This window comes from Nocardia harenae NBRC 108248 (assembly GCF_001612885.1).
Classification (GTDB): domain Bacteria; phylum Actinomycetota; class Actinomycetes; order Mycobacteriales; family Mycobacteriaceae; genus Nocardia; species Nocardia harenae.
Genome location: NZ_BDBH01000001.1, coordinates 226,318 through 283,988, shown reverse-complemented (window position 1 = coordinate 283,988; position 57,671 = coordinate 226,318). Strand labels below are relative to the sequence as shown.

Genomic DNA, 57,671 nt, shown 5'->3' with positions numbered 1-57,671 from the left:
CGGAACGACGCGACGGCCCGCGAGCTCGGCGCGCTGCTCTCGGATCTCGCGGCCAGGGAGTGGGTGCTGGTGCACGGCGGCACCGTGGTCGACGATGGCGTCGCGCTGGTGCCTGGCGACGGCGACGCACCCACCCGGCTCGTGGTGCTGGAGGGCGGGCTGGAACACGACCGGGTGCTCGCCGACGCGCTGCGCCGCACCCCCGAACTCGCCGACCTGGTCAACGGCGCGCACGTGGCCGTCAAGTACCGCATCGCCGTGGTCGATCCGGACGGCCTGATCCGGGTCGCCGAGGCGGGCACCCCGCAGGTGCGGCACCTCGCCGCCGACATCGACGGCAGGCGGGCCGAGGTGACCCTGCTGCGCGACGACCCGGCGGAGCGCTGGCGTCCGGTGCCGGATCCGCCGCCGGAGGCCACCGAGGTGGACGACACCGCCCGCAGGCAGGCGCTGCTCGATTCGCTCGCCCCCGACCAGCTGCGCGACTTCCGCGACCAGCTGGCGCAGCGGCTCGGCATCGAGCCCGAGGTGTTGCGCAGCCCCGACCGGCTCGCCGCCGAGCTGGCCCGGCTGCGCTACGAGAACATGCTGCGCGGCGGGCAGATCGAGTCGATCATCGACTACGCCCGCACCGCATGGGATATCGACACCTTTCACACGCACGCCGACGCGCGGAACCGGCTGGCGCAGCGGCTCGGCCTCGACCCCGGCGACCTCACGCCGGAGCGGCTGGCCGAGCGGATCACCGACCCGGCGATCCGCAATTCCCTGCGCTACCAGCAGGCCGAATCGCTGGTCAAGTACGCCGCCCTGCTGCGCGAGGTGGACGCGGGCGCGGTGCTCGCCGCCCGTGATCTGCTCGCGCACCGGCTCGGGGCCGACCCGTCCGAGCTCTACCCGAAGAAGCACACCAAGGATCTGCTGGCCTACCTGCCGGATCCAGGCGGGCTGGACGCCGGGGCGCTGCGCGACGCGATCGCGGCGCGGATCCACACGCCCGAGGGGCGCGCCGAGGTGCGGCGGGCGCTCGCCGAGTACGCGGCCGCGCTGGTCCGGCTGGATTCGTACGACCCGCTCGCGCACCCGGAGACGGTGGATCCGCGCGTCACCGACGTGGAGTTCCCGGTGCACCCGCGGGCGGTGGCGCACCTGCGCGCCATCGTCGGCGACATCGACCTGTTCACCGAGGGCTTCACCGGGCGCGGGCTGCCCGAGCCCGGCGGCACCACGGACCCCGGCGCGCTGCGCGCGAGCCGCGACTGGGCCCGGCTCGCCGGCGTCGACCTCACCGCGGCCGACCCCGAACGCTGGGCGCGGGTCTACGAGGTCTACCGGGACGGCAAGCTGGATCAGAAGGAGCGGCTCACCCCCGCTCAGCTCGCCGAGGAGCAGAGCAGGCTGCGCGACGAGATCGCCCAGCGGGACGCGGAGATTCGCGCGCTCGAGGAGATCGCCGCACGGCTCCCCGACGCGCAGGCCCGGCTCGGCGAAGCGCCCCGCGGGCTCCCCGGCCCCGCCGCCCCGCCGCCACCCCCCACCGCCGGCGGCGGTGCCGGCGGCAAGCCGCCCACCTCCCGCCCCGCCCCGCCCGCCGCAGGCGAGCCGGACCCCGGCGACTCCGACCCCGCCGTGACCATCCGCGAGCTCCGCGCCGCGATCGACGCCGACGGCCGTTTCACCTCCCGCGAAACAGACCCACCCGACGAACCGCGACCCGGCAGGCAGCAACCCCGCCCGCGACCCCCCGAGTCGGACGGCGCAGCCCGCCCGCACCAGGCCACCCCCGGAACCGACGACGGCACACCACGCCCCGCCCCGGACGAGCACGACCCGCACCCCGGCCGGCCTGAAGCGGCCCGCACGCACGCGGAGGCGGTGACCCGCCGCGACCAGCTCGCCGCCCGGGTCCGCGAACTCGCCGACGACCTCCCGATCCGCGAACCGAGCGCCCTGGACCCGGACCGCGTCGTGGCCACGGTGCGGGAGCTGGGCGGCTGGCACCTGCCCGACGAGCAGTCCGCGCGGCTGCGCGAACTGGCCGAGGTGGCCCGCTCCTACGTCGAGGCCGACGCCGAGGTCGCCGAATTGGCCGAGCGCGTCGGGCTGCTCGCGGAGTACGACCGGCTGCTGCGCGAGCGCCAGGAGCTGGTGCGCGAGCGCGAGTTCGTGCGCGCCAAGGCCGAGGGCCGCGCCGCCGACCTCGGCGTCGACGCCGACGTCCCCTGGGTGCAGCGGGATTCGGACAATCGTGACGACGTCATCCGCGCCCTGCACGCGGGCGCGAGGGTGGACGAGGTCGAGGTCAGCGGCGGCATCGACGAGGCGAACCGCAGCGAGCAGCGCGATGTCGACCCCGCGGTCCAGCAGCACCGGCTGGCGCGGCTGCGCAAGCTGATCGAGGCCACCGGCCGCTACGACGAACTGGACGAGCAGGTCAGGCAGCTCGAGCAGCGCCTGCGCGACCTGGAGCGCGCGGGCGTCGCCCGGCACCGCCCGCCGACCGCCGAGGTCGGCGCCGAGATCGACCGGCTGGCCCGGGAGCGCGGCGAGGAACTGCGCGCCGTCAAGCCGCGCCGCGCCATGCGCGACGACCTCGCTGCCCGCCTCGGCGTGCTGGACGAACAGGCACTCGGCCCGGACCTGGACCGCACCATCGACCGGCTGCGCCGGGCCGTGCCCGCCGAGCTGCGCGCGGGCACGCTGCGCCCGGACGAGGTGCCCGCCCGGCTCCGGCAGATCGACGCGCTCGCCGACGCCGCCCGCGAGGTGCACGAGACGCACCGGCGGGTCGGCAGGCTGCAGGACGAGATGGCCAGGCTGGCGGGCGCCTGGCGCGACGTGGTCGCCGAGCGGGGCGGCCGGATGGTGACCGACCGGGTGGGCATCGTGGAGGGCCGGCGGCCGCGGATCATCGTGCTCGGCGGCCGCGAGGACCCGGCCGATCCGCGTGGCGCGCACGACCGCGCCCTGCTGGACGCGCTGCGCCGCGACGCCGCCGTCGCGCAGGCCATGGTGCGCCCGGAGACGGTGGTCGAGTACCGCAGGGTGCTCGCCGACCGGGCGGGCGCGGTGCGGGTCGAGGAGTTGCCGCCGCCGGAGATCGAGCGGCTCTCGACCGGGTGGACCGGCGGCAGGCGGCTGGACCTGACCCGCTGGCAGGACGCCGACGGCGCCTGGCACCCGGTGGACTCCAGCCGCCCGGACTGGGGGGCGGGCCGGGCCAGCGGCGGCGTCCCGAAGAAGTACTCCGCCAAGGACCTGCCGGACGGCGTCAGCGGCTGGGCGATGACCGACGTGGTCAACGACATCACGCTGCCCGCCGACGACGTGCCGGCCGGCCAGGTGCCGGAGAGCACGCTGCCCTCGCACATGCCGCAGGCGCCGTCGCAGTACGACACCTCCGGCGTGCCGCCTGGCACCACCGTCTTCACCCAGCACTGGGGCGCCGACTCGTACAACATCGTCCGGCTGCTGCTGATGGCGGCGCAGGTGCCGAAGCATCCGGCGGTGCGCGCCTGGATCCAGGCGCACCCGGAGATCGGCCGCTGGGTGCAGGCCAGGCCGTGGCTGCGCCGGTTCCCGCCGTTCGGCACGGTCTTCCGCGACTACCCGTGGTTCGCCCCGCCGGAGCGCAATATCCAGCCGCCGCACCGGCCGTGGGATCCGGCCGAGCACAGCGACCTCGCCGACCGGGTGGAGATCCCGGAGTCGCTGCGCCGCGAGTGGGAGCGCGACATCGCGAACTGGCAGCGGGTCCAGGACTGGGCGAACGCCGAGTACGACCGGTTCACCGCCGACGACTCCGACCTGGACCGGATCGCCGAGGGGCTGGAGAACCACCGGCGCGCGCGGCAACTGCAGGACGCACGCGAGGTGGTCGAGGCGGTGCGCGACCGGCTGGTCCGCGACCACCACGGCATCGACCCGTCCCGCGACGTCGGCGCCCAGCTGCGGGGCATCGCCGACGCCACCGACCGGGTCGCGGCGGACCTGGCGCCGCGGTTCGCCTCCCACGACACCCAGGCCATTCGGGACACCGTGGCGGATCTGCGCGAACTCATGCTCGCCCCCGACTACCCGGACAACCTGGCCGGCGAGCGCCGCCCCGGCGAGACGCCGGAGGACACGCTCGCCCGCGTGCTCGCCGACTACATGCGCGACCCCGACCTGCCGCGGTTCACCGGGGAGGAGCTGGAGCGCATCAAGAACCACCTGATGCGCGACGCCCACCTGGTGCGCGACCACACCGATCCGAGCGGCGGCTACGTGCGCCGCCCGATGGACCGGCTGGCCGATGTCGCCGAGGCGTGGAACCGGCTGGTCGCGGGCGAGCCGCTGCCGCAGGACTTCGTGCTGCTGCAGGACGCCAGCGCCGAGGCCGAGTTCCTGCGCAGGCACCCGCCCGTCACCTGGCGGGACGCGAACACGCACGCCGTCGGCCTCGGCCACCACTGGGACGCCGACCGCCCGCCGCTCACCGGCTGGCGAGCGGGCATCCCGTACGCGGTCGACCCGCTCGGGACCGAGGTGCGGACGGCGCCCGGCGACCCCGCGCCGCCGCCTGCCCCCGGCGACGACGTGCCCCGGCTGCGCGCCGAGTGGGCCGAGGCGCTGGCCGGCTACGAGCGGGCGCTCGCCGACCGCGACGCCGCGCTGCGCGACCTGCGCACCGACCCCACCGCGATCGGCGACCGGGGCGACCGGGACCGCCCGCTCCAGCAAACCCTCGACGACCTGCGCAACCGCACCCTGCGCGGCGACGAGCAGGCGGCCTGGCACCAGCGGGTGAACGACCTGGAGGCCGCGGTCGAGCGGATGGACCGGGCCGCCGCCGACCTGGCGCGGCTCGAGGCCGAGCTGCGCGCCGCCGTCGGGCCGGAGGTCGTCCCGCCCACCCGGCAGCCGGCCACCCCGGAGCCCGCGACGCGGGAGGTACCGAATGTGCCGGTAACACCGGCCCTTTCCGAGGCGGAGCGGGTCCGGCGAGACCTGGCGAACGCCGAGGCGGCGCGCGACGCCGCGCAGGCGGCGGTGCGGGAGGCCATGCGCGGCCTTCCCGTCGACGAGTCGGACCTCACCGCACCCGGCACCTTCGACGACCTCCGCTCCCGCACCATGCGCGTCGACGAACAGCAGGCCTGGCAGGACCGGGTCACCGCACTCGAGGACGCGGTGCGCCGCTACGACGAGGCCGCGGCCGAAGCCGACCGCCGCCGCGCCGACCGCGACCTCCTCGACCCGCTCGGCCGCACCGAACGCGAGCTCGCCGCCGCCCGCGACGCCGAGGCCCGCGCGCTCGAGGCTCGAAACCGAGCCCGCCACGGTCTCCCGGTCGACACCGATCTGCCGCTCGACGAGCAGCTCTCGCAGCTGCGCGACCGCACCATGACGCTCGACGACCAGCGTCGCGTCGACGCGTACGAAGACGCCGCCCGCCGCCACGAGGACGCCGTCGCCGACCGCGGGCGGCTCGAATCCGAGCTGGAGTCCGCGCAGCGGCCGGACGAGAGCGGAAGCCGCAGCGGGCGGGGAGTCGTTGCTGCCGAAGGGCTTTCGCCGCGAACCGATGCCGGCGAGCCGGGCAGCCGGGCGAACCGCGGTGGCTCCGATCCGGATCGCGATCGCGGCGCGGACCGCGCGGAGCCGAGCGGCGTCCGCTGGCGTTCGCACGTCCCGAAACTGCCGCACGAGTACGAGTTCGAGGGCCCGGATGCCCCGGAGATCCCGATTCTCGACCCGGCCCCGTGGCCGCTGCCCGACCTCTCGCCGGAGCAGCCGCCGCACCAGCCGCCGCCGCCGCAGCCACCGCCTTCCGAGCCGCCGCACCACCGCGGCCACGCGCCTGCCCCGGTGACCCCGCCCCCCACCCGTCCCCCGGCCCCAGAGCACCCGGTTCCGGCCCCCGACCCGGACTGCCCGCCTGACCCGGCGGACCCGCCGCGCCCGCCGGACGGCACGGACCCCGGCTGCCCGCCCGCCGAGCCGGACCCGGATTGCCCGCCCGGCATGGATCCGAACTGTCCGCCCGGCACCGACCCCGACTGCCCGCCGACCGTGCCGCCTATCGGCGAACCCGGCTTGCCGCCGGGGCAGCCGGGCTGGCCCCCACACCCGGGTGACCCGAACGTGCCCGGCCTCCCGCCGTACCCGGGTCAGCCGGGCTGGCCGCTCAGCCCGGGGGACCCGAACTCGCCCGGAGCACCTACATACCCGGGCGCGCCGGGCAATGGCAATCCGCAGCTCCCGCCCTGGTGGGGCGGCACGCACCAGGGGAACGGTCTTCCACAGCTCCCGGGCAACGGCGTCCCCACCGGCAACGGTGACTTCCCGAACGACAGCGGCTGGAACGACAACCGAATCCCGAACGACCACACCGCCCCCGGCGCGAACGGCAACGGCGCCGGTGCGAACGGCCACCCACAGACCACACCCACCCCGCACACCGACCGCGCCCCCCTGCCCCCGTTCCCGGCCGAACCCTCCCCGGCCCAGCCCACCACGAACCATCCCCAGAACCTCGACACCCGGCCCGCGCAACAGACCCCGCCGGGCATCCCCGTACCCCCACCCACCATGCCACCCTCCGGCGGCGCCACCCCGTCCCCGGCCCGGCACCGCTCCGGCACCACCCGGCACCCGGCGGACCGCCCGCAACCGGGCATCATGGTCCAACCCTTCTCCGGTTTCGGCGTCACCGCCCAGTTCGACCCCGCATCGGGCGGTCTGCACGCGGTCGGCGTCCCGACCGGCCCGGCCGCCGGCGTCTACGGCGACCTCGCCGACGTCCCCGTGGTCTTCTACCGCGGCGCGGGCGGCCTCGCCCTGCGCGTCGGCGAGCAGCCGTTCGACCTCGAGGCGCGGGCGATCTCGGTGGAGTGGACGCAGGCGGAGCGGCGGACGACGGTGTTCACGGTGCTGGCGGGCGGCGAGATCGCCTGCAGGCTGACCTACCGTTCGCTGCCTGCGGAGATGGATCTGGGCCGTCTGGTGCACGACGTGTGCGCCGATCCGGCCCGCCGAGCCGGGATGTTCCCGCGATGAACCCGCCCCGCTTCATGCCGATCACCCGTCCGGGAGCGTGTGTCAGGATGGGTTCGGTACCGCCGCTCGGGCACAGAGTGACGCTGCCGACCGGCGTCGTCCGCACGAACGAGGAGATTGCTGCGCCGTGACCAAGCCGGACGATTCCGAAGAGCCGCGTGCCGATTCCGCCGCAGGGGCAGAACACCCCGCACGCCCTGCGCCCGAGCACTCCGGCCCCGCGGCCGAGAACTCCGCCCCCGCGGCCGAAATCCCTGTGGGCGCCGACGATCCCGACATCAGCCTGACTCTCGGCGGCGACGAACCCCCCGACCCCACCGCCCGCGCGCAGGCACTCGCCCGCGACTTGGCCCGCGCCCTCGCCGCGCTCGGCCCGTCCGGCTGGCGCCGCCTGGAGGCGGTCTTCGCCATGACCACCGCCGCCGAACTCGCGCTGATCACCTTCTTCGACGAGGCAGGCCGCGGCCTGCGTGCCCAGCCCACCCCGGACGTCCTCGACCTGGTGCGCGCGCAGCGCGCGGTGGCCGCGGAGCTCGGCGACGGCCCGTGGTGGCGGCTGCTGGTCGCGCTGCGCAGCACCGGCGAGATCGAGATCGACTACGACTACGGCGACGAGCCGTTCCCGGAGGACCAACTGCTGCCCGCCGAGGCGTACCGCGCCGACCTGGCGAGCTTCCCGCGCTCCGGGCTGCCGGTCTGGCTCGCCGCGTACCTGTATCACGATGGCGCGCAGACCCGTTCGCCGCAGGAGGCGGCGCGGCAGGCGCGCGCCGACCGCGAGGCCGGCGTGGCCGCCACGGTCTCCGAGCGCGACTTCCCCGCCTTCCCGGTGCTGTGGGCGCGCTGGGCGGTGATGGCGGCGGCGTTCGTGGCGGCCGGATCGCAGTGGGGCCCGCGGATGCTGCCCGCGCTCGGCTTCTTCGAGGGCTCGCGGCGCAGCGGCTCGACGCTGTACGTGCTGCCGGGCGGGCGCGCGGTGCTCTCCGGCGGCGTCTGGGACTCCCCGGAGCTGGACGCCGTCTACAACGGCGGCGCGCCCGCGCCGCGCTGGTACGCGGGTGCGCCGGAGTGGGTCGCCAACCCGGTGCTGAACCCGCGCGCCGCGGCAGGCACGCTCTCGTTCTGCTACTGGTGGCAGGGCGGCAGCTGGTTCCGCGGCGAGTCGCCCCCGGCGACCAGGCTGGCCGAGGCGGTGCCCGGCATCTGGACCGGCGAGACCGTGATCGACGTGGTCTCCGGCCTGCTCGCCGAGGAGCCGACGGAGCGGCAGCGCGAGTCGGTCGCCACCCTGGTCTCGGCGGCCGAGGTCGGCGTCGTCACCAGGGAGACGCTGGCCGAGGTGTTCGGCGACGGCGAGTACTTCGACCTGGACAGCGCCTACTACCAGCTCAGCATGGCGGGGGTGGTGCTCACGCTGCCCGAGCCGATGCCGAGGGAGGACGCGATCGCCGCGGTGCGCGGCCATATCCGCGAGCAGGGCATCGACACCACCGGCTACCCGCTGGACGAACTGCGCGCCGATCGGCTCAGCATCGGCTGGATGGTCTACGTGCCGACCCGCCCCGGCCAGATCGCCGTCGGCCGCGCCATCTTCTACGTCGCCGACGACGGGGTGCTGGAGCAGTCGTCGTCTTCGGTGGCGCCGTCGATCTATATCGCCGAGTTCGAGGAGCGGTACCACCGCAGGCACGGCTCCGTCGACGTCTGACCCGCGCCCGGATCGCTACCGCCCGAGGAGATCGACCCCCGTGACCACTCCGGACCAGACCCGCGCCCCGAGCACCCCCGGCCCCGCCGCCGAGCCCGACCTGGGCTTCACCCTCGGCGCCGGCCTCGCCGGAACTCCGGCCGCCGGACCCGCGCCCGCGAACGACGCCGCCGCCGGACCCGCGCCGGCCGACAACGCCTCCGCCGGACCCGGTCCGGCCGACGACGCCGCCGGACCCGCGCCCATGGACGACGACGCCGCCGGACCCGAGCCCGGCGAAACACCGTCCGCCCCGGCCGGAACCACCACCGCCGAACCGGGGCCGAACCCCACCCCCACCGCACCCGACCCCGTCGAACAGGCCACCGAACTCAGCCGCCGGATCGCCGGAGAACTGGCCATCGCCGCCCCCGACGGCTGGCGCCGCCTCCGCGCCGCCTTCGCCCTGACCGCGGCCGCCGAGACCGCCCTCGTCGTCTGCACCGACGACGACGAGCGCGCCGTCCAGGTCCACCCACCGGACGAGGTCCTCGCGCTGGTCCGCAGGCACCGCGCTATCTCGGCCGGCCTCGGCGACGGCCCCTGGTGGCGCTACCTGCTGACGCTGGACAGCGACGGCACGCTGGAGGTCGACCACGACTTCGGCGCGGAGCCGTTCCCGGCCGAGCACCTCTTCGCCCCCGAGGTGTACCTGGCCGACCTGGAGGTCTTCCCGCGCGGGCGGTTGCCGGTGTGGCTGGCCGCGTACCTGTACCACGGCGACCGGCAGGCGCGCCCGCCCGCGGCGGCGCGCGCCGACCACCTGGCCAGGCCCGGCGCCGCGGTGCCGGAGGACGGGCTGCCGCCGCTGCCGCTGATGGTGGCCAGGTGGTCGGTGCTGGCCGCGGTCTTCGTGGCGATCGGCTCGCCGCTGGGGCCGCGCGTGCTGCCCGCCGCGCACCTGTTCGAGGGGGTGACGCGCAGCGGCTCCTCGCTGTTCGTGCTGCCCGGCGGGCGGGCCGTGCTCTCCGGCGGGGTGTGGGACGCGCCCGAGCTCGACGCCGCCTACAACGACGGCGCCGAGCTGCCCGCGCTGTTCGCCGGAGCCCCGGCGTGGGTGACGCACCCGATGCTGAATTCGCGCGCGAGCAGCGGATTGCTGTCCTTCTGCTACTGGTGGGATCAGGGCCGCTGGTTCCGCGCGCAGTCGCCCGCGCCGGACGCGATCGCCCCCGCGGTTCCGGGCGTGTGGTCGGCCGAGACCGCGGCGGGGATCATCACCGCCCTGCTGGCGGAGGCGGCAGATTCCGCCACCCCGCCGCAGCTCCCGGACCCGGCGGCCATCGAGCTGGTGCGGGCGGCGGAGGCCGGTGTGGTGCACCGCGATACCGCGCTGCGCGGCTTCGGCGCCGCCGGTGTTCACGATCCGGAGGCCGGGCTGCTGCAGCTCGGCATGGCCGGGATCGTCGTCGAGGAGACGCCGATTCACCCACGCGCGGGCGCCGATGAGCCGCCGGACGCTGCGGAAGCCCGGCACTGAGTGCCGCCGATACCGAGGTCTGTACACGCGCCGTTCATTTCGGTAAGCCTAGAATCGGTAGGAAGCGGAAAGAACGAGCTGTGAGGGTATCTCGCAATGCACGGTATGAACGCTGACGAGTCGCAGGGAGGGTGAGCCGTGGCCGACGAGACTCCCTGGAGCGGTTTCCGGGCCCAGGCGGGCAGCGGTGTGCTGCAGCTGGAACCGTATGTGCTGGAGGGGCTGGTCAACGCAGCCAACGGCACCCGGGTGCGGGTGCGGTCGGTGCGCGGACAGGTCGGGCTGATCGATAACCTCGCCCGATTTGCCGACGTCCTCGCCTCGGCGGACATGCTGGCCCGCCGGTTCTCCAGCAAGGGGCAGGATTTCGGTCGCATCCTCGACGACCACGTGCGGATCCTGGACGATCTGAACGAGACCTTCATGGCCGCGGCGCGCACCTACATCGCCAACGAGGACCAGGGCAGCGCCAATTTCGAGCTGCTGCGGCAGCGGATCACCGATCACCGCTCGCCGACGCTGCTCGACACCCTCGGCAACCGGCCGCCCCCCGCCGACCTGAGCCTCGAGAACGACCGGCACTCCCTCTACGGCGACCCCCGCACCATGCAGCCGACCTGGAACGAGCCGGGCAACCGGCGGCCGGAGGAGAACTTCGGGCTGCCGCCGGGGCTGGTGGATCAGCCGGGGCTGCAGTTCGATCCGCAGGCCGGGCTGCACGCCGAGGAGCCCGGCTCGATCAGCTATCAGCAATACCGGATGATCCGCGACTCCATCCTCGGCGGTACGCCGACCCAGGTGGCGCAGGCCGCGGCGGACTGGCGCTGGCTCGCCACCGAACTGGGTGGTTCGTTCAGCATCCTCACCACCCAGATGGCGGGCACCCAGGGCAGCTGGACCAGCACCGACAGCGGCGGCGCCGCGGAGCGCGCCAGGCAGGCGGTGCAGGCGTACGGCCAGGGCGCCGACAACCTCATGCGCACGATGAACGCCATCGGCGACGCGCTGGAGTACACGTCGGAGTGGCTCTACACCACCGGTGCCGGGCTGGCCTCCTTCGTGTCGGCGGATCCGCGGATCAACGAGGACATCGCCGCATACAACGCCAGGGTCGAGCGGGCCGCGCTGGCGCACTACACCCGGGTCATGAACGACACCTACGTGCCGGGCGTGGAGCACACCGCCCAGGTGATCGCGGTCCTGCCGGACCCGATTCCGCCGGTCACCGGCGATCGGCCGACGCTCACCGGGGGCCAGGGCACGGGCGGGCAGCAGGGTGGCTACGGCGGCAGCGGACGGCAGTTCAGCGGCGGGGGCGGTGCTCCCGGCGGCGGCGCTCCCGGCGGCGGATCGCCGGAGCAGCTCGCGCTCCTGCAGCAGGAGGGGCAGGCCCAGGGCGGCCCCGGCGACGGCCAGGGCGGTCCCGGTGAGCTCGGCGCGGGCGAACTCGGCGCGGGCGAGTACGGCGCGGGCGGCCAGGGCGAAGGCATCGGCGCGGGTGGGCTCACGCCGCAGCAGCGGCAGGCGCTGGCTGCCGGGGAGGGGCTCGGCGCGGGCCAGTCCGGCGGCAATCCGCTGGAGCAGCTCGGTCAGCTGGGGCAGCTCGGCGAGCAGCTCAGCCAGGCCGGGCAGCAGCTGCTCGGTGCCGGGCAGGGCGGTTTCCCCGGTGGACTCGCCGGTATCCCCGCCCTGGCGAGCCTCGCCGACCTGCCGGAGCAGGTCAGGAAGCCGGGCGGTGGCGCGGGCGGCGGTTCCGGTGGCGGCGCGGGCGGTGGCGCGGGCGGCGGGCTCCCCGGCGAGCGATCGGCCGCGCTGGATAAGGCATCCAGGCTCTTCCCCAGGGCGACCGCCCTCGCCGCCGAGCTCGGCACCGCGCGGGCCGGGATCGCCGCGAGCAGCGGCATGCCGATGGGCGGCATGCCGATGGGCGGCCCCATGGGCGGCGCCGGCGGCGCGCAGGGCGGCCAGGAGAAGGACCACAAGCGCGCCGAGTACCTGGACTCCACCGAGCACCTCGAGGAGGCATTCGGCGAAGCCCCGGTCGTGGTCCGGCCCGTCGTCGACCAGTGAGCGGGGCCGCACGATGAGCCGGAGCTGGGAACTCTCGCCGCTCGAGTTCATCGCGCTGTGGGCCGGGCGGGGGGAGTGGCTGCCCGAGCCGTTCCACCACCGCACCGAGCCGGGGGTGACCGCGGTGGCGGCCCGCAGGGAGCGGGCGGTCGCGGCAGCCGAGCTGAGGGAGCGCTGGGGCGGGCTCTTCGACGACGTGCTCGACGCCGTCACCAGGCCGGACATCCGGGTGGTCGTGCACGGCGTCGCGCCTGCCGACGGGACCGGGGTCTTCGCCCTCGCCACCCGCACCGCCGACCAGGGCTACCTGATCGTGCAGCAGCCGAGCGGCTGCGCCGAGCGGGCCGGCGGTTTCACCGTCACCGAGCAGGACGTGCTCGAGCTCGGCGACGCGGTGGCCGCGGCGCTGCCGGAGTGCCCGGCGGGCAGTCGCCCCGGCTTCACCGTGACCGACCCGGCCGCCGACGCCGACCTCGACCACGGCTACCACCGCTCGACGGTGCGTGACGTGATCGACACCCGTCCGAGCAAGGACGCCGATTTCGGCACGGCCGCCGCCGATCTGGCGGGCACGATCACGGTGCAGCAGGGGGTGTCGCGGTTCGGGCCGCGCGGCATCAACACCGTGTACCTGCACTGGCGCGACCTCACCGACGACGGCAGATACGTGGTGGTGCCCGGCAATCCGGCCACCGTGATCCCGGCCGGCCGGAGCAGGCTGACCAGCCTGGTGAACGCGCAGATCGCCGAGATCGTGCGCGCCATCAAGGACGACCGCGCGTGAGAAAACAATGAGCATAACTGGCGTCGCCGCACTCCGCGTGCGATCCTCGATATCACCGCGACTGGGGGCCCCGTGACGAATATTCCCACGCAGCACGACTTTCCCGCTGAATTCACCGCATCCACGCTCACCGGGTCGATCTCGGTGCGCACCACCGAGCACGGGCTGCCGCTCGGCGTCGCGCTGGAGCCGGATCAGCTGCGCCGCGATCCTGCGCAGCTCGCCGCCGAGCTGTTGCGGCTCTGTCAGCAGTCCGCGGCGCGAGCCGGTGTGGCCCGCAGGGAGAACCTGAAGGCCGCCGGCTTCACGCCGGAGATGCTGGCGCTCACCGGACTTCCCACCGAGCAGGAGGTGGCGGCGGCGGAGATCATCGCCGAGCAGGAGTACGAGAACGAGCCGCAGAGCTGGCTGCACTCCACCTAGTTCCCGCCGACACCGACAGGAGGCACGCCGTGGTCGAGACCATGGACGAACTGCTCGCCCGGGTGCAGAACCAGATCTACCGGCTGCGTGACCTCGGGGAGGCGATGGGCGGCGTGCGCGCCACCGAGACCTCGCCGGACGGCGCGATCACCGTCGAGGTGGACGGCAAGGGTGCCCTCCTCGATCTGACCTGCACCGCAGCGATTTCCACGCTCACCCCCGCCGAATTCGAGAGCGCACTGGTCGAGACGGCACGCGCCGCCGCGGCCCGCGCGTTCGCGGAGCAGGCCGAGATCATCACCGGTTTCAACGCCGAGGTAGCCGGCCCCGAGTAGTCATCGAAAGTTAACCGTCGGATGATCGTATCGGAGGGTCACCGCTCGGTAACGTTGAGCGAAACATGGTGCCATGTTTCAGGATTGGACGAGAGTGATGAACCACGTCGCAGTAGTGCCGGATGCGCTTCGTCGGTACGGTGACGCGTCCGCGTCGATGGCCGCCGGGATCGCCACCGCGGGTGCGGTCGACCAGGCCGCGAGCATCGCCGCCGTCGTGCCCATCTTCGGCCTGATCGGCCAGGAGTTCCTCGCCGCCTACGCGGTCGCGCAGGCCAACCACGTGTCGTCGCTGCTGGAGCTGGCCGGCGTGCACGCCGGTACCGCGCTCACCTCCTACGAGGCCGCGGCCACCTACGAGGCGACGGACACCGAGTCCGGGGCGGCCATCGGAGCCGTCCAGCAGCTATGACCGCCCCGGAGGCGGGGCCGGGCGCACCCTCGCCGCTGGATCCGACGCTGCTCGAGCTGCTGCGCGGCAGCGCGCTGGCACCCATGCTCGACCGTCCGGTCGGCGACATCCTGCACGACATGGGGCTTCCCGCCCTGCCCGACCTGACGGCGCTGCCGCCGCTGCCCGGGCTGCCGCCGCTGCCGGTGATCGACCTCAGCGCGCTCATGCGCCCGCTCACCGACCTGGCGGCGGCCTTCGGCACCGGCAGGCTGCCCGAGCCCGCGCCGCAGCAGGTGCTCGCCGACCCGGCGGCCGCGCCCGCGCCGCCCGCCGACCCGACCCAGATGCTGCAGAACGTCGGCACCGTGCTGCAGTCGGTGACCCAGCTCGGCACCACCGCGCTGCAGGCGGTCATGCAGGTGTGGCAGAGCATGGCGGCCCAGCAGGCCGCGGCCAAGGCCGGGCAGGCGCAGGCCGACGGCGCCGAGCTCGCCGCCCAGAGCACCCAGGAGAAGGTGATCATCGGCAACGGCGCGAACAGCGTCTTCACCGGTGCCACGCTGCTGGCCGCGGTGATCTCCAAGTTCTCCGCGACGCTCGCGGCCGCGCCGCTCTACGCGACCAGCGGGCCGGGCATGGCCTTCCTGGTCGCCTCGGCGGTGGAGTCGGCGACCGAGGGCGTCGCGATCACCGTCAAGACCAAGGGCGAGATGCTCGGCCACAGCGCGAGCATGAGCACCGCGGGGCAGAAGGTGGCGGTCACCAGCGCCCCCGCAGGCGTCGACGGTGCGCAGCAGCTCACCCAGCTGCTGAGCATGCTGACCCCGCTGCTCAGCACCGCTGCCCAGGCCGCGACCACGGTGGCGCAGACCGTCGCGAAGCCGGCGAACACCGCGCTGCTCGCGCCGCGCACGCCGGAAGAGCAGGCGCAGCAGCGTGATCCGGCCTCGCCGATCGCCGCGGGCGGTGGCGGTGCCGGCGGTGCGGGCGGTGCGGGCGGCGGTGGCTTCGGCGGGGCCGGCGGCTTCGCCCCGCCGCCGGCGCCGCTGAGCCCGTGGCAGGGCACCCGGGCAGCAGGCGGCCCGCTCGGCGGTATGGCGGGCGCGGCTGCCGCGGCTCCGGCCGCCGTCACCCCGGCCGCGGCGAGCGGCGGCACCGGCGGCGGTGGCGGCTTCATGCCCGCGGGCGGCGCGGCCGGTGCGCTCGGCGGCGCCGGGCTGGCCAGGGAGGGCGAGTCGAGCACCGACGGGGTGCGCGGCGTCATGGTGAACGCGAGCAACGGCGACGAGGTGGTCGGCCCGATCGACGGAGTCACGCTCCCGGTCGTCGGCGCCGCCGCCGCGCCGAGCACCGAGCCACCCCCGGATCGGGATCTCACACTCTGACCACCGGGAACGCATTCCGGCGGTGACGAATTCGGCAGCGACGAGCAGGAGGCAGATATGAGCGGCGAGAGCACGGGGCATGGCTTCGACGGCGTCCGGTTCGATCCGGAGGCCGCGGCGCGCGCGTCCACCGGACTGGACGGGCTGGCCGACCGGCTGGCGGCGGAGTTGCAGGCCGTCGAGGAGGCGCTGCGGATCCCGCCGGCCGGCGTCGACGAGGTGTCCGGCCGCGCCGCCGTCACCAGCAACGACGTCGCCGCCTCCTACCTGAGCAGCGCGCAGGCAGGCGTGCACGAGGTACGGAAGCTGGCCGCGGCGCTGCGGCAGCAGACCACCGAGTTCGACCGGCTGGAGAGCGAGACGGTGGCGAGCCTGGAGACCGGCTCCGGCACCGTCTCGGCCTGATCACCCCGCTCTGGAAAGGCCCCGCGCAGCCATGATCGAACCACCGCAGCCAGGTTTCACCGGCGTCGTCTGGGAGGCGCGGCCGCCGCAGCGGCTGGCCGAGGAGCTGGCGACCGGCCCCGGCTCCGTCCCGATGGCCGAGGCGGCGCACGCCTGGACCCGGCTGGCGGGCGCCTTCGGCGCGGCGGTGCTGGAGTACGAGCACGCGCTGGAGGAGCTGCGCGGCGCCTGGCAGTCCGGGCGCAGCGGCGAGGTCATGGAGACCATCACCACGCTGCGGCAGTGGCTGATCGAGGTGGCGGGCGCCGCGGCGGGCAATGCCGCCCGGATGCAGGCACAGGTGGCCGCCTACGAGATCGCGATGATCGCGATGCCGAACCAGGTCGACATCGAGGCCATCCAGCAGGCGCAGCGTGCGGTGGAGAGCATCGGCACCGCGCTCGGCGGCCCGATCAAGGCGGTCGCCGCGCAGACCGACACCGAGGCGGACCAGGCCAAGGCGGTCGCCTCCCGGGTGATGCGCAGCTACGAGGCCGCGACCGAGCCGCTCGCCCTGGCCTGGGAGCAGCAGCACCCGCCGCGGATCGCCCCGGAACAGCCGCTGCAAGCCGAGCAGTCCGTGAACGCGGCGTCGACCGCGCCCGGCGTCGGCACCAGGGTGGCGGCGGCGTCGGTGGCGATGCCCGCGATCCCGATGACCGGAATCCCCGCCATGCCGGTGCGCGAACTCGGCGGTTACCGCGCGCCGATGGTCGCGCAGGCCGCCACGGCCGCGGTCGAGCCGGTGCCGCGCGCGACGCCGGTGCCCGCGAGCCCGGCCGGCCAGTCGATGCCGATGGCGCCGCTGGCGCAGGGCGCGGCGGCCCAGGAGGCGAGCCGCTTCCCCCGTGCCGCGCTGCCCGGCGAGACCGACGATCACCTCGGCGCGGAGGTCGGCATCCAGGCGGCGCCTGCCGTGCTCGGCGCCGTCACCCCGGGCGGCTACCAGGCCGAGGGCGGCAGGCGCGCGGAGGGGCTCCCGTGACCACCCTGACCAACGACGGCCTGCTCGCCGTGGCGCACCGCCTCGGGGTGCAGACCATGCCGCTGGTGCTCGCCGTCGGGCCGGAGCAGGATTCCTACGCCGAGTGGCGGCTCGCCCAGGAGGCGGCGGTCGCCGAGCTGACCGGCGCCGGGCTAATCGACGAGGCAGGCGAGGTCGACGGGGAACTCGCCGCCGCGCTCTTCGTCCTCGCCCAGCCGGACCGGCAGCTCGCGGCGCGCACGGTGACCGCCGACGGCACCAGGCGCGGCTGCCTGGTACGCCGCGGCGAGCAGCACGCCCTCGCCGTCCGCGACGGTGCGCGCTACCAGGTGCGCCCGATCTGGCTGGACGGCTCCAACTCCGCGGCGGCGGCGCCGCTGCTGACCACGCTCGACGCGCTGACCCCGGCGGATGTGCCCGCGTTCAGCGCGCCCGCTGACGAGCTCGCCGACCGGCTGGACGCCGCGGCCACCGTCAGCGACTACACCGACGCCTTCTACGCCTCCGGTGCGCCGGAACGGGACGCCACCCGGCTCGGGTCCGCGCTGGCCCGTACCCACGCCTGCACCGAGATCGTGGCGCTGGCACACGAGGACGGGCGCACCGCGCGGGCTCCCGGCGCGGTCGCGGTGTACGACACCGACCGCGGCCGGATCGTCGCGGCCCCGTCCCTCGCGCCGGACGGGCGCCTCTGGACCACGGTCACCAGCGGGTCGGACCACCGGGTCGCGCATGCCATCGGCGCGCTGCTCGAGGGGCTGCCCGGAGGGAGGTGGCTCGCGCACTAGCTATCGAGTCGCAGTCAACGACTGCGGCACAGACCGTGGGACTCGCTCGGTCGGCAGCGTCCGGCGGATCTCGGTACCAGAAGAATCCTCACGAAGAAGGGTAAGAACATGAGTTTGACGAATCTCGGTGGCGGAGCCGGTGCGGTCGGTGTCGAGGCCGACGCCATCACCCAGGTGGAAAGCCGGATGGACTCGGCCATCAGCGCCCTGCGGGCGTCGGTTTCCGCCGTCGATGCCGCGGCTGACGCCGCGCGGGCCGGCTGGAAGGGCGAGGCCAACTCCAGGTTCATCCAGGTCGCGCAGGCCTGGGACGATGAAGCCACCCGGCTGAACCAGAAGCTGGACGAGCTGACCGCCGCCGTCGCCTCCGGCAAGGCGACCCTCGTCAACATGGACCAGAGCTGATCCGCGACTGCGGCCCAGAAACTCGAGCGAAGGACTGACACATGACCATCCTCTACGACCCCGCGACCATGAACGCCCTCTACGACGAGCTGAAGAACAACGGCGGCAAGATCCAGGGTGAGATCCAGGAACTGAACGACGCCGCGAACGCCTTCCGCCAGAACCTGTCGGGTGATTCGGCGATCTCGAACTTCGACAACGCGAACCGCAACGTGAACACCGAGCTGGAGGACACCCTCAGCAAGCTCGACCAGCTGGCCGCCGAGGTGGAGAACGCGCTGAGCCGCGCGCTCGAGGCCGACGGCCGGGTCGGTGACGGTTTCTCCGGTTTCTGATCGCACGGCACCGAGGCCGGCCGGGGTGCGCCCCGGCCGGCCTCGTCGTCAGCGGGCCGCGAGCGACTCGCCGATGTACTCCATCTCCGCGGGGGTGGTCACCATCGAGACGGTGGTCTCGGCCGTCCCGGTGCGCACCGTGATCCGGTTCGGCGCCGCCGGATCCTGGATCAGTGTGATGTCCGCGTCCAGCGGGGCAGGCTCGCCCTCGTCCCTGACGTGCACGATGGTGGCGCCGCCCGCGTGCGTGGTCGGCGGCACGCCGTCGAAGACCAGCACGGTGGTACTCGGGTAGGGCGCCGCCGGGCGCGGCGGCGGGCTGGAGGGGTGGTAGCTGGCGCCTGCGGCGCGCGGCGCGATGGTCAGGATGCCGGGGGTGTCCAGCGCCGTCACCATGGTCTGCCAGCGCTCCGGCCGGGAGGTGTGCACCACCCCGTGCGCGCCGAGCGCGATGGCGCGCAGCACCACCTGCTGCGCCAGGTCGAGGTTGCCGACCACCTCGACGTGCCTGGTGCCCTCGCCGATCAGCGGCACCGCGATGCCGCGGCCCCGCTCGTCGGCGCCGATCAGCTGGCCGCAGCCCGCGGTCGGCACCGCGATGCCGGTGAGCGCGGTCAGCGTGCCGCGGTAGGCGTCGGCGGGGTCGGTGCGCCCGGCATCGCCGAGCGGGATGCTCGTGGTCAGCGCGCGCAGCTGCCTGCCGGGCAGCGGCCGCAGGCTCGGCAGCGGCGGCTCCTCCGGCTCGGTGGCGGTGTCGATCCGCACCAGCGCCTCCAGCAGCACCGTGCCGATCAGGTCCGGCCTGGTCTCCGGCTTGTGCGCGCCGGGCCGCAGCCGCAGCGTCACGGTGGTGGAGAGGCTGGGCAGCGCCCAGATCGCGGCCAGCCCCTCGGGCTGCACCGCCTCGGCCTCGACCCGGTAGAGCGCGAGGTGCCGGTCGCCGCTGCGCAGCCCCTTCGGCGTCTCCACCACCTCGTCCAGCTCGGTGCCGTGGGTCAGCCTGCGCAGCGCGGCGGTCAGCTCGGCGGCGCTGAGCACCGAGGTCGCGATGTCCAGCGCGGCCAGCCGGTTCGCCACCCGCCGGGTCGCGATGATGGCGGCGCGCAGCGAGCCGGTGCTGCCGCCGCCGCGCTTCTCCACGGCGTCCGCGTTGAGCAGTGGGTTCAGCCGGAGCACGAGCCACACCGTGCGGTGCGCGATGGCGGGCAGCGGGCCAAGGATGCGCTCGTACAGCTGCGCCGCGACCCCGGTGCCCGCGGTGCGCGCGCCGGTGCTGATCAGGTCGATGCCCGCCAGCTCCAGATCGAACTGGTCCAGGCACCTGGCCACCTCGGCGAGCGGGAGCAGCTGGTCGGTGTCGAGCGCGCCGGGGCGGAGCAGCGTCAGGCTGTCCGGCGGCGGGTCGATGCGCAGCATGGTGACCAGCGCCTCGCCGTCCCAGCGCATCCCGTAGCCGCCGCCCTCGCTCACCGGCACGTCGAACGGCTCGCCGGAGCTCGCCCAGTTCGCGGGCAACTTGCGATCCCGCCTGCGGCCGAGCGCGCCCGCGATCCGGGCCACCAGGGTGCGCTCCCGGACCGGCACCAGCAGGATCAGCCCGGCCACCACCCCGGCCGCCACCGCTCCGATCACGTGCGATGTGATGGCCAGCACCACCCAGGCCAGCGCCGCGGCGAACAGTACCGCGGGCACCACCAGCCGCAGCGGGAAGACGCGGAACAGCCAGAACGCCGGATCACGCAGCGTGTCGTAGGGCGAGCGGGGTTCCGGCCGCTCCGGCTCCGGCTCGGGGTCCGGCTCCGCGCGCTCCTCCGGATCGCTGTCGTTCATCGTCTCGTCGGTCACCGTCGTCATCGCGTTTCCCTGTTCGAAACCTGGGCCCACGGTCGAAAAGCTCTGCACGTCAGCGGTTCCGGGCCATCCTCCGCTTACGGTACCGTGTCGGCTGTGACGGTTCCCGGTGGAGCGATCGCTTGCCTGCCCAGCTGACGACTCGCGCCCAGGTCAACGGGTACAGATTCCTGTTGCGGCGGCTCGACCACGCCCTGGTGCGCCGGGACGTGCGGATGCTGCACGACCCCATGCGCTCCCAGGTGCGCTCGCTGCTGGTGGGGCTGGTGCTCGGCATCCTGGTCGTCGCGGGTGCCGCGATTCTCGCGCTGATCCGTCCGCAGGGCGCCATCGGTGACGCGCTGATCGTCTCCGGCAAGCAGAGCGGGGCGCTCTACGTGGTGGTGCAGGGCCAGGACGGGAAGCAGACGCTGCACCCGGTGCTGAATCTCGCCTCCGCCCGGCTGATCACCGGCAGCGCCGCCGAGCCGCAGTCGGTCAAGGACTCGAAACTCACCGACCTGCCGCGCGGCCCGATGCTCGGCATCCCGGGCGCGCCTGGCGTGCTGCCCGGCTCGAAGCAGGGCGATCGCTCGGAATGGACGCTCTGTGAGTCCATCTCGCTCTCCGCGGGCGGCAGCGCGGCCTCCGCCACCGGCGGCACGACCACGGTGCTGACCGGCAGGCCCGAGCTCGGCGAGCGCACCCGCGCCCTCGGCGCGGGCGACGCGCTGCTGGTGCGCCGCGACAACCAGACCTTCCTGCTCTACGACGGCAAGCGCGCGGAGCTCGATCCTGGCAACTCGGTGCTCTCCCGCGCACTCGAGCTGCGCGGCGTCACCCCGCGTCCGGTGGGGGCGGGGCTGCTCGGCGCGACCACCCCGGTCCCGCCGCTCGCGGTGCCCGCGGTGCCGAACGCCGGTGCGCCGGGGCCGGGCCCGCTGGCGCAGTACCAGGTCGGGAGCGTGGTGGCGATTCCAGGGGCCGCGGTGGACGGCTCGGATCGCTACCTGGTGCTCGCCGACGGGATGCAGCCGATCGGCGCCTTCGCCGCCCAGGTGCTGCGTTTCGCCGACTCCCGCGGGCTCAGCGAGGTTCCCGCGCTCGCCCCCGACGTGCTGGACAAGGTCGCGGTGATCAGGGCGCTCCCGCTCGATCACTTCCCGGCGCAGAAGCCCGCGGTGGTGCACGCCGAGGACGCGCCGGTCTCCTGCGTCTCCTGGGCCAAGGACCCCGGCGTCGCCCCGGCCGACGGCGCGGGCGACGGCCCCGGCGACCGCGCCGTCGTGACGCTCCTGGCAGGCACGCGGGTGCCGATCCCGGAGTCCGCGACCGCGGTGGAGCTGGCGACCTCGGACGGCACCGGCGAGCGGGTGGACGAGGTCTACCTGCCGCCGGGCTCCGGCGAGTACGTCCAGATGACCGGGCTGGAGCCGGGCAGCCCGCGGCGCGGCAGCCTGTTCTACGTCACCGACAGCGGCATCAGGTACGGCGTGCCGGACAGCGCCGTCGCGGGCGTGCTCGGGCTCGGCGCCGAGCCCCGGATGGCGCCGTGGGCGATCGTCGGGCAGCTGGTGCCCGGCCCGACGCTGAGCCAGCAGGACGCGCTCGTCGCCAGGGACCAGCTCCCGCAGGAGCCGGCCCGCTAGCGGCTCAGTAGTCGCCCGCCGGGATGTTCAGCGAGGCGAGCAGCCCGGTCAGCGCGGTGCGCATGTCGGGCTCCTCGATCCGCATCAGGACGTCGTCGTCGACGCTGCTCAGGTCGAGCGATTCGTCGTTGGCGAGCCGGAATTCGCGCTCCTCCTCCGCCGCCTCGATCACGTTGCGGATGAAGCGGCCGTTGCCAGCCAGGTCGACGCCGCGCCGCGGCTGCCCGCTCTGGTCGGTGCTCTGCAGGTCGTAGAGGTGCGCGCAGACCCGGACCAGCAGCGCCGCCGCCTCCTCGGAGAGCTGGGAATCCCGCTTGCCCGCGATCACCGAGCCGATGGCGCCCAGCTCGTCGGCCGTGTACGAGGGGAACTGCAGGCGCTTGGCGAAGCGGGAGGCCAGGCCGTCGTTGCTGGCCAGGAAGCGGTCGATCTCGCCGTCGTAGCCCGCGATGATGACGACGAGCCGGTCGCGGTCGTTCTCCATCCTGGCGAGCAGCGTGTCCACCGCCTCCCGGCCGAACGCGTCGCCGCCGGAGAGCCCGGCCTGGATCAGCGTGTACGCCTCGTCGATGAAGAGCACGCCGTCCATCGCGGTGTCGATCAGCGCCTCGGTCTTGATCGCGGTGGAGCCGAGGTGCTGCCCGACGAAGTCGGCGCGCTTGGTCTCGACCACCTTGTCGGTCTTGAGCAGCCCGAGGCCGCAGTAGATCTTCGCGACCACCCGCGCGATGGTGGTCTTACCGGTGCCCGGCGGCCCGGTGAAGGCCAGGTGCTGGCCGCGCGGCGCGCTGGCCAGCCCCTTCTCGGCGCGGATCTTGGCCAGCTGCGCGCTCGACTGCAACTTCGCCACCTGGGTTTTCACCGAGCCGAGGCCGATCTGGGAGTCCAGCTCCTTGCGCGCCTCGGCCAGGATCTTCTTCGCCCGGTCCGCGGACTCGGCCTGCTCCATCTGCTCCATCGAGGGCGAGGAGGCCGGATCCCAGCGGTCGGTGCGGGCGTCGATGGACTCGCGCGAGGTCACCGTGATCCGGTAGGTGCGGTCGCGCATGGCCGCGGTGTTGGCGTCGAAATCCGGTGCCTGCGAGTACACCTTCTCGAAGAGCGCCTGCGCCTCCTCCTCGCTGCCGGTCTCGCGCAGGCAGAGCCCGCGGCAGAACATGGCGGTCGAGCGCGCGGCCGGGATCGGCCCCTGCTCGGCCTTCTCCATCCGGCGGATGGCCTCACCGAAGAGCCCGAGCTGCGCGCAGGCGGTGCCGACCATGACGTGCGCGCCCGCCGCCAGGTACGCGTCCGGCCACTCGGCCGAGCCGGCGAGCACGGTCATCACGTCCGGCCAGCGCTGGGTCTGGTAGTGCAGCACGCCGCGGACGTAGGCGGCGATCCGGTCGTCCACCTCGCGGTCCGGGTCGTCGATGCGGGCGCGCCGGTGCGCGGCCAGCTCGTCCAGTACCCGCTCGGCCTCGGTGTACTCCTTGTCCGCGATCAGCTGCGCGGCCCAGGCCAGCCAGACCTCGGTGTAGCTGGCCAGCGGGTAGTCGATGTACAGCCCCGGCAGGAAGCGCCCGGCGAGCTGCCTGGGCGCGAGCCCGACCCGGCGCTGCTCCCGGTACAGCGTGCTCGCGCTGGTGCGCTGCAGGTTCTGCAGGACCTCGCGGGTCAGCTCCCCGGCGGCGGCGCGGCCGAGCCACCCGTCGCACATGCCGGGGTCCCACTCCGTCGCGCGCTGGAACGCCAGCTTGGCGTACTCCAGATCACGCGCCGATTCCTGCCCCTCGAGGGAGATTCCGAGTGAAAGGACTCCGGCGTCGAAGGCCTTCTGTGCTTGGCGATTGCCGGTCATTGCTCTGGAACCCCGAAATCTTCGTCGTCCGTTGCCATTCAGTTCACCTGGACCGGCCGTCGCGGACTGCATGCGCGCTGGTCTGTCCGTTACATTAGGTTCAGCTGCCAGCAGGCTGCAACGCAAGTGTCATCTACCTGTGAGCGCCGGGAAGCAATCATCCCGGATGCCGTTGTGGGGGCGTGAAGCTCGTTGATCGAATCGCCGTCGGCCGGGGGAACCCGCGCTGTCGAACCGGAACTCACCCGCGTCTCCGTCATCGGGGGCGACACCCAGCTCGATGTCGGGCTGCCGTCGACTGTCCCGATCGCGACCTACATCGGTGAACTGGTCGAGCTGATCGAATCGCGCAATCCGAACCCCGCGGGGGCGGAGGACACCGCGACCGATCTGGCCGCCAAGCGCTGGACCCTGGCCCGGCTCGGCCGGGACGCCATCGCGCCGAGCCGCAGCCTGGACGAGGCGGAGGTCTACGACGGCGAGCTGCTCGTCCTGCGCGCCGTCGCCGCCAAGGAAGCGCCGGTGCTCTTCGACGACGTCATCGACGCCGTCTCCCGGCTCACCGCCGCGCAGTTCCGCGGCTGGACCGGCGGCTCCGCGCGCTGGACCGGGCTGGTGGTCTCGCTCTTCACCGTGCTCGCGGTGCTCGCGCTGCTGGTCGTGGCGCGGCGGCACGGCGACCCGCTGGCACCGGCCTTCGCGCTCACCGGAACCGCGGCGGCCGCCTTCACCGCCGCGGGGTTCGCGGCCAGGCGCTACCAGGACCAGCTCACCGCGACCTGGCTCGCCGCCGACGGGCTGCTGCTGGTCTTCGCGGGCGCCGCGCTCTTCGTGCCCGGCCCGCTCGGCAGCGCGCACCTGCTGCTCGGCAGCTCGGTGGTGCTGGTCGCGGCGGTGCTCGGGTACCGGCTGACCGGCACCGGCGCCGCGCTCTTCGTCGCGGTCGCGGCGCTGGCGCTGGTGGCTGGTGGCGCGGCCGCGGTCTACCTGGCCTGGCACCCGGGGTTGCCGAAGCTGGCGGCGGGGCTGCTCGTGGTCGGCATCGCGACCGTCTCGATGGTGCCGCGGCTCGCCGCGGTGCTGGCCAGGCTGCCGATCCCGCCGGTGCCGACCGCGGGCGCCGCGATCGACCCCGCCGACCACGAGCCACGGCCGACGCTGGAGGGCATCGGCGCCATCGGCGCCACCGCGCTGCCATCGGCGGCCGGGCTGGAGCTGCGCGCGCGGGCGGCGAACCGGTACCAGTCCGGGCTCGTCGTCGCCTGCGGCATCACCACCGCGATCGGGGCCTTCGGCGCCGCCGACCCGCTCGGCTCGGCGCGCTGGCAGGGAATCGCGCTCGCGGTGATCACCGCGATCATCCTGTGCCTGCGCGGCCGCGCTTTCGCCGATCTGCTGCAGGCGGTGACGCTGATCGGCTCCGGCTGCGTGATCATTGTCACGTTGGTCACCGGGCTCGCGCTCGGCGACATCGACCTGGAGCTGCTCGCCCTGGGTTTGCTGCTCGCCTTCGGCGCGGGCGCGGCGGGCTTCGGCGTGATCGGCCCGCACGTCGAGGCGACCCCGGTGACCAGGCGCGGCATCGAGGTCTTCGAGTACCTGCTGATCGTCGGGGTGATCCCGCTGGTGCTGTGGATCATGGGCGTCTACTCGATGGCACGGAACCTATGAACCACCGCCCCTGGCACCGCCCGGTCGCACGGACGGCCGGGGCGGTCACGATCGCCGCCGGGTTCCTGGCGGCCACGCTCGCCCCGGCCGCCGCGATCGGGCCGCCGCCGATCGACCCGGGCGCGCTCGGCGTGGCGCAGGGCCTCAGCGGCAGGCCGGCGCCGCTGGAGCCGACCGAGCAGCGCTCGCTCTGCGCCGAGCCGCTGCTGATCGGCGGGCCCCCGCAGGAGCCGCCGCTGGCGCAGCGGGTGCTCGACCTCCCGACGGCCTGGCAGTTCAGCAGGGGCGCCGGGCAGAAGGTGGCGGTGATCGACACCGGCGTCAACCGGCACCCGCGGCTGCCCCGGCTGCAGCCGGGCGGCGACTACGTCTCGGACACCGACGGCACCGTCGACTGCGACGGCCACGGCACCCTGGTCGCGGGCATCATCGGCGCCCAGCCCAGCCAGGGCGACGCCTTCGCCGGAGTGGCGCCGGAGGCCGAGATCCTCGCCATCCGCCAGCTCAGCCTGGCCTATGAGCGCAAGGACAGCGGCAGCCGCAACGAGCTCGGCGAGATCCGCAGCGAGGGGTACGGCAGCGTGCTCACCCTGGCCGGCGCGGTGGTGCGCGCGGCCGACATGGGCGCCACCGTCATCAATATCTCCGAGGTCGCGTGCAGCAGCGCGGGGACGGACACCTCCGACGGCGCGCTCGGCGCGGCCGTGCGCTACGCCTACGAGCGCAACGTGGTCGTGGTCGCCGCGGCGGGCAACGTGGAGAGCGGCGGCGCCTGCAAGAACCAGAACGAGGGCTCCGGCTGGGGCGCCGTCGGCACCGTGGCGAGCCCGGCCTGGTTCACCCCGTACGTGCTCGCGGTCGGCTCGGTGGATGCCGACGGCAAGCCCTCCGAGCTGTCGCTGCACGGCCCGTGGGTCGGGGTGGCGGCGATCGGCCGCAACATCGTCTCGCTGGACAGCAAGCCCGGCGGGGTCGGGCTGGTCGACGGCGTGCAGACCACCGACGGCATCCGCAGTGTCGACGGCACCAGCTTCGCCGCGCCCTACGTGGCCGGGCTGGCCGCCCTGGTGCGCGCGCGCTTCCCCGAGCTGAACGCCCAGCAGGTCATGGACCGGATCACCAGGACGGCGCAGGCGCCTGGCACCGGCCGCGACGATGCCATCGGCGCCGGGCTGATCGACCCGGTCGCCGCGCTCACCGCGCCGCTGCCGGACCAGCCGGTCGCCGCGGCCGCCGACGCCGGCCGCGAGATCGCGGCGCCGGTGCACCCGGCCGGGCCGGACCCGCGGCCGCGCCGGATCGCGGTGATCGGCTCGATCGTCTGCCTCTCCGGGCTGGCGATCGGCATCGCGGTCAGCCTGCCCTACCGCCGCCGGAGCCGGGATATCGAGGCCGAGCTCGCACCCTGACCCCGGCCACCGCCCGCCCGCCCCGCTCGAACCATCGAAGGACCCATGGCTACCGAAGGTTTCGTCCGACGCCCCCGCATCGCCCCGCCGCGCGCGCCCGGCGGCGAGGTGGCGTTGACCGCGCCGCCGGAGGTGCCGCGGCCGCTGCCCGCCCCGCTCATGATGAAGCTCATGCCGGTGGTCATGGTGATCGCCATGGTCGGCATGATCGCGATGATGGCCATGATGGGCCGCAACCTGCTCGCCAACCCGTTCATGATGATGTTCCCGCTCATGATGGTCATGTCCATGGTCGGCATGATGGCGGGGTACCGGGGCGGCGGCGGCAAGCGCGCGGTCGAGCTGAACGAGGAGCGCAAGGACTACTTCCGGTACCTGGACCAGATCCGCAGGGAGGTCAGGCGCACCGGGAGCAAGCAGCTGGAGACGCTGGTCTGGAGCCACCCCGACCCGGCCGACCTGCCCTCGCTGGTCGGGACGCGGCGGATGTGGGAGCGCCGCCCCAACGACCCCGACTTCGGGCACGTGCGGGTCGGGATCGGCAGCCACCGGCTCGCCACCAAGCTGGCCCGCCCGGAGACCGGCCCGCTGGAGGACCTGGAGCCGGTCTCCACCGTCGCGCTGCGCCGCTTCGTGCGCACCCACTCGGTGGTGCACACCCTGCCCACCGCGGTCTCGCTGCGCGCCTTCCCCGCGCTCAATATCGAGGGGCCGCCGGACGAGGCGCGGATGCTGGTGCGCGCCATGCTCATGGAGCTGGTCACCTTCCACGGCCCCGACCACCTCGCCATCGCCATCGTCTGCGCCGACCCGGACGGGCCGTGGGGCTGGACCAAATGGCTGCCGCACCTGCAGCATCCGAGCCAGCGCGACGGCATGGGCAGCGCCAGGATGCTCTACACCTCGCTCGGTGAGCTGGAGACGGCGCTGCAGAGCGAGCTGCTGGAGCGCGGCCGCTTCATGCGCAATCCGCAGCCCACCCAGGGCAGGCTGCACCTGGTCGTCGTGATCGACGACGGCTACGTGAACGGCGGCGAGCGGCTGATCAGCGAGTCCGGGCTGGACTCGGTCACCGTGCTCGATCTCACCGCGCCCGAGGGCGGGCTGGCCGCCCGCCGCGGGTTGCAGCTGCTGGTGGGCGATGGCGATGTCTCCGCGCGCAGCGCCGCCGGGGTGGAGCGGTTCGCCGCCGCCGACACCGTCACCGCCGCCGAGGCGGCGGCACTGGCCCGCGGCCTCGCCCGCTACCGGCTCGCCACCGCGGCGCAGATCGTCAGCCTCGGCGAGGGCTCGGTCTCCGACCCGGGGCTGATGGCGCTGCTCCGCATCCCGGACGCCGCGCAGATCGACCCGGCCCGGGTGTGGCGGCCGCGCACCGCGCGCGAGCGGCTGCGGGTGCCGATCGGCATCACCCCGGACGGCACCCCGGTGGAGCTGGACATCAAGGAGTCCGCCGAGAACGGCATGGGCCCGCACGGGCTGTGTATCGGCGCCACCGGCTCCGGCAAGTCCGAATTCCTGCGCACGCTGGTGCTTTCCCTGGTCACCACGCACTCCCCGGACGCGCTGAACCTGGTGCTCGTCGACTTCAAGGGCGGCGCCACCTTCCTCGGCCTCGACCCGCTGCCGCACGTCGCCGCCGTGATCACCAACCTGGAGGACGAGCTCGCGCTGGTCGACCGCATGAAGGACGCGCTGGCAGGCGAGATGAACCGCCGCCAGGAGCTGCTGCGCTCGGCGGGCAACTACGCCAATGTCACCGACTACGAGAAGGCGCGCGCCGCCGGAGTGCCGCTCGACCCGCTGCCCGCGCTCTTCATCGTGGTCGACGAGTTCTCCGAGCTGCTGTCGCAGAAGCCGGATTTCGCCGAACTCTTCGTCATGATCGGGCGGCTCGGCCGCTCGCTGCACGTGCATCTGCTGCTCGCCTCGCAGCGACTCGAGGAGAACAAGCTGCGCGGCCTGGAGTCGCACCTGTCGTACCGGATCGGCCTGCGCACCTTCTCCGCCAACGAGTCCCGGGCCGTGCTCGGCATCACCGACGCCTACCACCTGCCCAGCGTGCCAGGCTCCGGCTACCTCAAGAGCGACGCCTCGGACCCGCTGCGCTTCAACGCCTCCTACGTCTCCGGGCCGTACGTGGCGCCGCTCGGCGGCGGCACCGACGACGGCGGCCCGGTCGTCGGGGGCAGGCCGACGGTCTTTACCGCGGCGCCGGTCGAGTCGGCCGAGCCGCCCGCCGACGCCCTGCTCGACGACGACCCGCTCGGCCTGCCCCCGCCGCCGCCGTCGCTGAGCGGCCGCCCCGAGCTGCCGCCGCCGCCCGGCGCGCCGCTGCCCGGCGAGGAGGGCATCCCGGACAGCCTGCTGACCGTGGTGGTCAAGCGGCTCACCGGGCACGGCAGGCCGGCGCACGAGGTCTGGCTGCCGCCGCTGGAGGAGTCGCCCACCGTCGACATGCTGCTGCCCGACCCGGACTGGCGCTCGCCGGTGAACCGGCACGGCCAGCTCTGGATGCCGATCGGCGTCATCGACAAGCCCTACGAGCAGCGCCGCGACGTGCTCACCGTGAGCCTGGCAGGCGCGCAGGGCAATGTGGCCGTCGTCGGCGGCCCGCAGTCCGGCAAGTCGACCACGCTGCGCGCCATCGTCATGGCCGCCGCCGCCACCCACACCCCCGAGCAGGTGCAGTTCTACTGCCTCGACTTCGGCGGCGGCAGCATGGCCGGGCTGGCCGGCATCCCGCACGTCGGCTCGGTGGCGGGCCGGCTCGACGGCGACCGGGTGCGGCGCACCGTCGCCGAGCTGACCACGCTGCTGCGCGAGCGCGAGGAGCGCTTCGGTGAGCGCGGAATCGAGTCCATGGTCGACTTCCGGCGGCGTAAGTTCGCGGCGGCCCAGCACGTGCCCGGCGGTGCCTCCTCGCCGGGGAACCCGCTCGCCGACGACCGCTTCGGCGACGTCTTCCTGGTGATCGACGGCTGGGCCGTCATCCGCGAGGAGTTCGACACCCTGGAGCCGCAGATCAACGCCATTGCCGCGCAGGGGCTGTCGTACGGCATCCACCTGGTGATCGGCGCCAACCGGTGGGGTGAGATCCGGCCGGTGGTCAAGGACCAGATCGGCACCAGGCTGGAGCTGCGGCTCGGCGACCCGTCCGACTCGGAGATGGGCAGGCGGGTCGCGCACCAGGTGCCGGTCGGCCGCCCCGGCCGCGGCCTCACCCCCGACCACCTGCACATGCTCATCGCGCTGCCCCGGCTCGACTCCGACTCCAACCCGGAGACCGTGGCCGAGGGCGTCACCGCCGCCCGCGCCGGGCTGGAGCAGGTGCACCCGCAGCACCGGGCCCCGCAGGTCCGCATGCTGCCCGGGCAGCTCGACCGCGACGAGCTGCTGGCCGCGACCGCCGCGGCCGGCATCGAGCTGAGCCCGACCCGGGTCGTTGTCGGGCTCGGCGAGTCCGCGCTGCAGCCCCTGGTCCTGGATTTCGGGGTGGAGCCGCACTTCATGGCCTTCGCCGACGTGGAGTCCGGCAAGACCACGCTGCTGCGCAATATCGCCATGGGCATCGTGCAGAACGCCACGCCGGAGGAGGCCAAGATCATCATGATCGACTACCGGCGCACCATGCTCGGCGTGGTCGAGGGCGAGCACCTGGCCGGGTACTCGACCTCCTCGCAGACCTGCGCCCCGATGATCGCCGAGGTCGCAGGGTACCTGGGCAAGCGCATCCCCGACTCCGACATCACCCCGCAGCAGCTCAGGGAGCGCAGCTGGTGGAGCGGGCCGGAGATCTACGTCATGGTCGACGACTACGACATGGTCGTCACAGGCGGGATCAACCCCTTCTCCGCGCTCATGGAGTACTTCCCGCAGGCGCGCGACATCGGGCTGCACTTCGTCGTCACCCGGCGCATGGGCGGTGTCTCCCGTGCGCTCTTCGATCCGATCATCGGCGGGTTGAAGAATCTCTCGGTGGAGACGCTGATCATGAGCGGGTCGCGGGACGAGGGGAAGTTGATCGGGGACGTTCGGCCCATGCGGTTGCCCGCCGGGCGCGGGGTGCTGGTATCCCGGAGTCGGGAGCAGGAGATGGTTCAGGTCGCCTACCTGCCGCCGCTCTAGCCGATAGGTTTGCCAGGACCATCCATCGTCAACGCGCCGCGGCTATGACCAGGTCTCGGTAGGGCAGGCCGACGACCGGACAATCGTCGATACCGAGTGCTGTTTCGACCTCTTCGAGACGGGTGGCCGCGGTATCGGCGTCGGCCGCGGTGACCTCGGTTTCTACGAAGGTTCCGGCGTGGGTGACGGTATCGACAGCGGCAATGGTGTCGTTGTATCCGGGGTGCTCGTAGGTGGTGCGAGCCTTCTCGACGCGAACGAGTTCGACCATGCCGATTGCGGCGAGAAGCTGGTTCGCGGCCATGGCCTGGCCTGAACCACTGAGCAACACGTTGGTTTCGCGTTTGGCGATCACGCCGGCTTCGCTGTGGGTGGTGGCGTTCGATGGTGGCTTGTACGTTATTTCGGCAAACCCCGCCCGCTGCCGAATGCGTGGACTTCTGTTGTTGAGCAAAGAAATTTGCCGGACCGATCACTGCGCACCGCGGGCCTGCGGTCGGGACACGAAAGTCCTCGATGAATTCACCCAAAGCGGTCTGGCATCTGCCTGCCTGCACGCGCTGCTGCGGACATCGACCACATGGGCAGCACGGTCGCGCGCACCGAGCTGACGTGCCCTGCCAAACAACGCTATTCGGCCGGTCGACTGGTCATCGACGATATCCCCGGCGCCATGTGTCTGTTCGGATTGGTACGGCGCCCTGTTCGGTTCGACCACGATCCCCACCCCTGTCCAGTTCGATGCGGGGCTGACCGCCCCCAACCAACTCCTCTAGGCAAGTATGTCCAACGGTGCCGAACTTGTCTAGGCAAGTTTTGGGAATTCTCGAGATGGCCGATCAGCGCGCCGGGAAGTCATATTCGAGGAGGTAGGCGCCGGCTACCTTGACCGTGTCGCAGACCTCGACCGCGACGTCGCCGGTGCTGAAAGCGGTTCGCACAACAGTGAGTACCGGCTCACCCTCACCGATCTCCAACTCGACGCGCTCATCCGGGGTCGGCATACGTGCCCCGACCTCCTCGGTGAATCGAGCCAACGTGTGGCCCATTTCCTCCAGGCGCGCGTAGATGCCACCTGGCCCGGTATCGGGGTCTTCGATACGAGTCCCGGCGGCCAGAGTGATCGGGATGTAAGAGGCCGCGATCTCCACCGGCGTGCCGTTGGCGAGGTAGCGACGAGTGCGCACCACCACTTCCGCATCCGGCGCGATGCGCAGCCGTTCGGCCACCAGCGGCCCCGCGGCCGCCCGCGCAATCCGGATTCGATCTACACCGGGGGCGAATCCGGCCTTCTCCGCCTCGGCTGAGAAGGCGGCCTTACCGCCAGCGCGGTGCTCGCGGGCGAAACGATCCGACGCCAGTCGGCGGATCGGCGGTGTCGGCCGGACGAACACGCCTCGGCCCTGCTGCGCGTACACCAGCCCTTCTGCCTTGAGTTCCTGCAGTGCCTGGCGCATCGTCATTCGCGCCACACCGAACTGCGACATCAGCTCGACCTCGGAGGGGAGCCGTTGGCCGGGCGCAATCTCACCGGCCTTGATCGCCATACGCAACCGGTCGGCGATTTGGCGGTACGGCGGCCGCGGATCCGAACGATCCACCGGCTCGAACCGCATCATCAGACCCTCCGGACGCAAGACCAACCTACCTAGACAACTAGCTTAGGCTTGACCGGCGCAGATGCCGAGCCAGGCAGACAGGACGAGGGAGAGGGCGCATGGTTGACCTACCGAAGCACTCCGTCAGCGTGTCGGGCATCGTTGTTGATGCCGACAACCGGGTGCTGGTCATTCGCCGCGCCGACAATGGGCACTGGGAAGCGCCTGGCGGCGTGCTCGAACTGCACGAGTCCTTCGAGCATGGCGTCCGTCGCGAAGTTGCTGAAGAGACCGGACTTACGGTGTGTGTTGACCGGCTCACCGGCGTCTACAAGAACCTCACCGCGGGCATTGTCGCCCTCGTCTTCCGCTGCACCGTCGAAACCGGCACTTCGCACCCGACCGACGAAGCCCGTGAAGTCCGCTGGATGACCGCCGATCAGGTTCGCGAGGCAATGGTTCCGGCATTCGCGATCCGTGTCCTGGATGCGTTCGACACCGATGAACCGAAACTGCGAGCACACGACGGGATCAATCTGACCGACACCGTCACATAGGCACTGGCGGAGAGGTCGCTCTTCGGGCAGCTGTCGTCGGGGTCGGGGACCGGCCTGAGAGCGAACCGCTACCCGATGGCCGGGCGACGGAGCGCGGGCAGCGCGCTCGGCCAGGTATCGACCCGGCGCTCGAAGAGGGCGCAGGAGGGGCCGAGGGTGGCGGGGCCCGCGATCCGGGCCAGGCGGAATCCAGCGTTGCGGTAGTAGGCGTGCAGGGCGCGGTTGGTGGTCCAGGCGTCGAGCCGGACCCAGTCCAGGCCGTCGCCGCGGGCGAGGGTGGCGGCGTGCGCGAGCAGCCGGTGGCCGATCCGGCGTCCGGCGAAGGCCGCGTCGACGATCATGAAATGCACGATCACCGCCTCGGCGAGTTCGGCGGGGCTCCACAGGTGCCGGTCGGCGCGCCGATCCACGGTGATCGTGCCCGCCACCTCGCCACCAAGCTCGGCGACCCAGGTGTGGCCGCGCTCGATCGCCCGCCCGACGGCCCCGGCGAAGGCCTCGATATCGAGCCCGCGCCCGGCTGTCGTCCACTGGTCCTCCCCGCGCGCGACCAGCCAGCGGGTGCGGCGCAGCCGGAGCAGGCAGAGCAACGCCAGCTCGTCCCGGCGGGCGCGCCGGATGAGCAACGTTCCCGGCTGCGCCGTACCGATCGGGACGGCAGCGGCCCTGGTCACGAAGCGGACGCCGCGGCGGGCGACCCCAGCGTACGGCCGATGACCGCCACCCCGGCGGGGTCGCCGAGCTGGTAGGCGAGCCGATTGCGGGTGGCGAGGCAGCGGTGCCTGGTCGCCCTGGTGACCCGGTGGTGGTTGGCGCCGATCCGCAGGTGGTCGAGCAGGATGGTGCCCGGCACGATATTGAGGACCGCGGCCTCGGCGGCGCTCGCGGGCCGCGCGGAGATGGTGTCCCGGTGCGCGGTCTCGCCGTGCCCGTGCTCGGCCAGCCTGCGGGTGGTGCCCTCGGGAATGTCGTGCGGGACGTCGGCGCCGATCGCCTCGGCCAGCTCGCGGGCGAAGAAGCTCACCTCCCAGGACCACGGCTCGTTGTCCAGGAACTGGACGACCGTCCTGGCCATCACCCAGGAGTCCGGCGCCACCCCGAGCCACCCGGCCACCTCGGCGCCCGCCGGCTCCATCCGCGCGCTGAACTCCTTGGCCGGCTCCCGCCCCGCCGCCCGCGCGATCTCGGAGAAGATGTCGTGCGCCGAGCGCGGCCGGTCCGGGCGGATGTGGTCGGTGACCACCGACTCCAGGATCTCCTGGTTGCGCACGATGGTGCCGCGCGAGGTCGCGGTGTACACCAGGTTCTCGGTGACGAGCACCTGGATGGCGTGGCGCGCGGTGGTGATGGAGACGCCCATCTGCTCGGCCAGCTCGACGTGGCTGGGTAAGCGGTCGCCCGGTCGCCAGGTGCCGCCCCGGATCTGCTCGCGCAGCAGGTCGGCGATGCGCTGGTAGGTCGGGCCGTCCGACATCGGGCTCCCTCGGTGCTCGGCAACAGTGCAGTTACACGCTTCCGATGGCAACGCATACCCATCGGTCCGACGAGTAAAACCATCGGCCGACAAGGAAATTCGGCCGAGCCGCCGCGAGGTAACGCTTTGGAATCGGGCTCCGGTCGCGGGCGGGGAATCGCTTGACATGGACTTTCTGAGGTTTAGTGTAATGAACGTTCTGAACGCTCTGATCCGGTGTTGTGCGGCGATGACTGCGAGGCAACGTGGCAGGTTCGGATAGTTCTACGGTCTTGACGACCTTTCCCGGTGCGGCTCGAGGCGCCGAGCCGGGGGATCGGGCCCCGGAAACGGGGCAGCTACCTTTTTCCGATCGGCTTCTCCGTGCGCTGCGCGGGCATCGGGTGGTGGGCGGACCGCTGCTCTGGTTCGCCCGCGATCTGGCGGTGCTGCACGAGCGGCGCGTCGGCCCCGGCGGCCCGGAGTCGCCGATCGCGCCTGCGGCGGTGCTCGAGATCGATCGGCGCAGAGGCGAACTGGTGATGGCGATCGATGACTGGGTGGCGCGCAGCGTGCCGGAGCACCGGCTCGGCGCCACCCTGCACACCGAGACCATCGGCGCGGTGATCGACCGCCTCGCCGAGTCCTCGGTGCGCGCGCACCGCGCCCTGATGACCCTGGACGCCGACGACGACCGGCTGCACAGCGCGTGGCACCACCTGGCCGAGCTGGCCGACGGCTACGACGACCTGGTGCGCGAAGTGCTCGAGGGCAGGCGCAGGCTGCCGGAGTGGTGACTCCCCGGCATGGGCGAGTCAAGCCCGGAGGCGGGAGCGGAGCGTAGCCACGGAGGGCTCTCGCCCATGCCGATACCGATCGCCTCAGGCATGGGCGAGTCAAGCCCGGAGGCGGGAGCGGAGCGTAGCCACGGAGGGCTCTCGCCCATGCCGATACCGATCGCCTCAGGCATGGGCGAGTCAAGCCCGGAGGCGGGAGCGGAGCGTAGCCACGGAGGGCTCTCGCCCATGCCCGATGTCGATCGCCTCAGCCGCGGAAGACCGCGAACTCGTCGGCCACCGTCGCCGCGAGCTCCACGTAGGCGCGCTTGGTGTTCTTGTGCAGCCGGTGCAGGTCGATCTCCGCGCCCTCGGAGAGGTGGTTGTCGTAGGGGATGATGTGCACCGCGCGGCAGCGCGACAGGAAGTACTCGCGCAGGTGCTGCACTCCCACCGTCGGCGACCCCTCGCGCGGCAGGTTGATCACCACCACCGCATTGCGCACCAGGTGGTCGTGGCCGTGCAGGGAGAGCCAGTCCAGGGTGGCCGCCGCGCTGCGCGCGCCGTCGATGGCGGCCGAGGAGATCAGCACCAGCGAGTGCGCGGTGTCGAGCACGCCGGTCATGGCCGAGTGCATGAGCCCGGTGCCGCAGTCGGTCAGGATGATGTTGTAGAAGCGCTGCAGGATGCGCGCGACCGCGCGGTACTCCTCGTCGCTGAATGCCTCCGAGGCGGCCGGATCGCGCTCGCTCGCCAGCACTTCGAGCCGCGAGGTGCTCTGCGAGGTGTGCCTGCGGACATCCGAGTAGCGCTGGATCGCCGGGTCGAGCAGCAGGTCGCGCACGGTCGAGCGGGTCTGCAGCGGGACCCGCTGGGAGAGCGTGCCGAAATCCGGGTTGGCGTCCACCGCGATCACCCGGTCGCCGCGGATCGAGGCGAAGATCGAGCCGAGCCCCATGGTGGTGGTGGTCTTGCCGACGCCGCCCTTGAGCGAGAGCACCGCGATCCGGTAGTCACCGCGGACCGGCTGCCTGATCCGGGCCACCAGCTCCTGCAGGCGGCGCTCCTCGGCCGACATGCCCGGGTTGATGGCGCCGCCGGAGACGTGGTGCACGGCCTTGCGCCAGCCGCTGCCCGGTGATTTCTTGGCGCGCCGCATGGGGACGTCGTCCAGGGAAGGGGGCGGGGTGGAGCTGTAGGTGTTCGGCGGGGTGGCGTTGAACTGCCTGACCTGCTGGAACTGGTTCGGGCCTGGGCCGTAAGGCGGAACCTGGTTTCCCGGATACTGGTTCGGCCCGGGGCCGTACTGCTGCGGCGGCTGGTTCGGGTCGGCGTGGTATTGCGGCGGAACCTGGTTGGCGACCGGGTGGTTCGGCTCCGAGCGGTATTGCGGCGGAACCTGGTTCGCGATCGGGTGGTTCGGGTCGGAGTGGTACTGCGGCGGAACCTGGTTCGGCAGGGCGTGGTTCGGGCCTGGGCTGTACTGCGGCGGAACCTGGTTCGCGACCGGCTGATTCGGCTCCGAGCGGTACCGCTGGTTCGGATCGCCGTACGCCGCCTCCTGATTCGCGCCGGGGCCGTACGGGGAGGGCATCTCGTTCGTCGGCGCGGTGCTGTAGGGCGGCGGCGCCGGGGCGGGAGCCGGTGCGGCGGTGCCGTTCCCGGACGGCGGCGTCGGGTAGGCGGTCGGCGCCGCGTGCGGGGGAGCGGGCGGGTAGAGCGGCCCGGCCGCGGGCACGTCGAACTGCTGTGGCGCCACCGGGATATTCGGCGCCGAGCGGTAGGCGGACGGATCCGGTTCCGGCGCGGGCGGTTCGGGAGCGCGCTCCGGCTGCTCCACCGGCGGCGGCTCGTAGCCCCGCCCCGCGCCGGTCGGCCCCTGCCACGGCGGCACGCTGCCACCGGTGACCGGGGCGACCGGTGCGCGCGGCGGAAGCGCGTCGGGCGTGCCGATCTGCCCGCGCTCCAGCGGCTCGTCGTCGTCGAGCTCGGGCTCGGCCTCCCGGTGCAGCGCCGAGAGCCCCTCGCGGAATCCGGCCAGATCGCGGTGCGGCGCGGCTTCTTCCGGCTCCTCGTCGACGGCACCGCTCGGTGCGGGCAGCCGCTCCGGCGCCTCCGGCGGTGGCGGCAGCTCGGGCCGGGCCCTGCGGCGCTCCCGGACGCCCGACGTATCCCGCAGCCCACCCGCAGCGCTCGCCCCCGCCCCGAGCGGCTGGAACGCGCTCGACGGCCGCGAGGGACTCCGGGTCGGCAAGGTCGGCCGCGAACTCTCCTCCGGCGCGGCCGCGCCGGTCCGCGGATCCCGCAGCACCTCGTCTTCCGGTTCAGCCGTGCCGAACCCGGGCCGTCCGAGCCCGCTCCGCTCGTCGCCCCGGCTCTCCGCGGCCATGGATTCGCGCTGCCCCTCGAACCCGGGTGCGCCATCACCCGCCCCGTCCGGCGGCCGCTCCGCGGCACGCTCGGGCCGCGCCCCCGGCGCGAACTCGCCTTGCTGTGCGAAACCGTTCTCCCCGCTCGGCGCGGACTCGCCCTGCCGCGCCTGCCCGTACTCTGCGCTCGGCACGAACTCACCCTGCCGCGCCTGGCTGTACTCCGCGCTCGGCGCGGACTCGCCCTGCCGCGCGAAGCCGTACTCCCCGCTCGGCGCGGACTCGCCTCGCAGTTGCCCGAACCCGGGCTCGCCGACTCCCGGCGCCACCTCCGCCTGCCGCGTCCGGAAATCGGCCCGCCCGTTCCCGCCGTCCGACGCGAGTGGAGCCACCCCGGAGCTCGGGATTCCCGGCCGCTCCGGCTCGCCGCCCCCGGCTTCCGCGTACTCGGAGGCAGGCGCGGGCGCATCATCCCCTCGCCGCCACCCCCGCCGCCGCTTCTCCCGCCGCCCGGCTTCCGGCCGTTCCCCCTCGGGCGCGCGATTGCGAAACCGCGATCGCCGCGGCGCCGCCCCCTCGTCCTCGGACGGAAGGTTCTGCACGGGCGCTTCGTAGCCGACCTGTGTGACGTCGCTCTCCGAGAGCCACGGCGGCAGCATGGGGAGGCCGTCGTCGTTGCGGCTCACCTGTCCCCCTCGATGTGCTGGAGCATTTCGCTGGACTCGAGGTCAGTTTACGGGACCGGCCGGGCACGGCGGGGCAGGGGCGATTTTGCCTGATCGGCGGCCCCTCGGTAAGCTTGAGCAACGGTGCGCCTACAGGCATGCGTTCATCCGGGAACATTCGATCCGTCTTCGACGTTCGATTGTTCGCTGGTGTCCGGACGGTGCGGTGCGGGCGCCGGGTAGGACCAGAGCAGCAATCACACCAGGTTGAGCGTAACCGGGATCGCGGAGGACATGGCGAAAAAAGACGGGGCCATCGAGGTCGAGGGTCGGGTTGTCGAGCCGTTGCCGAATGCGATGTTCCGGATCGAGCTCGAGAACGGGCACAAGGTTCTCGCGCACATCAGCGGGAAGATGCGGCAGCACTACATCCGCATCCTGCCCGAGGATCGGGTGGTCGTCGAGCTGTCGCCCTACGACCTGTCCCGCGGCCGGATCGTTTACCGCTACAAGTGACGGGCTCGCCCAGCGCGAGCACGAAGGAAAGCTTCCCCAGCCGTCGGGCTGGGGAAAAGTTGTGTCCACACCCCGTGGACCACAGAAAGAGATTGGACGGACGTGAAGGTCAATCCGAGCGTCAAGCCGATCTGCGAGAAGTGCAAGGTGATCCGTCGGCACGGGCGGGTCATGGTGATCTGCGAGAACCTGCGGCACAAGCAGCGTCAGGGCTGACACCACCGAGCACCGGTCGCTGATCGGGCTTGACAGAAGAAACTCCCAGCGCCAGCCACACGCTTGGGAACGGGTGGGTCGCGAGATCCACCCGGGCGTGTGCGCTCACCACCGGAACGGAGGCCGGTGCCCCAGACGAGGGGACGGACAGGGAGCAGACCTCCGCAACATTAAGGAACCTGCCAGATGGCACGTCTCATGGGCGTCGATCTCCCGCGCGAAAAGCGCATGGAGATCGCGCTGACCTACATTTTCGGCATCGGCCGTACCCGTTCCCACGAGATCCTCGCCGCCACCGGGGTCAGCCCCGACCTGCGGTCGAAGGATCTCAGCGACGACGACCTGACCCGGCTCCGCGATTACATCGAGGCCTCGGATCTCAAGGTCGAGGGCGACCTGCGCCGTGAGGTGCAGGCCGATATCCGCCGCAAGATCGAGATCGGCTGCTACCAGGGCATCCGGCATCGTCGCGGCCTGCCCGTGCGGGGCCAGCGCACCAAGACCAACGCGCGCACTCGCAAGGGTCCGAAGAAGACCGTCGCCGGCAAGAAGAAGTAAGGGAAACCTTTCTTCCCGAAGGGATACAGGCATGCCTCCGAAGAGCCGGGCCTCGGGCCCGAAGAAGACCCAGAAGTCGCGCCGCAGGGAAAAGAAGAACGTCCCGCACGGCCACGCGCACATCAAGAGCACGTTCAACAACACGATCGTGTCGATCACCGACCCCTCCGGCAACGTCATCTCCTGGGCGTCGTCGGGCCACGTCGGGTTCAAGGGCTCGCGCAAGTCGACCCCGTTCGCCGCCCAGCTGGCCGCCGAGAACGCCGCCCGCAAGGCGCAGGAGAACGGCGTCAAGAAGGTCGACGTGTTCGTCAAGGGCCCGGGTTCGGGCCGCGAGACCGCGATCCGTTCACTGCAGGCCGCCGGCCTGGAAGTGGGCACGATCTCCGATGTCACCCCGCAGCCGCACAACGGCTGCCGTCCGCCCAAGCGGCGTCGCGTCTAAGCGGGAAAGGAAGTAGAACGACATGGCCCGTTATACCGGACCCATCACCCGCAAGTCGCGTCGTCTGCGCGTCGACCTGGTCGGCGGCGACCAGGCCTTCGAGCGTCGCCCCTACCCGCCGGGCCAGCACGGCCGGGCGCGGATCAAGGAGAGCGAGTACCTGCTCCAGCTGCAGGAGAAGCAGAAGGCCCGCTTCTCCTACGGCGTCATGGAGAAGCAGTTCCGCCGCTACTACGAGGAGGCCAACCGGCAGAAGGGCAAGACGGGTGACAACCTGCTCCGCCTGCTGGAGACCCGCCTCGACAACGTCGTCTACCGCGCCGGCCTCGCCCGCACCCGGCGGCAGGCCCGTCAGCTCGTGAGCCACGGCCACTTCCTGGTCAACGGCGTCAAGGTCGACGTGCCGAGCTACCGCGTGAGCCAGTACGACATCATCGATGTCAAGGAGAAGTCGCTGCCGACGCTGCCCTTCCAGGTGGCGCGCGAGACCGTCGGCGACCGGCCCGTCCCGGGCTGGCTGCAGGTGCTGCCGGGCCGGCTGCGGATCCTGATCCACCAGGAGCCGGAGCGCGCCCAGATCGATGTGCCGCTGCAGGAACAGCTGATCGTCGAGTACTACTCGAAGTAATCAGCGCTGCTGGTGCGTGGCCGCCGTGCGCGGCGGCCACGCGCAACACCCCCACCACGAGGCGTCAAATAGCGGGCGCCCACACAGGAGGATGATCCCATGCTGATTTCCCAGCGTCCGACGCTGACCGAAGAGGTCGTCGCGGAGAACCGCTCGAGGTTCACCATCGAACCGCTCGAGCCGGGCTTCGGCTACACCCTCGGCAACTCGCTGCGCCGCACCCTGCTGTCCTCGATCCCGGGGGCCGCGGTCACGAGCATCCGCATCGACGGCGTGCTCCACGAGTTCACCACCGTGCCGGGGGTGAAGGAGGATGTCACCGACATCATCCTGAACCTCAAGGGCCTGGTCGTGTCCTCGGAGGAGGACGAGCCGGTGACGATGTACGTGCGCAAGCAGGGCCCCGGCACGGTGACGGCGGGCGATATCGTGCCCCCGGCCGGCGTCGTCGTGCACAACCCGGACATGCACATCGCCACCCTGAACGACAAGGGCAAGCTCGAGATCGAGCTGGTCGTCGAGCGGGGCCGCGGCTATGTGCCCGCCGTGCAGAACAAGGCGTCCGGTGCGGAGATCGGCCGGATCCCGGTCGATTCGATCTACTCGCCGGTGCTCAAGGTGACCTACAAGGTCGAGGCCACCCGCGTGGAGCAGCGCACCGACTTCGACCGGCTGGTGCTCGACGTGGAGACCAAGAACTCCATCACCGCGCGGGACGCGCTCGCCTCGGCGGGCAAGACCCTGGTCGAGCTCTTCGGCCTGGCCCGCGAGCTGAATGTGGAGGCCGAGGGCATCGAGATCGGCCCCTCGCCCGCGGAGGCGGATCACATCGCCTCGTTCGGGCTGCCGATCGAGGATCTGGACCTCACCGTCCGCTCCTACAACTGCCTCAAGCGTGAGGGTGTGCACACGGTGGGCGAGCTCGTCGCCCGCACCGAGTCGGATCTGCTGGACATCCGCAACTTCGGCCAGAAGTCCATCGACGAGGTCAAGGTCAAGCTGCACGCGCTCGGCCTCTCGCTGAAGGACAGCCCCGCCTCGTTCGACCCGTCCTCCGTGGTCGGGTACGACGCGAACACCGGGACCTGGAGCGACAGTGGCACGTTCAGCGACACCGACGGCGGCGAGCAGGACTACGCCGAGACCGAACAGCTCTAGGCCCGCGGGGGAGGCCTCCCCCGGCCAGCGGCCTCTCGTGCGTCGCGAGCGTCAGGCCCAGAGGCGGTAGCGGAGCGTAACCGCCGCCGGGCCCCGCGCGCGGCGCCATCAACAAGGAGACAGTGAAATGCCCAAGCCCAAGAAGGGTGCTCGCTTCGGCGGGTCGGCGTCGCACCAGAAGGCGATCTTCGCCAACCTGGCCACGGCGCTCTTCGAGCACGGTCGGATTACGACCACCGAGTCCAAGGCCAAGGCGCTGCGCCCGTACGCCGAGAAGCTCGTCACCAAGGCGAAGGGCGGCACCCTCGCCGACCGGCGTGAGGTGCTCAAGGTGATCCGGAACAAGACCGTCGTGCACGAGCTGTTCGCCACCATCGGCCCGTCGTTCGAGGGTCGCGATGGCGGCTACACCCGCATCATCAAGACGCTGCCGCGCAAGGGCGACAATGCCCCCATGGCCGTGATCGAGCTGGTCCGGGAGCAGACCGTGTCCAACGAGGCGGATCGTGCGCGGCGCGTCGCCGCCTCGAAGAAGGCGGAGCCGGTCGCCGAGGCGCCCGCCGCCGAGGAGACCACGGAGGAGGCCGCCGCCGAGGCGCCCGAGGCCGAGGCCGCTGCCGAGGACAAGAAGGAATCCTGAGCTGAGTTCGGATTCCGGCGTCGAGCCCGTCACCCGTGAGGGTGGCGGGCTCGTTCGCGTGCGGCTCGATATCTCCTACGACGGGACGGATTTCACCGGGTGGGCGCGGCAGCCGGGGCTGCGGACCGTGCAGGGCGTGCTGGAGGAATCGCTGAGCAAGGTCTTTCGGGAACCTGTTCGGTTGACCGTCGCGGGGCGGACCGATGCCGGGGTGCACGCGGAGGGGCAGGTCGCGCACTTCGACACGGCGGGGGAGTTCGACGGGCCGAAGCTGGTGCATCGGCTGGCGCGGTTCCTGCCCAAGGACGTTCGGGTCACCGCGGCCCGGGTTGCTCCCGCGGAGTTCGATGCCAGGTTCTCCGCTGTTCGGCGGCACTATGTCTATCGGCTGACAACGGCGCCGTACGGGGCCGATCCGCTCGCCGCGCGCGGGGTGGTGCCCGCCAAGCCGGGGCTCGATATCGAGGGGATGCGCGCGGCCTCGCGGACCTTGCTCGGGCTGCACGATTTCGCGGCCTTCTGCCGTCGGCGCGAGGGGGCGACCACGGTGCGCGAGTTGCAGCGGTACGACTGGGAGCAGTCGGGGTACGCGCTCACCGCCCATGTCAGCGCCGATGCTTTCTGCTGGTCGATGGTGCGCAGTCTGGTGGGGGCGGTGCTCGCGGTGGGGGAGGGGCGGCGGACGCCGGAGTGGGTCGGGGGTTTGCTCGAGCAGCGTGCACGTTCCAGCTCGGTCACCGTCGCCCCCGCGCACGGGCTGAGCCTGGTCGCCGTCGACTACCCGCCCGACGGGGAGCTGGCCGCGCGGAACGCGCAGACCCGCGAGATGCGCACCGTGCCCCCTGCCGGTTGCTGCGGGGGCTGATCCGCGCGCGGCGAATCTCGCACCCGCCTCCGGCGGCTCGACTGATTTTGCGCTCGATCGCTCGACGAGGGACTCGCGTCAGGAGCGGACGAGGCGGGCGATGGCCTCCGTCGCCTCCTTGATCTTCGCCTCCGCCTCCGGCCCCCCGGCGACGGCGGCATCGACCACGCAGTGGCTGATGTGGTCCTCCAGCAAGCCGACCGCGACGGCTTGCAGCGCCTTCGTCATGGCCGAGACCTGGGTGAGGATGTCGATGCAGTACTTCTCCTCCTCGACCATGCGCTGCAACCCGCGCGCCTGCCCCTCGATGCGCCGCAGCCGCTTGAGGTAGTCGTCCTTCGCGGTGATGTAGCCGTGCCCGGCGTGGTCGTGCTCGTGGCTGGGGTCGGTCACCGGCCCTCCTCGTCTCTTTTGATACCCCCCAAGGGTACAGCAGTCAGGGCCGCTCGGTGGCTCGGTTGGCGACCGCCAGACCGGCCACCACCAGCACCGATCCCACCAGCTGCAGCGGCGTCACCGCCTCGCCGAGCAGCAGCCAGGAGAGCCCGACCGCGAAGAGCACCTCGCTCAGCAGCACCAGCGACATGAGCGTCGAGCCGATCCGGGCGGCGCCGGCGACCCCGCACAGGTAGGCGAGCACCGTGCTCACCAGCACCAGCAGGGTGAGCGCGAGCGGCACCGGGAGCTCGCGATGGTCCATGAGCGCGATGCCGCCCCCGACGACCAGCGGCAATGCCCCGATCCCGGCCAGCAGCCAGGTGGTGAGCGCGGCCACGGTGAGCCCGGAGCCGAGCAGCGCGACCGGGCTCAGCCGGGCCGAGCTGCGCTCGGAGAGCAGGAAGAAGACCGCGTTGCCGACCATCGAGAGCCCGGCCCAGGCCAGCCCCACCGGGTCCGGGCTCGCCGCCTCGAACACCTGGACCACCAGCGCCGCCCCGGCCAGCGTCACCGCGGCGCCGAGCAGCGTGCCGGTGCTCGGCCGCCGCCGGTGCACCACCCAGTGCCAGGCGATCACCACCACCGGCGCCAGGAACTGGATCATGAGCGTCACCGCCACCTGCAGCGTCGCCAGCGAGAGGAAGAAGCTGGCCTGCACTCCGGCCACCCCGACGACGCCGAACGGCACGACGGTCCGCAGCTCCCCGCGGCCCGCCCACAGCCCCCGCGGATCGGCGAAGGCCGCCAGCAGCAGCATCACCGCCGCCGCCCCCGTGAGCCGCACGGCGAGTACCGCCCCGGCCGACCAGCCGGCCCCGAGCACCGCCTTCACCAGCGGCCCGGACGCCGCGAAGGCCAGCCCGGAGGACACCGTCAACCACACACCGAGCGCCGCCCGCGACATCACAGCGCCCATCCTGCCGGGCACCGCGGGCACCGGACCGGCCGGGATGTGATTCGCCCAGCCGCCCCCGGCTCGCCACCGCGCGCACCGGCCCCGGAGAATCGACCCATGACTTCGGACCGCAGCCCGGCCCTCGCCGTCATCGGTGGCAGTGGGTTCTACGACTTCTTCGACGACGCCGCCGAGGAGCGCGAGGTGCCGACCCCGTACGGCGCCCCGAGCGCGCCGATCGCGGTGGGCGAGGTGGAGGGGCGGCCCGTCGCCTTCCTCCCCCGGCACGGGAAGAAGCACGAGTTCGCGCCGCACACCCTGCCGTACCGGGCCAATCTCTGGGCGCTGCGCTCGCTCGGCGTGCGCCGGATCTTCGCGCCGTGCGCGGTGGGCAGCCTGCGCGCCGACTGGGGCCCTGGCACCGTCGCGGTGCCGGACCAGCTGGTGGACCGCACCTCCGGCCGGGAGCAGACCTATTTCGACGGCGGCGGCGTGCACGTCTCCTTCGCCGACCCGTACTGCGACGAGCTGCGCGCGGCGGTGGCGAAGTCCGAGGTCGAGAGGTTGCCACTGAAGTCGGGCGGCACCATGGTCGTGGTGCAGGGCACCCGCTTCTCCACCCGCGCCGAGAGCCGCTGGTTCGCCGGGCAGGGCTGGGACCTGGTCAATATGACCGGCTACCCGGAATCGGTGCTCGCCCGCGAACTGGAGATGTGCTACGCCGCGGTGGCGCTGGTCACCGACCTGGATGCCGGGCTGGAGGAGGGCGACGGCGTGCACGCGGTCGACGTCTTCGCCGAGTTCCAGCGCAACCTGGCGCCGTTCAAGGAGCTGGTCCGGCGCGCGGTGGCCGCCACCGACGGCACCCGGACCTGCCCGCGCTGCCGGGTGCACGAGGGCGTCCGGCTCCCGTTCGAGCTGCCGTGACCGGCGCGGCGCTGCGGCTGGAGGTGATCGTCGGCAGCGTGCGCGCCGGCCGGTTCGCGCCGACGGTGGCGGAGTGGTTCCTGCGCACGGTCGGGGCCGACCCCCGCTTCGACACCGGCGTGATCGACCTCGCGGAGTACCCGCTGCCGCTCGACCTCGCCGAGAACGACGCGGTGCGCGCCTTCCGGGGCAGGCTGGCCGCGGCCGACGCCTTCGTGCTCGTCACCTCCGAGTACAACCACGGCTACCCGGCCGCGCTCAAGACCGCCATCGACAGCGCCAAGCACGAGTGGCGCGGCAAGCCCGTCGGCTTCGTCTCCTACGGCGGGGTCTCCGGCGGGTTGCGCGCGGTCGAGCAGCTGCGACAGGTGGTGGCGGAGGTGCACATGGTCTCGGTCCGGGAGTCGGTGAGCTTCCACCGGGTCAAGCGGCAGTTCGACGCCGCGGGCCAGACCGCCGACGGCGCGGCGATCGACGGCGCCGCCCGCATGCTGGGCCAGCTGGCCTGGTGGGGCCTGGCCCTGCGCACCGCGCGGGCAGACGAGCCGTATCCGGGCTGAGCGCTACTGGTTCGCCAGGGCGCGGCGGCCGCGCGGCTGCCCGATGTAGGTGGACTCGCGCGGGATGGAGACCAGCGTCAGGTGCGCCTGCGCGGTGCCGGTGCGCAGGATGACGTGGTTGCCGATGGCGCCGGGCTGGTGCAGCGAGAGGTCCGGCCTGGTGGCGGGCCAGGCCGAGGGGTCGCCGGTGACGTAGATGGTGGTGACGCCCGCGTGCGGCGGCGGCGCGAGCACGCCGTCCACCACCGCGGCGGTGAAATCGGCGTCCGACTGGTGCGTCTCGACCGCGATCCCGAGCCGCTCCGGGTTGCCGATCGTGGTCACCAGGTTCTCCCAGGCGTGCGGGCGGTCGGTGCGGATCAGCACGCGCTCGCCCACCGCCAGCGCACGGAACACCAGCTGCTGCGCCAGGTACAGCTCCCCGGCCAGGTAGACGGTGGAGATACCGCTGCCGATGAGCCGCATGGCGACGCCGTTGCCCTCCTCGTCCGAGCCGATCAGCTGCCCGCAGCCGGAGGAGGGCAGGTGCAGTGCGCCGAGCACCTCGATCGGGTACTCGGCCATCGGCACCGTCTCGTCCACGCCGGGCACCGCGAGCGGCAGGTGCGCGAGCAGCGCGTCCCGGTGCCTGCCGTGCATCGAGACCATGCCGGAGAGCTTGGGCTTCTCCGGCAGCTCGCGGGCGGAGAGCCGCCAGGCGGCGCCGATGCTCACCGACTCGGCATCGCTGCCCGGCCGCAGCCGGACCGCGACCGTGGTCCCGCGCGAGGGCGCCACCCAGAGCTGGGCGAGCAGATCGGAGCCGAGCCGCCGCGGGTCGACCGCGGAGCCGATGTTCACGGCATTGCCGATCTCGGCGTAGCGCCAGCGGTGCGTCAGCTCGCGCGGGTCGTAGCCGCCGGTCACCTGGACGACGGCGGCGCGGATCTCGGAGGCGGTGAGGATGCGCGCCGCGCAGTCGGCGTCCTCCAGCGCGCGCACGATGCGCTGGGTCGCGATGGTGACGGCGCGCGCCGCGCCGCCGTTGCCGCCGCCGCGCCGCTCGGCGGCGCCGGGACAGCGCACCGCGTCGAAGGCGATGGCCAGCCAGACCGCCCGGTGCGCGGTCGCGGGCAGCGGCCCGAGCAGCGATTCGTAGATGGCGCCCGCCGGGGTGCCGGAGCGGCTGCGATGGCCGTGGCTGATGATGTCGATCCCGCTGAGCAGGATGTCGTGCTGGTTCAGACACTGCGCCAGCTCGGGCAGCGGCAGCAGGTGCGAGGCGTGCACGGTGGTGCGGGCGATCCGGGTGAGCCCGCCGAGCGGGGGCAGCACCTCGACCACCGTCACCACCCTGCTGCCGTCCCAGTACAGCCCGTGCGAGCGGCCGTCGGGGCCGCGGAAGTCGACGGTGTCGCCGAGCTCGTAGCCGCGCCGGGTGAAGTACCCCCACGCGGTCGAGATCCAATCCAGCACGGTGTGTTTGGCGACGGGAACGAGCGGGACGACGGCGGCGGCGATGACGATGCCGAGCGCGGGCAGCCCCCCGAGTCCGATGGTCAGTGCGATCAGCCCGGCCCCCAGCCCGATGATCTGCGCGACCAGCAGATTCTGCAGTGATATCCGTCCGAGCAACGGGCGTGGGCCCGCGCCGACAGGTTCGGCCATCGTCGTCCCCCATGAAACACCGGTGTCGGCCTGTTTCCGCTGGCCGAACTGAAAAGCAGTCTCCGCGAACTGTACTGTGTTGCCCGGGTAGGAGCACCGTTCGGGGGAGGAACCATGCCATCGAAGCCAACCACCCGCTGGCAGGTGAGCGGGTACCGCTTCCTGGTCCGGCGGATGGAGCACGCGCTGGTCCGGCGCGATGTCCGCATGCTGCACGATCCGATGAAATCGCAGTCCCGCGCGTACGCGGTCGGGCTGGTGCTCGCCCTGGTGGTGCTCGCCGGTTGCGGGGTGCTCGCGCTGCTGCGCCCGCAGGACAAGATCGGCAGCAACACCATCCTGATCGGCAAGGAGTCCGGCGGGGTCTACGTGGTCATCGGCGACACCGTGCACCCGGCGCTGAACCTGGCCTCGGCCCGGCTGGCCGCCGGGGAGGCGGCCAAGCCCGCCATCGTCAAGGAGTCCGAACTCGGCAAGAAGCCGCGCGGGCAGCTCATCGGCATTCCCGGCGCGCCCGCTTCGCTGCTCTTCGACAAGAAGGGCACCGGGCGCGCCTGGACCGTGTGCGACCAGCTGAAGATGGACGGCGGCAGTGATCTGAGCACGTCGGTGCTGGTCGGCGAGCCGGATACCGGGGCGAAGGCGGATGCGCTGCCCGGAGAGCGGGCACTGCTGGTGCAGGGGCGGGACTCGGCGTATCTGATCTACGACGGCAAGCGAGCGCGGGTGGACATGAGCTCGCGGGCGGTCACCGATGCGCTCGGGATCACCGGGGAGACGCCGCGGCCGGTGAGTGACGGGCTGCTGAACGCGGTACCCGAGGTGTTGCCGCTGGTCGTGCCGGTGATCGACCGCGTGGGCGAGGCGCCCGGCTACCCGATGGACGGCCATCGGATCGGCGACGTGGTGCAGTTGTCCACCACCGACGAGTACTACGTGGTGCTGCGCGCCGGGCTGCAGCGCGTCTCGGTGCTCACCGCCGACATCATCCGCAACTCGGTCTCCGGCTCCGGCGCCGCCGCGACGATTCCGCAGAGCATGCGCAGCGGGGTCGAGGTGTCCACCGAACTCCAGGTCGGCGACTACCCGGAGACCGCCCCGGCCCTGGTCCAGCCGAAGGACCGCCCGGTCAGCTGCCTGACCTGGCGCCCCATCGCCGCCGCCGCGGGCAACGAGGACGGCACCCGCCGCGCCGAACTCCAGGTGCTCACCGGCGTCGACATCCCGCTGCCCGACGACGCCCGCACCGTCCCGCTGGCCCAGGCCGACGGCTCCGGCCCGAATGCCGACGCCGTCTACCTGAAGCCGAGCACCGGCGCCTACGTGCAGAGCACCGGCATCGAGCCGGACAGCAGCCGCAGGGACAGCCTCTTCTACGTCGGCGACACCGGGGTGCGGTACGGCATCAAGAACGCGGAGGCGGCCAACGCGCTCGGCTTCGAGAACATCCCCGCCGAGCCCGCCCCCTGGCCCATCGTCGGGCTGCTCGCCGCGGGCCCGAGCCTCGGTCGCGAGGAGGCGATGGTCGCCCACGACGGCGTCGCCCCCGACCCGTCGCCGGCCGCGCAACCGGTCGCCACCGAGCGCTGACGGGTCAGCCGGTCGGGCGCGGGTCCGCCGGGGCGGGCGGGCTGTTCGCCTCCGGCTCCCCGCGCAGCTCGGCGACCTCGGCGCGCAGCGCCCTGACCTCGTCGAGCAGCGTCCCGAGCGCCCGCTCGGCCTGGTCGGCGCTCGCCTCGACCGCCTGGAGCTGGTCGAACACCCAGCTGGTGGTGGTGCCGATGGCGAAGCTGATGAGCCCGATGCCGAAGGTCATGAGCACCAGCGCGACCAGCCTGCCCTCGGTCGTCACCGGGTAGTAGTCGCCGTAGCCGACCGTCGTCACCGAGACCACGGCCCACCACAGCGCGTCCCCATAGCTCTGCACCTTGGCCTCCGGCGCGCCGTACTCGGCGTCGAAGAAGGCCAGGCTGCACAGCAGGATCACCAGGATCGAGCTGGTGCCGACGAAGATGGAGAGCCGGAAGCGGGTGAGCCGCGCCCGGTTCAGCGTGCCGAGCATGAGCAGCGCCGCGCGCACCAGCCGCAGCGGGCGGAACGGCGGGACCAGCACGATCAGCAGTTCCAGCGGGTGCGTGCGCACGAAACGCCAGCGGTCGCGGGAGAGCGCGATGCGGATCACGAAGTCGGCCGCGAAGGCGGCCCAGATCACCAGGTCGACCCGGGCCAGCCAGGTGTCCAGCTGCGGCGAGGCGCCGGTGTCGAGCACGTACCAGGCGTAGACGCCGAGGAAGAGCACGGCGAGCAGCAGCATGGGCACGTTGGTCGCGCGCTCCCATGCCTCCCGGCGGCTCGGCGTCGCGGTCACGCTCGTCATGGCAGGTACCCGGTTCGATCGGACGTGGTCACCGTAGGTTTCGCGGTGCCGAGCGCAGACGCTACACCGTACGGACCGGTCGCACCCGGTGGTTCAGGTCGCGTCCTCGTGCACGCCGAAGCGGCGGCGCAGCGGGAACGAGGCCAGGTAGCCGAGCACTCCCGCTCCGACGATCACCGCGGTGCCGATCAGCGCGACATTCCGCGCGGTGTCGTCCGGCTCCGGCGCGGGCGCGGGCACCGCCAGCTGGACGCTCACCGCCCGGCTCGGCACCTTGGCCGGGAGCGCGGAGGGCACCTCGTTGGTGAGCGCCGCGACCGGGTCCACGGCGCCGTACCCGACGTAGGGGTTCCACCCCTCGGCCGGGGCGTGCGCGGTGGCCTGGATCCGGCGGATGACCTCGGCGCTGCTCAGCTCGGGGAAGCGGGCGCGCACCAGCGCTGCCACCCCCGAGACGTACGGCGCGGCGAAGCTGGTGCCGCTGTACGCGGTGTACTGGCCCTGGTTGGTGTACTTGCCGTTGGAGGTGCCGCCCGCCCTGGCGTCCAGCGAGACCACGTTCTCGCCCGGCGCCGCCACCCCGACCCATGGGCCGGGCACGCTGAAGGCCGACGGCGCGCCCGTGGCATCGATCGAGCCCACCGAGAGCACGTACTGGTCGAACCAGGCCGGCGCGACGAAGGAGGTGACCCGGGTCCACGGGTCGGCGCCGGGGTTCAGCGGGTCCAGCCCCGGGTTGCTCGACTTGCAGGCGTCGGTATTGCCGGCCGAGGTCACGATCACGACGTCGCGCTCCAGCGCGGCGTACCGCACGGCGGCGCCGAGCGCGGCGAACTCCCGGCTCTCCGGCTTCTCGGTGGGGCAGGCGACCAGCGAGATATTGATGACGGTGGCGCCCGCGTCGGCGGCCCTGCGCACCGCGGAGGCCAGGGCGGAGACCTTGCCGTAGCCGTCCGGCATGTCGTCCGGGCCCTTGTTCCGGCCCGCGCCCTCCTCCTGGTAGAGCGCGCTGGTCTGCCTGATGCCGAGCAGCTGGGCCTCCGGCGCCACGCCGGAGAAGCCCTGGCCCTGCACCCGGCTCGCGCCGATGATGCCCGCGACCACGGTGCCGTGCGCGTCGCAGTCCTCGCTGCCGTCGCCGCCCGCGGCGACGAAATCGCCGAGCGGGGTCAGGTTCGGCAGCCGCGGGTGCGCGGAGACGCCGGTGTCGATCACCGCGACCACCTGGCCCGCGCCGCGCGAGAACTGCCAGGCCCGGTCCAGGTCGAGCGCCCGCTGGGTGGGCGGGACCGCCGGGCCGTCCCCGCCCTGCTGGGTGCTGTAGCAGGCGGCGTTCGCCGGGCGCTCGGTCTTGCCGGGCGGTGCCGCCGGATCACCGGCGGGCAGTGCCCCCGGGTCCACGATCGGCGGCCGGTTGTCGGCCAGCGCCGGTCCCGCGGTGAGCCCGGCGGCTACGCCGAGCACCGCCACGAACGCCGCGAGGCGCCGCACTCCGTTCACAGCCCGCGGACGAGGGCTCGTTCGCTCGCGGGCGGCGGGCTGGGGCGCGTTGCTCGAGCGCACCGGGCTCACAGCCCGCGGACGAGGGCGTAGAGCTCCGCCACCCAGAAGACCAGCGGCAGCACCGCGGCCACGAAGGCGTACTCCAGCAGCTCCACCGCGCGCCGCATGGGCGGCGTCGCCGTCTGGTTCGGCACCACCATGCCGAGCACCAGCGCCGCCACCAGCAGCAGCATGGCCGCACCGAAGACCACCAGCGGCTGCTCCATCTCGATCGCCATCCCGATCAGCATGGCCAGCGCGATCCCCGCGCCGCCCGCGATCAGCACCACCGCCTGCTCGGCCCCGGCGTAGGTGCGGCTGCGGAAGGCCAGCACCACCGCGCAGACCAGGGAGAGCGCGATCCCCTGCCAGTACGGCGTCTCCGCCTCCGGATCGGCCGCCGCCAGCGCTCCCGCCACCGTGACCAGCGTGGTCGCGGTGACCAGCCCGGCCAGGTACATCCTGGCCCGCTCCGACTTGGCGCGCAGCACCTCCATGGTCGGCAGCGCGCGGTGATCGTCCGGGTCGTCCTCGGTCGGGTCGATCGGGGTGCCCGGCGACGGCACCGGCGGCAGCGGCAGCTTGGCGAGCAACATGGAGACCCGCGGCGCCAGCGAGAGCCCGCCGAGCGCGGCCGCCGCGAGCACCGCCCCGATGGCCCGCACCGGATGCTCGGTGAGCAGCCCGACCATGGCGGCGGGCGCGGCGAACACCGCCAGCGTCGCCGCTCCGATGAAGAGGCCGAGTCCGACGCCGGTGACCCGCCATGCCAGCACCGCGGCTGCCCCGAGCAGCACCGAGCCGAGCAGCACGTGCGCCCAGCCGTAGTGGTCGGGGACGTAGAGCATGCCCGCGCTGAACGCGGGCGGCAGCGCACACCCGGCGAGGACCAGCGCGGCCGCGGTGTCGCCGTACATCCGGCTCAGCACCATGCCGGCCACCACCAGCAGGATCGCCACCACCAGCGCGATGGAGCCGCTCACCCAGACCGGCATGGCATCCGGCGCGAGCAGCAGCCCGAGGCAGCCGACCAGCATGGTCAGCGCCGCGAGCACCGAGCCGGTGAGCCGGGCGGTGCGCGGGGTCCAGCCGCGGAAGTGGTTGGCGTCGGCGATCGCGACGTTGTACATGATGTCGTCGAAGAGCGGGGTCGGCGCGGTGTGCGAGGCGCTCTCCAGCATGAGCAGCTCGCCGTCGCGGACCCCGTGCTCGCCCAGGCTCAGCGAGTTGGAGAAGGGCGGGTGGCCGATCCGGGCCAGCACCCACTCGGCGGGCTCGAAGCGCTCGCCCTCGTTGTCGAACTCATTGCTGCGGCTGTGCTGCGCGACCATGTCGACCACGCTCGGGATGACCAGCGCCACCGGGACGTCGACCGGAATCGCCATGTCCACCTGGGTGTGCTTCGCCAGGATGGTGACCCGTGCGAGGTCAGGCGCGCGCACGATGCCGCGCGAGGAGTCCTCGTCGATGTGTCCGAGCCGCGTGTGCGTCACGCTGTCCCCCAACTTCGTCGTCCAAGTCGTGTTTTCGCAGGCCATACGCTGGGGAAGGCCCCCGGGCAGCAGCTTGCGAACCCACCCTCCGCCCAGCAGAATGCAGGTCGAACTGTACGACATGTCAGCCGTGGCCTCCATACCGAGGCTCTGCCGCGGCCGGCGAAGATGGGGGACGCAGTCGATGAGCACGGTCAGGTTCCAGCGGCGTGCCCGCCGCGAGATGCCGCGCACGCCCGGCGGCGAGGTCACGCTGCAGCCGCCGCCCGAGATCCCGCGCGTCACACCGGGAAACCTGCTGCTCAAGCTGATGCCGGTGGTCATGGTGATCGGCATGGTCGGCATGATGGCGCTGCTCTTCACGCAGGGCGGCGGCATCGCCTCGAACCCCATGAGCCTGATGTTCCCGCTCATGATGCTGCTCTCGATGGCGGGCATGTTCGCCGGTCAGGGGGGTGGCAAGGGCCAGAAGGCGGCCGAGGCGAACGAGGACCGCAAGGATTACCTGCGCTACCTCGACCAGGTGCGCCGGGACGTGAACGAGACCGCCGCGCAGCAGCGCTCGGCCGTGGAGTGGAGCCACCCGGAGCCCGAGCTGGTCTGGATGCTGGCGGGCACCAGCCGCATGTGGGAGCGGCGCGCGGGGGACAAGGACTTCTGCCACGCCAGGATCGGGCTCGGCGGGCAGCGGCTGGCCACCCGGCTGGTCGCCCCGGAGACCGGCCCGGTGGAGGAGCTGGAGCCGATCGCCGCGGTCTCGCTGCGCCGCTTCGTCCGCGCCCACTCCACCGTGCCCGATCTGCCCACCGCCATCGCGGTGAAGGGCTTCGCCACCATCGCGCTGGACGGCGACCGCGCCGAGGCCAGGGACATGACCCGCGCGATGCTGGTGCAGCTGGCCATGTTCCAGGCCCCCGACCAGGTGCTGATCGCCATCGTCGCGGGCCCGGACACCGCGCGCGAGTGGGAGTGGACCAAGTGGCTCCCGCACACCCAGCACCCGGACGCGCAGGACGGCATCGGCACCCAGCGCATGTTCTTCGGCTCCATCCGCGAGGCCACCGCCGGGCTGCAGCCGCTGCTGGCGAACCGCGTGCGCTACTCGCGCAACCAGCCGGCCAACCCGAACATGGTGCACATCGTGCTCGTCGTGGACGGCGGGCTGCTCGAGGCCGAGGAGGAGCAGCTGCGCGAATCCGGGTACGAGGGCGTCACCCTCATCGACCTGTGCGGCTACGCGCCGCGGCTCGCGATCTCCCGCGGCATCAAGATGATCGTGGAGAACGGCGAGTGCACCGGCCGCGGCGCCACCGGCAACCAGGAGCGCTTCGCCCTGATCGACCGGATCAGCGTGCAGCAGGCGCAGCAGGTGGCGCGCAGGCTGGCGCCGTACCGGGCCGCCACCCAGCGCAGCAGCGATGTCGAGGTGGACGACACCGAGGCCATCTCCAGTTGGTCGCAGCTCATGAGCCTCGGCGATCTCGGTGCCTTCAACCCCGAGCAGGCGTGGCGCCCGCGCTACGGCAGGGAGCGGCTGCGGGTGCCCTTCGGCATCGGCGCCGACGGGCTGCCGGTGGAGCTGGACATCAAGGAGGCCGCGGAGAACGGCATGGGTCCGCACGGCCTCTGCATCGGCGCCACCGGCTCCGGCAAGTCCGAGTTCCTGCGCACGCTGGTGCTCTCCCTGCTCGCTACGCACTCCCCGGACCAGCTGAACCTGGTGCTCGTCGACTTCAAGGGCGGCGCCACCTTCCTCGGGCTGGACGGCGTGCCGCACGTCGCGGCGGTCATCACCAACCTGGAGGAGGAGGCCGACCTCGTCGACCGCATGAAGGACGCCCTGGCCGGTGAGATGAACCGCCGCCAGGAGGTGCTGCGCGCCGCGGGCAACTTCGTCAATGTCTCGGAGTACGAGAAGGCAAGGGCCGCGGGCGCCGACCTGGACCCGCTGCCCGCGCTCTTCGTCGTGCTCGACGAATTCTCCGAGCTGCTCACCCAGCACCCGGACTTCGCCGAGCTCTTCGTCATGATCGGCAGGCTCGGCCGCTCGCTGCACGTGCACCTGCTGCTCGCCTCGCAGCGGCTGGAGGAGGGCAAGCTCAAGGGGCTGGAGAGCCACCTCTCCTACCGGATCGGGCTGAAGACCTTCTCCGCGAACGAGTCCCGCCAGGTGCTCGGCGTGCCGGACGCCTACAACCTGCCGAACAACCCCGGCGGCGGCTACCTCAAAGCCGACTCCGGCGAGATCCAGCGCTTCCAGGCCTCCTACGTCTCCGGCCCGTACGTCGGCGGCGGCCCGCAGCGCGAGGTGACCCAGGCGGGGGTCGCCGGCGGCGATATCGACGTCACCGCGCGGCAGTTCACCGCCGCGCACGTCGACTTCCGCCCGGTGGACCGGATCCCGCTCCCGGTGCGGGTGAACGCCGATCCGGAGCCGGGCGAGGAGGGCGAGCGCCTCTCCGACCTGGAGATGCTGGTCTCCCGGATCAGCGGCCACGGCAGGCCCGCGCACGAGATCTGGCTGCCGCCGCTGGACGCGGCGCCCACCCTCGACCAGCTGGTGCCGCGCTCCATCCTCACCGGCGAGTACTCGGCGGTGGCCGCGCTGCGCGCGCCGATCGGCATCGTTGACCGCCCCTACGACCAGCGCCGCGACCCGTTCCTCGTCGACCTCTCCGGCGCCCGCGGCAATGTCGCGGTGGTCGGCGGCCCGCAGTCCGGCAAGTCGACCGCGGTGCGCGCCATGATCATGGCGCTCGCGCTCACCCACACCGCCGAGCAGGTGCAGTTCTACTGCCTCGACTTCGGCGGCGGCACGCTCACCGGGCTGCAGGGGCTGCCGCACGTCGGCTCGGTCGCCGGTCGGCTCGACGTGGACAAGGTGCGGCGCACCGTCGCCGAGATGACCACCATCGTCCGGCACCGGGAGCTGCGCTTCCGCCAGCTCGGCATCGAGTCCATGACCGAGTACCGGCGGCTGCGCGCCATGGATCCGGCCAGCAGCCCGGCCGCGGCCGGTGCGCACGACGACGCCTTCGGCGACGTCTTCCTGGTCATCGACGGCTTCGGCTCGATCCGCCAGGATTTCGAGGCGCTCGAGCAGGTCGTGATGAACCTGGCCGGGCAGGGGCTCTCCTACGGCGTGCACGTGGTGGTCACGCTCTCCCGCTGGATGGAGGCGCGGCCCGCGCTCAAGGACCAGATCGGCACCCGCATCGAGCTGCGGCTCGGCGACCCCATGGACTCCGACTTCGGCCGCAAGCTGGCCGCGCTGGTCCCGCAGGGGCGGCCGGGCCGCGGCATGACGCCGGAGGGGCTGCACATGCTCACCGCGCTGCCCCGGATCGACGGCAGCCCGGCCACCGACGACCTGGGCCCCGGCGTCGCCGCCGCGGTCGAGCGGATCGCCGCGCGCAACCCGGGCCGCCCCGCGCCGCGGGTGCGCATGCTGCCGGAGCGGTTCGACCGGGACGACCTGGTCCGCGCGCTGCCCGGCTGGCCGCGCACCCCGGACCAGCAGGGCACCAACCTGCGGGTGCCCATCGGGCTCAACGAGTCCGAGCTGGCGCCGGTCTTCCTCGACTTCGGCGAGCAGCCGCACTTCCTGGTGTTCGGCGACAGCGAGTGCGGCAAGACCAACCTGCTCCGGGTGATCTGCCAGGGCGTGGTCGAGTCGAACGCGCCGGTGCAGGCGAAGATCATCCTCGGCGACTACCGGCGCACCATGCTCGGGCTGGTCGACGGCGAGCACCTGGCCGGGTACGCGCCGTCGGAAGCCATGCTCTCCGGCATGTCCGGCGAGCTGGCCAAGATCCTGAAGAGCCGGATGCCAGGCCCGGACGTCACCCAGCAGCAGCTGCGCGACCGCTCCTGGTGGACCGGCCCCGAGCTCTTCCTGGTCGTCGACGACTACGACCTGGTGGTCACCTCGGCGGGCAGCCCGCTCGCGCCGATCGTGGAGTACCTGGCGCACGCCAAGGACATCGGCTTCCACCTGGTGCTCGCCCGCCGCGCCGGCGGCGCCTCGCGCTCGCTCTTCGAACCGGTGATCTCCCGGATGAAGGACGTCGGCACCACCGGCCTGATCATGAGCGGCAACCGGGACGAGGGCCAGCTCTTCGGCACCGTGCGCCCGAGCGAGCAGCCGCCGGGCCGCGGCACCCTGGTCGGCCGCTCCGGCACCGGCCTCTTCCAGGCCGCCTGGA

Annotated in this window: 45 protein-coding genes (2 of these 45 only partly in view); 32 read left to right on the top strand and 13 right to left on the bottom strand. The window is 72.8% G+C overall.

The annotated features are described in order from the left end of the window. From NH2_RS01245 to NH2_RS01180, 14 genes are all read left to right on the top strand, one after another. Positions 1-7,041, top strand: the end of a protein-coding gene (locus NH2_RS01245; RefSeq protein ID WP_067646780.1) for a WXG100-like domain-containing protein. 15,093 nt of this gene lie to the left of the window's left edge; only the last 7,041 of its 22,134 coding nucleotides appear in the window; its start codon lies beyond the left edge, outside the window; it ends in the stop codon at positions 7,039-7,041. Between the two features lie 127 nt (positions 7,042-7,168). Then, positions 7,169-8,749, top strand: a complete 1,581-nt coding sequence (locus NH2_RS01240) for a hypothetical protein (protein WP_245650373.1) — start codon at positions 7,169-7,171, stop codon at positions 8,747-8,749. 40 nt (positions 8,750-8,789) lie between these two features. After that, entirely contained in the window at positions 8,790-10,268 is a 1,479-nt protein-coding gene (locus tag NH2_RS01235) for a hypothetical protein (protein ID WP_067646778.1), read from the top strand. 138 nt (positions 10,269-10,406) lie between these two features. Continuing rightward, positions 10,407-12,338, top strand: a complete 1,932-nt coding sequence (locus tag NH2_RS01230) for a WXG100 family type VII secretion target (RefSeq protein ID WP_067646775.1) — start codon at positions 10,407-10,409, stop codon at positions 12,336-12,338. A gap of 13 nt (positions 12,339-12,351) precedes the next feature. Further along, the gene (locus NH2_RS01225) at positions 12,352-13,122 is read left to right on the top strand and encodes an ESX secretion-associated protein EspG (protein WP_067646772.1); all 771 of its coding nucleotides are present in this window, start codon (positions 12,352-12,354) and stop codon (positions 13,120-13,122) included. A gap of 72 nt (positions 13,123-13,194) precedes the next feature. Continuing rightward, entirely contained in the window at positions 13,195-13,545 is a 351-nt protein-coding gene (locus tag NH2_RS01220; RefSeq protein WP_245650372.1) for a hypothetical protein, read from the top strand. Between the two features lie 29 nt (positions 13,546-13,574). Beyond that, positions 13,575-13,880 (top strand): YbaB/EbfC family nucleoid-associated protein, encoded by a 306-nt coding sequence (locus NH2_RS01215; protein ID WP_067646769.1) that lies wholly within the window; start codon positions 13,575-13,577, stop codon positions 13,878-13,880. 73 nt (positions 13,881-13,953) lie between these two features. Continuing rightward, entirely contained in the window at positions 13,954-14,292 is a 339-nt protein-coding gene (locus tag NH2_RS01210; protein ID WP_439951723.1) for a type VII secretion target, read from the top strand. Next, a complete protein-coding gene (locus NH2_RS01205) occupies positions 14,289-15,659 on the top strand; it encodes a hypothetical protein (RefSeq protein WP_067646762.1) in 1,371 nt (456 codons plus the stop codon). The genes NH2_RS01210 and NH2_RS01205 overlap by 4 nt, the downstream gene beginning before the upstream one ends. A 57-nt stretch (positions 15,660-15,716) precedes the next feature. Further along, the gene (locus NH2_RS01200) at positions 15,717-16,064 is read left to right on the top strand and encodes a PE family protein (RefSeq protein WP_067646760.1); all 348 of its coding nucleotides are present in this window, start codon (positions 15,717-15,719) and stop codon (positions 16,062-16,064) included. 31 nt (positions 16,065-16,095) lie between these two features. Beyond that, the gene (locus tag NH2_RS01195) at positions 16,096-17,088 is read left to right on the top strand and encodes a PPE domain-containing protein (RefSeq protein ID WP_067646757.1); all 993 of its coding nucleotides are present in this window, start codon (positions 16,096-16,098) and stop codon (positions 17,086-17,088) included. After that, complete coding sequence (locus tag NH2_RS01190) at positions 17,085-17,876, top strand: ESX secretion-associated protein EspG (RefSeq protein ID WP_067646754.1); 792 nt, start codon at positions 17,085-17,087, stop codon at positions 17,874-17,876. Before NH2_RS01195 ends, NH2_RS01190 begins: the two co-directional genes overlap by 4 nt. Positions 17,877-17,984: 108 nt before the next feature. Then, positions 17,985-18,281, top strand: a complete 297-nt coding sequence (locus tag NH2_RS01185; RefSeq protein ID WP_067646751.1) for a WXG100 family type VII secretion target — start codon at positions 17,985-17,987, stop codon at positions 18,279-18,281. A gap of 41 nt (positions 18,282-18,322) precedes the next feature. Then, on the top strand, positions 18,323-18,616 hold the full coding sequence (locus NH2_RS01180; protein ID WP_067646748.1) for a WXG100 family type VII secretion target: 294 nt from the start codon (positions 18,323-18,325) through the stop codon (positions 18,614-18,616). Positions 18,617-18,664: 48 nt separating this feature from the next. Here the strand turns inward: NH2_RS01180 and eccE (NH2_RS01175) are convergent, their stop codons facing one another. After that, complete coding sequence (gene eccE, locus NH2_RS01175) at positions 18,665-20,470, bottom strand: type VII secretion protein EccE (RefSeq protein ID WP_245650371.1); 1,806 nt, start codon at positions 20,468-20,470, stop codon at positions 18,665-18,667. Positions 20,471-20,589: 119 nt separating this feature from the next. Between eccE (NH2_RS01175) and eccB (NH2_RS01170) the strand changes: the two genes are divergently transcribed. Beyond that, complete coding sequence (gene eccB / locus NH2_RS01170) at positions 20,590-22,095, top strand: type VII secretion protein EccB (protein ID WP_067646745.1); 1,506 nt, start codon at positions 20,590-20,592, stop codon at positions 22,093-22,095. 4 nt (positions 22,096-22,099) lie between these two features. Here eccB (NH2_RS01170) and eccA read toward each other — a convergent pair whose 3' ends face one another. Further along, positions 22,100-23,935 carry a type VII secretion AAA-ATPase EccA gene (gene eccA, locus NH2_RS01165; protein ID WP_067646742.1) on the bottom strand — a complete coding sequence of 612 codons (1,836 nt, stop codon included), beginning with the start codon at positions 23,933-23,935 and terminating at the stop codon, positions 22,100-22,102. Between the two features lie 192 nt (positions 23,936-24,127). Between eccA and eccD (NH2_RS01160) the strand changes: the two genes are divergently transcribed. The 3 genes from eccD (NH2_RS01160) to eccCa (NH2_RS01150) are packed head-to-tail and all read left to right on the top strand — an operon-like array spanning position 24,128 to position 31,143. Then, on the top strand, positions 24,128-25,606 hold the full coding sequence (gene eccD, locus NH2_RS01160) for a type VII secretion integral membrane protein EccD (protein ID WP_084505122.1): 1,479 nt from the start codon (positions 24,128-24,130) through the stop codon (positions 25,604-25,606). Then, complete coding sequence (gene mycP / locus NH2_RS01155) at positions 25,603-27,015, top strand: type VII secretion-associated serine protease mycosin (protein ID WP_067646739.1); 1,413 nt, start codon at positions 25,603-25,605, stop codon at positions 27,013-27,015. Before eccD (NH2_RS01160) ends, mycP (NH2_RS01155) begins: the two co-directional genes overlap by 4 nt. A 45-nt stretch (positions 27,016-27,060) precedes the next feature. After that, on the top strand, positions 27,061-31,143 hold the full coding sequence (eccCa, locus tag NH2_RS01150) for a type VII secretion protein EccCa (RefSeq protein WP_067646736.1): 4,083 nt from the start codon (positions 27,061-27,063) through the stop codon (positions 31,141-31,143). A 28-nt stretch (positions 31,144-31,171) separates the two neighbouring features. Here the strand turns inward: eccCa (NH2_RS01150) and NH2_RS27885 are convergent, their stop codons facing one another. After that, positions 31,172-31,597, bottom strand: a complete 426-nt coding sequence (locus tag NH2_RS27885) for a CYTH domain-containing protein (RefSeq protein WP_245650370.1) — start codon at positions 31,595-31,597, stop codon at positions 31,172-31,174. Positions 31,598-31,982: 385 nt separating this feature from the next. Beyond that, on the bottom strand, positions 31,983-32,762 hold the full coding sequence (locus tag NH2_RS01140) for a GntR family transcriptional regulator (protein ID WP_067646730.1): 780 nt from the start codon (positions 32,760-32,762) through the stop codon (positions 31,983-31,985). A gap of 98 nt (positions 32,763-32,860) precedes the next feature. Here NH2_RS01140 and NH2_RS01135 point away from each other — a divergent pair, with 98 nt between their 5' ends. Continuing rightward, entirely contained in the window at positions 32,861-33,298 is a 438-nt protein-coding gene (locus NH2_RS01135) for an NUDIX hydrolase (RefSeq protein WP_067646727.1), read from the top strand. A gap of 68 nt (positions 33,299-33,366) precedes the next feature. Here NH2_RS01135 and NH2_RS01130 read toward each other — a convergent pair whose 3' ends face one another. Together NH2_RS01130 and NH2_RS01125 are read right to left on the bottom strand one after the other, a co-directional pair. Continuing rightward, a complete protein-coding gene (locus NH2_RS01130; protein WP_245650369.1) occupies positions 33,367-33,972 on the bottom strand; it encodes a GNAT family N-acetyltransferase in 606 nt (201 codons plus the stop codon). After that, positions 33,969-34,772 (bottom strand): GntR family transcriptional regulator, encoded by an 804-nt coding sequence (locus NH2_RS01125; RefSeq protein ID WP_067646724.1) that lies wholly within the window; start codon positions 34,770-34,772, stop codon positions 33,969-33,971. The genes NH2_RS01130 and NH2_RS01125 overlap by 4 nt, the downstream gene beginning before the upstream one ends. Positions 34,773-35,158: 386 nt before the next feature. On the opposite strand from NH2_RS01125, the gene NH2_RS01120 reads away from it, so the two are divergent. Next, a complete protein-coding gene (locus tag NH2_RS01120; protein ID WP_245650368.1) occupies positions 35,159-35,548 on the top strand; it encodes a DUF4254 domain-containing protein in 390 nt (129 codons plus the stop codon). Positions 35,549-35,795: 247 nt separating this feature from the next. On the opposite strand, the gene NH2_RS29590 is transcribed toward NH2_RS01120, so the two are convergent. Then, positions 35,796-38,582: a nucleotide-binding protein gene (locus NH2_RS29590; protein WP_245650367.1), complete on the bottom strand. Its 2,787-nt coding sequence runs from the start codon at positions 38,580-38,582 to the stop codon at positions 35,796-35,798. A 273-nt stretch (positions 38,583-38,855) separates the two neighbouring features. On the opposite strand from NH2_RS29590, the gene infA reads away from it, so the two are divergent. From infA to truA, 8 genes are all read left to right on the top strand, one after another. Beyond that, the gene (gene infA, locus NH2_RS01110) at positions 38,856-39,077 is read left to right on the top strand and encodes a translation initiation factor IF-1 (protein WP_003418601.1); all 222 of its coding nucleotides are present in this window, start codon (positions 38,856-38,858) and stop codon (positions 39,075-39,077) included. Between the two features lie 102 nt (positions 39,078-39,179). Next, the gene (gene rpmJ, locus NH2_RS01105; protein WP_067561702.1) at positions 39,180-39,293 is read left to right on the top strand and encodes a 50S ribosomal protein L36; all 114 of its coding nucleotides are present in this window, start codon (positions 39,180-39,182) and stop codon (positions 39,291-39,293) included. A 186-nt stretch (positions 39,294-39,479) separates the two neighbouring features. Beyond that, the gene (gene rpsM / locus NH2_RS01100) at positions 39,480-39,851 is read left to right on the top strand and encodes a 30S ribosomal protein S13 (protein ID WP_067646720.1); all 372 of its coding nucleotides are present in this window, start codon (positions 39,480-39,482) and stop codon (positions 39,849-39,851) included. A gap of 31 nt (positions 39,852-39,882) precedes the next feature. Further along, positions 39,883-40,296, top strand: a complete 414-nt coding sequence (gene rpsK / locus NH2_RS01095) for a 30S ribosomal protein S11 (RefSeq protein ID WP_014349147.1) — start codon at positions 39,883-39,885, stop codon at positions 40,294-40,296. A 22-nt stretch (positions 40,297-40,318) separates the two neighbouring features. Then, positions 40,319-40,924, top strand: a complete 606-nt coding sequence (gene rpsD, locus NH2_RS01090) for a 30S ribosomal protein S4 (RefSeq protein WP_067646718.1) — start codon at positions 40,319-40,321, stop codon at positions 40,922-40,924. A 99-nt stretch (positions 40,925-41,023) separates the two neighbouring features. Beyond that, on the top strand, positions 41,024-42,082 hold the full coding sequence (locus tag NH2_RS01085) for a DNA-directed RNA polymerase subunit alpha (protein ID WP_067646715.1): 1,059 nt from the start codon (positions 41,024-41,026) through the stop codon (positions 42,080-42,082). A 127-nt stretch (positions 42,083-42,209) separates the two neighbouring features. After that, a complete protein-coding gene (gene rplQ / locus NH2_RS01080; protein WP_067646712.1) occupies positions 42,210-42,722 on the top strand; it encodes a 50S ribosomal protein L17 in 513 nt (170 codons plus the stop codon). 1 nt (position 42,723) lies between these two features. Beyond that, positions 42,724-43,587, top strand: coding sequence for a tRNA pseudouridine(38-40) synthase TruA (truA, locus tag NH2_RS01075; RefSeq protein WP_067647605.1), 864 nt, complete (start codon positions 42,724-42,726; stop codon positions 43,585-43,587). Between the two features lie 78 nt (positions 43,588-43,665). Here truA and NH2_RS01070 read toward each other — a convergent pair whose 3' ends face one another. Both NH2_RS01070 and NH2_RS01065 read right to left on the bottom strand, forming a co-directional pair. Then, entirely contained in the window at positions 43,666-43,980 is a 315-nt protein-coding gene (locus NH2_RS01070; RefSeq protein ID WP_067646709.1) for a metal-sensitive transcriptional regulator, read from the bottom strand. A gap of 43 nt (positions 43,981-44,023) precedes the next feature. Then, positions 44,024-44,902, bottom strand: coding sequence for an EamA family transporter (locus tag NH2_RS01065; protein ID WP_169811433.1), 879 nt, complete (start codon positions 44,900-44,902; stop codon positions 44,024-44,026). Between the two features lie 135 nt (positions 44,903-45,037). On the opposite strand from NH2_RS01065, the gene NH2_RS01060 reads away from it, so the two are divergent. Both NH2_RS01060 and NH2_RS01055 read left to right on the top strand, forming a co-directional pair. Further along, positions 45,038-45,847, top strand: a complete 810-nt coding sequence (locus tag NH2_RS01060) for an S-methyl-5'-thioadenosine phosphorylase (RefSeq protein ID WP_067646703.1) — start codon at positions 45,038-45,040, stop codon at positions 45,845-45,847. Then, positions 45,844-46,407, top strand: coding sequence for an NADPH-dependent FMN reductase (locus NH2_RS01055; RefSeq protein WP_067646700.1), 564 nt, complete (start codon positions 45,844-45,846; stop codon positions 46,405-46,407). Before NH2_RS01060 ends, NH2_RS01055 begins: the two co-directional genes overlap by 4 nt. 3 nt (positions 46,408-46,410) lie before the next feature. Here NH2_RS01055 and eccE (NH2_RS01050) read toward each other — a convergent pair whose 3' ends face one another. Continuing rightward, positions 46,411-48,054: a type VII secretion protein EccE gene (gene eccE / locus NH2_RS01050; protein WP_067646697.1), complete on the bottom strand. Its 1,644-nt coding sequence runs from the start codon at positions 48,052-48,054 to the stop codon at positions 46,411-46,413. A gap of 114 nt (positions 48,055-48,168) precedes the next feature. Here eccE (NH2_RS01050) and eccB (NH2_RS01045) point away from each other — a divergent pair, with 114 nt between their 5' ends. Beyond that, complete coding sequence (eccB, locus tag NH2_RS01045) at positions 48,169-49,644, top strand: type VII secretion protein EccB (protein ID WP_067646694.1); 1,476 nt, start codon at positions 48,169-48,171, stop codon at positions 49,642-49,644. A 4-nt stretch (positions 49,645-49,648) separates the two neighbouring features. On the opposite strand, the gene NH2_RS01040 is transcribed toward eccB (NH2_RS01045), so the two are convergent. The 3 genes from NH2_RS01040 to eccD (NH2_RS01030) all read right to left on the bottom strand — a co-directional run bounded on the left by NH2_RS01040 (position 49,649) and on the right by eccD (NH2_RS01030) (position 53,466). Then, the gene (locus NH2_RS01040; protein WP_067646691.1) at positions 49,649-50,431 is read right to left on the bottom strand and encodes a potassium channel family protein; all 783 of its coding nucleotides are present in this window, start codon (positions 50,429-50,431) and stop codon (positions 49,649-49,651) included. 93 nt (positions 50,432-50,524) lie between these two features. Continuing rightward, the gene (gene mycP / locus NH2_RS01035) at positions 50,525-51,931 is read right to left on the bottom strand and encodes a type VII secretion-associated serine protease mycosin (protein WP_245650366.1); all 1,407 of its coding nucleotides are present in this window, start codon (positions 51,929-51,931) and stop codon (positions 50,525-50,527) included. Positions 51,932-51,999: 68 nt separating this feature from the next. After that, positions 52,000-53,466: a type VII secretion integral membrane protein EccD gene (gene eccD / locus NH2_RS01030; RefSeq protein WP_067646688.1), complete on the bottom strand. Its 1,467-nt coding sequence runs from the start codon at positions 53,464-53,466 to the stop codon at positions 52,000-52,002. 184 nt (positions 53,467-53,650) lie between these two features. Here eccD (NH2_RS01030) and eccCa (NH2_RS01025) point away from each other — a divergent pair, with 184 nt between their 5' ends. Next, on the top strand, positions 53,651-57,671 hold the 5' portion of the coding sequence (gene eccCa, locus NH2_RS01025; protein WP_067646685.1) for a type VII secretion protein EccCa. The gene runs 14 nt beyond the window's last position; the window shows 4,021 of its 4,035 coding nt (coding positions 1-4,021); its start codon is at positions 53,651-53,653; the stop codon falls past the right edge of the window.

What these genes read in the sequence shown, in the direction of transcription:
- NH2_RS01225 (WP_067646772.1), top strand. Translation starts at nt 12,352, where the DNA reads ATGAGCCGGAGCTGGGAACTCTCGCCGCTCGAGTTCATCGCGCTGTGG.
- NH2_RS01210 (WP_439951723.1), top strand. Translation starts at nt 13,954, where the DNA reads ATGTTTCAGGATTGGACGAGAGTGATGAACCACGTCGCAGTAGTGCCG.
- NH2_RS01205 (WP_067646762.1), top strand. Translation starts at nt 14,289, where the DNA reads ATGACCGCCCCGGAGGCGGGGCCGGGCGCACCCTCGCCGCTGGATCCG.
- NH2_RS01200 (WP_067646760.1), top strand. Translation starts at nt 15,717, where the DNA reads ATGAGCGGCGAGAGCACGGGGCATGGCTTCGACGGCGTCCGGTTCGAT.
- NH2_RS01195 (WP_067646757.1), top strand. Translation starts at nt 16,096, where the DNA reads ATGATCGAACCACCGCAGCCAGGTTTCACCGGCGTCGTCTGGGAGGCG.
- NH2_RS01185 (WP_067646751.1), top strand. Translation starts at nt 17,985, where the DNA reads ATGAGTTTGACGAATCTCGGTGGCGGAGCCGGTGCGGTCGGTGTCGAG.
- NH2_RS01180 (WP_067646748.1), top strand. Translation starts at nt 18,323, where the DNA reads ATGACCATCCTCTACGACCCCGCGACCATGAACGCCCTCTACGACGAG.
- eccE (WP_245650371.1), bottom strand. Translation starts at nt 20,470, where the DNA reads ATGACGACGGTGACCGACGAGACGATGAACGACAGCGATCCGGAGGAG.
- eccA (WP_067646742.1), bottom strand. Translation starts at nt 23,935, where the DNA reads ATGACCGGCAATCGCCAAGCACAGAAGGCCTTCGACGCCGGAGTCCTT.
- mycP (WP_067646739.1), top strand. Translation starts at nt 25,603, where the DNA reads ATGAACCACCGCCCCTGGCACCGCCCGGTCGCACGGACGGCCGGGGCG.
- eccCa (WP_067646736.1), top strand. Translation starts at nt 27,061, where the DNA reads ATGGCTACCGAAGGTTTCGTCCGACGCCCCCGCATCGCCCCGCCGCGC.
- NH2_RS01140 (WP_067646730.1), bottom strand. Translation starts at nt 32,762, where the DNA reads ATGATGCGGTTCGAGCCGGTGGATCGTTCGGATCCGCGGCCGCCGTAC.
- NH2_RS01135 (WP_067646727.1), top strand. Translation starts at nt 32,861, where the DNA reads ATGGTTGACCTACCGAAGCACTCCGTCAGCGTGTCGGGCATCGTTGTT.
- NH2_RS01125 (WP_067646724.1), bottom strand. Translation starts at nt 34,772, where the DNA reads ATGTCGGACGGCCCGACCTACCAGCGCATCGCCGACCTGCTGCGCGAG.
- infA (WP_003418601.1), top strand. Translation starts at nt 38,856, where the DNA reads ATGGCGAAAAAAGACGGGGCCATCGAGGTCGAGGGTCGGGTTGTCGAG.
- rpsM (WP_067646720.1), top strand. Translation starts at nt 39,480, where the DNA reads ATGGCACGTCTCATGGGCGTCGATCTCCCGCGCGAAAAGCGCATGGAG.
- rpsK (WP_014349147.1), top strand. Translation starts at nt 39,883, where the DNA reads ATGCCTCCGAAGAGCCGGGCCTCGGGCCCGAAGAAGACCCAGAAGTCG.
- rpsD (WP_067646718.1), top strand. Translation starts at nt 40,319, where the DNA reads ATGGCCCGTTATACCGGACCCATCACCCGCAAGTCGCGTCGTCTGCGC.
- NH2_RS01085 (WP_067646715.1), top strand. Translation starts at nt 41,024, where the DNA reads ATGCTGATTTCCCAGCGTCCGACGCTGACCGAAGAGGTCGTCGCGGAG.
- rplQ (WP_067646712.1), top strand. Translation starts at nt 42,210, where the DNA reads ATGCCCAAGCCCAAGAAGGGTGCTCGCTTCGGCGGGTCGGCGTCGCAC.
- NH2_RS01060 (WP_067646703.1), top strand. Translation starts at nt 45,038, where the DNA reads ATGACTTCGGACCGCAGCCCGGCCCTCGCCGTCATCGGTGGCAGTGGG.
- eccE (WP_067646697.1), bottom strand. Translation starts at nt 48,054, where the DNA reads ATGGCCGAACCTGTCGGCGCGGGCCCACGCCCGTTGCTCGGACGGATA.
- eccB (WP_067646694.1), top strand. Translation starts at nt 48,169, where the DNA reads ATGCCATCGAAGCCAACCACCCGCTGGCAGGTGAGCGGGTACCGCTTC.
- NH2_RS01040 (WP_067646691.1), bottom strand. Translation starts at nt 50,431, where the DNA reads ATGACGAGCGTGACCGCGACGCCGAGCCGCCGGGAGGCATGGGAGCGC.